This window comes from Pseudonocardia sp. (assembly GCF_025965585.1).
Classification (GTDB): Bacteria; Actinomycetota; Actinomycetes; order Mycobacteriales; family Pseudonocardiaceae; genus Pseudonocardia.
The window spans coordinates 1-53,496 of the sequence record NZ_JAOPWR010000202.1 but is presented as its reverse complement, the minus strand read 5'-3'; the positions used below and the strand labels follow the sequence as shown (position 1 = coordinate 53,496).

Genomic DNA, 53,496 nt, shown 5'->3' with positions numbered 1-53,496 from the left:
CGCGAGGCGGCGGTCCCGCCCGGGGCCACCTCCTCGGTGGGCATGGCCGTCAGCGGCGCGGAGGACCGGGACGCGGCCGCCACCACCGGCTCAGCGGCCGCGGGCGCCTGCTCCCAGGTCGCGGCGGGCGCAGAGGTGACATCGGCCGGCGCAGGCCGGGCCGCGGCCGCGGTGTCACCGGAGACGGACGGCTCCGCGGTGGCAGGCACCCGGTCGGCGGCGATCACCCGTTCGCCCGTCGCCTCACCGGCGGCGGACGACATCGTCACCGATGCGGCGGGCGCCGCCGTCGCGTACGCGGGCGAGATGATCGGGAGCGGGGCGGTGTCCGCCTCCCGCACGGCGACGGCCTCGGCCACCGTGAGGCGCTGGGGCAGGGCTGCCAACGCCCGGGACTCGACGGGCTCGGGATCCGCGGTGGCGGCCTCACCCGTCCAGTCGGCCGAGGTGGGCGCGAGGGTCTCATCGGTCTGTGGCTGAGAGCCGCGGGCGAGCACGACGATGACCGCGATCACCGCGACGGCCACCAGGGCGCCCGCGACCAGCGGGAACAGCACTTCCGGCGTCAGAGCCAGCTGCATGACAGCGCACCGTACGCCTTGCGACGTGACGGTGCGCGATCGGGATCATCCAGAGCGTGACGTCGAGGCCGAACGGTTGGCGCGGTCCGGGCCGCCGGATTCCTCGGTGCCGGGCCTCTCCGGCTCGGCCGCGCCGTTCTTCGGAGCGTCCTTCTTCGGAGGCGTGACGGGCGAGAGCACCGTGGCGTCGGACGGCGAGGAGGGGCGCACCGAGCCCACCTTGACCGTGACCTCGACGTCGCCGGGACGCTTCGCACCGGCGTCCTTCGCGGACCCCTGGGCCGGGCGTCCGGACGGGCCCGGCTCCGGCTCGGCGCGGCCCTTCTGACCCGGCTGCGGACGGAAGAGGTCGGCGGGCTCGGGATCGGGCTCGCTGCGCGGACGCATCGACGAGGACTGGCTGACAGCCGGCATGGCGCCGGTGGGCAGGCGGTGGGACGCCTTGCCCGGCTCGCCGGACGCCGGGTTGGCCGCCCCGGCCGTGGAGCCCTGGGACCGCTGGTCGGCGGCGTTGGAGACGCCCTTGGACACGGCACCGCCCGCCGCCGACCCGTTCGGCGACCCGCTGCCGGACGGACCGGAGGACGGCCGCGACGCGCCGTTCTGGCCCGGCACCGGCTTGCCCGGGACCGCGCCGTTCGGCGTGGGCTGCTTGGAGATCGGCGGGACGGGGGCGGCCACGGACCGCGCCGCCACCGTGGCATTGGCGCCGCCCCCGGCATGGGGCGCACCGTTCTGCTGGCCGCTCTTCTGCTGGCCCCCCGGCTTCTGGCCGACGTTCTGGGGACCGCTCTGCTGGGGGTTCTGGGGGCCAGGGCCACCCTGCGGACCGGGGGGCTTCGGCTGGCCCGCGGGCGCAGGGCCCGGGCGCGGGGAGGGCTTCGGGGCCGGTGCAGGACCGGCCGGCCGGTCCTGCGCCGCAGCCTGCGACGGAGCGGGCTTCGGGGCCTGCGGCGCGCTGCCTGTGGGGCCGGCTCCCTGCGGGGCCGGACCGCCCGACGGCGACGGGGCCCGGCCACCCGGGGTCGGCACGGGCGCGGCGCCCTCACGCGGACGTCCGGGCGAGGGCGCACTCTCACGCGGGGAGACGGCCATCATCGCGGTGGGCGCGCCGAGGAGCCCCTCGAGCTGGCCCCGGAGACGGGTGAGCTCGGTGCGCACGGCGTCGCGCCGGCGGACGAGCTCGGCCAGCTCGGCGCGGACCGACTCGGACTCGGCGCGGGCGGCGGACCGCGCCTTGTTGCGGATCTCCGCGGCCTCCTCCTCGGCGGCCTGCAGGATGCTCTGCATGCGGTCGGTGAAGCTGCCGATCATGTCCGGCTGGTCCCCGCCGGGATGGGGGCGCGGGGTGGGCCGCGGCGGGCGGCCGGGCGGCTGCCCGTACTGCTGGCCAGGGCCGGGACCGCCGTAACCGGGCGGCGGCGGGGGGACGACGGGGATCGGCTGGCTGCGGACCAGTTCGAGATCGGCGCGCATCCGGGACATCACGCGCTGCAGCCGTGCGACGTGCTCATCGACCTGCCTGCGGTCGTAACCGCGGAGGACGACGTCGAACCGTGGGGCCCCCGCCCCACTCGCGTCGGCCGTCATCGTTGGTCCTTCCCCAGTGTGTTGACACCCCTCATTTCGTCGAGGGTAGGGAGATCGTCTCGGTCAATCGTGGTCGTTCACCCTGACGGAGCATACCGATCGTGAACCGTTCGTCGATCTGCCGGTGTTTCGCAACAGGCTGGACGGAGTCCGAAGGGGTATAGGGGTGACGGCCTACCATCGTGGTGTGGACACCTCGCTGCGAAGCACCCTGCACCAGCGCGGCCTCAGAATGACGCCGCAGAGACAGCTGGTGCTCGACGCCGTATGCGATCTCGGTCACGCCACGCCGGAGCAGATCTGCACGCAGGTGCAGGCGTCCGCGCCCGCCGTCAACATCACCACGATCTACCGCACGCTCGACCTGCTCGAGCGCATCGGTCTCGTGCGGCACACGCATCTGGGCCACGGCGCGCCCACGTACTCCGAGCAGGAGCACCAGCACGTCCACCTGGTGTGCCACAGCTGCGGGCGGATCACCGAGGCCCCCACCGACCTACTCGACGAGCTGGCCCACCGCCTGCGCGGCGACGGCTTCGAGCTCGACGTCACCCATCTCGCACTGTCGGGGCTCTGCACGTCCTGCCAGCACGCACCGCAGGACGACCTCGCATGACACCCGGCCGGAGGCCTGAGGAATGACTCTCCCCGAACACCACATGGACGACGCGGTGCCCGTGCACCTCGGCGACCCGCTCGCCGAGCAGCGGGCGATGGCCCGCTCCGCGGCGGTGGTGGACCGCGGCCACCGCGGTGTGATCGCCGTCCCCGGCGAGGACCGGCTGAGCTGGCTGCACCTGCTGCTCACCCAGCACGTCAGCGAGCTAGCCGCCGACACCGGCACCGAGGCGCTCGTGCTCGACCTCAACGGCCGGGTGCTGCACCACATGGTCGTCGCGCACACCGACGACACCGTGTACCTCGACACCGAGCCCGGCGGCGTCCCCGAGCTGCTGGACTACCTGACGAAGATGGTGTTCTGGTCCAAGGTCGAGCCCCGGGACGCCACGGCCGAGCTGGCGGTGCTGAGCGTCGTCGGCCCGGACACCCCCGCTGTGCTGGCCGCCGCCGAGGTCGCCGTACCGGCGGCGCCGCACGGCACGGTCGCCCTGCCCGGCGGCGGGTTCGTCCGGCGCACGGAGTGGCCCGGTGTGGACGCCGCCGACGTGGTGGTCCCCCGCGACGAGAAGGACGCCTGGTGGGCCCGGCTCACGGCCGCCGGCGCCCGCCCGGCGGGCACCATGGCGTTCGAGGCGCTGCGCGTGGAGGCCCTGCACCCCCGGCTGGGCCTCGACACCGACGACCGCACGATCCCGCACGAGGTGGGCTGGATCGGCTCCGCCGTCCACCTGGCGAAGGGTTGTTACCGCGGGCAGGAGACGGTGGCCCGCGTCGCCAACCTCGGACGCCCGCCGCGCCAGCTCGTCCTCCTGCACTTCGACGGCGGCGACGAGCACCTGCCCGTGCCGGGAGACCCGGTGGTCCGCGACGGCAGGCCGGTCGGGCGCGTGGGCTCCGTGGTGCAGCACCACGAGCTGGGCGCGGTGGCGTTGGCGCTGGTCAAGCGCTCGGTGCCCATCGACACGGACCTCGTGGCCGGGGTCGACGAACGCGCCACGCCCGCCCGGATCGACCCCGACTCCGTCTCCGCCGACGACGGCACACTGCCGCCCGGACGCGCCGCCCAGATGCGCGGCGGCCTGCGCGGCTGACCGGCCGAGCATGATCAGCGCGCAGTAGGTCCGGCCGGCGCCGGAACCACTGCCCGCTCGGTGTCGACGCACCGGCCGCCCCGATGATCGACACGCAGAGGGTCGCCCCACACGGAACCCGTGCGACCTCGTCGCGGGCACGTGGCCGACCACATGGAGCGCGCGACGGCTCCGCTCGACCGGGGCGTCGCACGCTCGGCGCGGGGCCTCCCGCAGTCACACTGTTCCCAATAAGTGGGATCGAAGTCCCGGATCGCGGGAAGTCGTCGTACCGTCGCCCCATGGGTGAAGGCAACGGATACAGGTGGGTCGTCCTCGGTGTGGGCACCTTCGCGCAGGCGGCGACGGCCACCTACTTCCTCGGGATCGCGGCCGTCACCCCGGCGCTGCGCGACCACTTCGGGCTGAGCCTCGCCGGCGTCGGAGCCCTGATCGGTGTGATCTCGGTGGGCCTGATCGCCACCCTCATCGCCTGGGGTGGGGCCGCCGACCGGTTCGGCGAGCGCGGGGTGATGGCCGTCGGGCTGGTCGGGTCGGCGATCGCGCTGGGCGCGGCCACGCTGGTGCGCGACCCGATCGGCGTCGGCGCGCTCCTGCTGCTGGCCGGGGCGTCGGGGGCGAGCGTCAACGCCGCGAGCGGACGGGCAGTGCTCACCTGGTTCCCCGCCCGCAACCGGGGCATGGCGATGGCCGTGCGCCAGACGTCGGTGCCGATCGGGGCCGCCGCGGCCGCCGTCGCTCTGCCGGCCGTGGCGACGGCGTGGGGCGTGCCCGGGGTGTTCGCGGTGCTGGCGGGCACCTGCCTCGTCGCCGCCGCTGCGGTGACGGTGTGGATCCGCGAGCCCCCGGGGCACCGGGCCACCGGACGCGCCCCCGCCACCGGCGTCCGCGCCGTGCTGGCCGATCGCCGGCTGCTGCGCCTGAGCGTCGGCGGGATGCTGCTGGTGGTGCCGCAGTTCCTGGGCTCGGTGTTCCTGGTGGAGGTGCTGCACGACGGCGCCGGGATGTCGCTGGCGCTCGCGGGCGGCCTGCTCGCGCTCACCCAGGTGCTGGGCGGGCTCGGACGGCTGGGCAACGGGTTCTGGTCCGACCGCGCGAGCAGCAGGCTCGGCCCGCTGCGGATCGTCGCCGTGGCGGTGGCCGTCGGGTTCGGACTGGCCGCCGTGGTGGAGCCCGGGCCTGCCCCGCTGTTGGCTGCGGTACTCGTGCCGGCCGCGGCGCTGGCCATCAGCTGGAACGGGCTGGTGTTCACCGCCGCGGGCGAGTTCGCGCCCCCGGGGCGCGCCGCCACCGCGATGGCCGTGTCCAACACGGCGAACTACGTGGGCGCCGCGGCGGCGCCGCCGCTCGGAGGCCTGGTGGCGCAGGCGGCGGGCTGGCCCGCGATGCTCGCGCTGGGCGCGGTCACAGCCCTCGGAGCGCTGGTGGCGCTGCACCGTCTCGCCGAAGCGGGCCGCGCCACCGAGGTGGGCGAGAGTGCGTCCGCGCGGCCCTAGCAAGCGCGCCCGGAGCGTCGGATCCGCGTCGGGACTGCGTGAGTCGTCTCACCAGGAGGTGCCACGTCGCACACCGGGCGGTCAGCAAGGTACGGTGGGCACCAGGACATTGATGAGATGAATGGGGCCGCCGAGACATCCGGCCGCCCCTTCCCTGTTGTAAGGGGGACCAGCCATGGGGCGCGGACGAGCCAAGGCCAAGCAGACGAAGGTGGCCCGCGAGCTCAAGTACAGCTCCCCCACGATGGATCTCGACGCGCTACAGCGCGAGATCGGTAGTGGGACGGTGCTCCACGACGACGGGAAGGCGGATGACGACTACGACGACCCGTACGCCCCCGCCGATCTCGACGACGAGGGTCCCGGCGAGCGTCGCAGCCGCTACTGAGTCAGACCCCTCACCCGCTCAGCTGGTGAGGGTCAGTTCGAACGAGTAACGGCTCGCCCGGTACAGGTGCGAGCCGTACTCGACGGCGCGCCCGGCTTCGTCCCATGCCGTGCGCGTCATCGTGAGCACCGGCGCACCGCGGGAGTCCCCGAGCATGCGGGCTTCCGCGGTGGTCGCTGCTCGCGCACCCACGACCTGGTTGGCGATACGCGGGACACGGCCGGCGGCCCGCAGCAGCTGGTAGAGCCCGTGGTTCTCGAGGTCCTCGCGCCGCAGCCGTAGGACGTCCACGGGCACGGCGTTGCGCATGATCGCCAGCGGCTCACCGCCGGCGTGACGGAGCCGCTCGAACCAGGCCACCTCGGTGCCGTCGGGCACGCCGAGGGCCTCGGCCACGTGGTCGGGCGCGGGCTTGACCTCGAACAGCCGGATCTCGGTCTGCGGACGCTGACCGCTCTTCGCCAGGTCGTCGTACAGGCTCGAGAGCTCCACCGGCCTGCGCACCTTGGGGTGCACGATCTGCGTGCCCACGCCCCGCTTGCGCACGAGCATGCCGCGCTCCACGAGGTACTGGATCGCGCGCCGCATCGTCGGCCGTGAGACGCCCAGCCGGTTGGCGAGGTCCACCTCGTTCTCCAGCCTGCCTCCGACCGGCATCTCACCGTTCTCGATGAGCTGCTGCAGGCGCGTGGCGACCTGGAAGTAGAGCGGGACGGGACTCGTCCTGTCGAGCGCCACGTCCGGGACCAGACCCTCGGCGAACAGCTCTTCCGGCACCGCGTGCTCTCCTGTCTGCGCTGCACTTTGTCAGGACAAAGTGTTGACGTACATGTTTCACGAGAGTACACCTTCTGGCGTGACGACCGACACGGTGCAAGTTCTGACCATGGGCCGCATCGGCGTGGACGTGTACCCGTTGCAGGTGGGCGTCTCGCTCCGAGAGATCACCTCGTTCGGCAAGTACCTCGGCGGCAGCCCGTCCAACGTGGCGGTGGCGGCGGCCAGGTACGGCCGGAGCAGCGCCGTGATCACGCGCACCGGTGAGGACCCCTTCGGCGCGTACCTGCACGACGCGCTACGCGGCTTCGGTGTGGACGACCGCTACGTGACCGCCGTGCCCGGCGTGCCGACGCCGGTGGTGTTCTGCGAGATCTTCCCGCCCGACGACTTCCCGCTGTACTTCTACCGCGACGCCCTGGCCCCCGACATGCGCATCCGCGCCGACGAGCTGGACCTCGACGCCATCCGCGACGCCGACGTCTTCTGGGTCACCGTCACCGGCCTGTCGCAGGAGCCCAGCCGCGAGGCCACCCTCGCCGCGCTGCGGGAGCGGGGCAGGCGCGGCATCACGATCCTCGACCTCGACTACCGCCCCATGTTCTGGTCCTCCCGCGAGGAGGCGCGTCGATGGGTGCAGGAGGCGCTGCCGTACGTGACGGTCGCCGTCGGCAACCTCGATGAGTGCGAGACCGCCGTGGGGGTCCGCGATCCGCACGCCGCGGCGAAGGCTCTGCACGCCGCGGGCGTCGAGCTGGCCGTGGTCAAGCAGGGCCCGCTGGGCGTGCTGGCCTCCAACAGCACGGAAGAGGTCGAGGTGCCGCCGGTACCGGTCGAGGTGGTCAACGGCCTCGGTGCCGGCGACGCGTTCGGCGGGGCGCTCTGCCACGCACTTCTCGCTGGATGGGAACTCGAGCGCGCGATGCGGTTCTGCAACGCCGCCGGTGCCATCGTCGCCGGGCGCCTCGCCTGTGCTGACGCCATGCCCACGGCCGCAGAGGTCGAGGCCAAGCTCGAGGAGGCCGTCCGTGCGTGAGGACCAGCTCCGCCACCTGGTGGACACCCGGGCGCGACGGCCCCATGCCATCGCCGAGGCCACGGTTGCGCGGCGCAGGCCCACCTCGGTGCTGGCCGAGCACGGCAAGCTGATGATGATCGCCGCCGACCACCCCGCCCGCGGGGCGCTGCGAGCAGGTGACCGCCCGTTCGCGATGGGCGACCGGGGCGACCTGCTCGACCGGCTCGTGCTCGCGCTGTCCCGTCCCGGTGTGAACGGCGTTCTCGGCACACCGGACGTGCTCGAGGACCTGCTGCTCCTCGGCGCGCTGGACGACAAGGTCGTGGTGGGGTCGATGAACCGCGGCGGCCTGGCCGGCACCGCGTTCGAGATCGACGACAGGTTCACCGCCTACGACGCGGCGAGCATCGCGGCGTCGGGGTACGAGGGCGGGAAGATGCTGACGCGCATCGACGCCGAGGACCCCGCCACGGTCGCCACGCTGGAGTCCTGCGCGCGGGCCGTCGGCGATCTGGCCGAGCACCGGCTGATGGCGATGGTCGAGCCGTTCATCTCCCACCGCGTGGACGGCCGGGTGCGCAACGAGCTCACCGCCGACGCCATGATCCGCGCGATGACGGTGGCCGCCGGGTTGGGCCGTACTTCGGCCTACACCTGGCTGAAGGTGCCCATCGTCGAGGACATGGAACGCGCGATGGGCGCCACCACGCTGCCCGCGGTGATCCTCGGCGGCGAGGTCTCCACCGACCCCGATGCGGTGTTCGCGAGCTGGAGCAAGGCGCTCGCGCTGCCGACGGTGCAGGGGCTGGTGATCGGCCGCTCGCTGCTCTACCCGCCCGACGACGACGTGGCCAAGGCCGTGGACGCGGCGGTGGGACTCCTGTGAGCAGCCCCGCCGCCCGTGCGCGGACGACACCGTCCTGGCCCCGACCAGCGCGCACGACCACCGGAGGTGCCTGGTGAGCGAGCACGTCATCCGCACCGGCGAGACGGCCGAGCCGCCGTTCTCCCTGGTCATCACGCCGAAGACCGCGGGCTGGGGCCACAGCTCGCTGCGGGTCCTCGACCTGGCCGCCGGTGCGAGCGTCACCTTCCCCACCGGTGAGGACGAGACCGTGGTGCTGCCGCTGGCGGGCGCCTGCGTCGTCGAGTGCGACGGCGAGCGCTTCGAGCTCGCCGGCCGCGGGTCGGTGTTCTCCCGCGTCACGGACTTCGCCTACGTCCCGCGCGACGCGCAGGTGACGGTGTCCTCCGAGGCCGGCGGCCGTTTCGCGCTGCCCGCCGCCCGCGCCACCAAGCGGCTCCCGGCGCGCTACGGACCCGCCGAAGGTGTGCAGGTGGAGCTGCGCGGCGCCGGTCAGGCCAGCCGCCAGGTCAACAACTTCTGCAATCCGGCGTCCTTCGAGGCCGAGAAGCTCATCGCCGTCGAGGTCCTCACGCCGGGGGGCAACTGGTCGTCGTTCCCCCCGCACAAGCACGACGAGGAGCGCGAGGGCGAGTCGGTGCTCGAGGAGATCTACTACTTCGAGGTCGGGAACGACGGTCCCGGCTACCAGCGCGTCTACACCTCCGGCCCCGGCCGCGAGATCGACGTCTGCGCTGAGGTGCGCACCGGCGACACCGTGCTCATCCCGCACGGCTGGCACGGCCCGTCGATGGCCGCGCCCGGCTACGACCTCTACTACCTCAACGTCATGGCGGGCCCGAGCCCCGACCGCGCCTGGCTGATCTGCGACGACCCCGCGCACGCGTGGGTCCGCGGCACCTGGGACGGCCAGGACATCGACCCCCGCCTGCCGATGACCAGCACCGAGGAGAAGTCCCAGTGACAAGGCTGACGGTGGCGCAGGCCCTCGTGCGGTTCCTGGCGAACCAGTACAGCGAGCGCGACGGCGTCGAGCAGCGGCTGATCCCGGGCTGCTTCGGCATCTTCGGCCACGGCAACGTGGCCGGCGTCGGGCAGGCGCTGCTGGAGGTCGCCCCCACCGGCGAGCTGCCCTACCACCTCGCCCGCAACGAGCAGGGCATGGTGCACGCCGGCGTCGGCTACTCCCGGATGCGCAACCGCCTGCAGGCCATGGCCTGCACCGCGTCCATCGGACCCGGCTCCACCAACATGCTCACCGGCGCCGCGCTGGCCACCACCAACCGCATCCCGGTACTGCTGCTGCCGAGCGACATCTTCGCCACCCGCGCCGCCTCCCCCGTCCTGCAGGAACTGGAGACCCCCACGGGCTACGACGTCAGCGTCAACGACGCGTTCCGACCACTGTCGGTGTTCTTCGACCGCGTCTGGCGCCCCGAACAACTCCCGTCGGCACTGCTCGGCGCCATGCGCGCACTCACCGACCCGGCGCAGACCGGCGCCGTGACGATCGCCCTGCCCCAGGACGTGCAGGCCGAGGCGCACGACTGGCCGGACGCGCTGTTCGCGAAGCGCGTCTGGCACATCCCCCGCCCGCTGCCGGAGAAGGCGGCACTGGCCCGCGCCGTCGCCGTGATCCGCTCCGCGAACGCTCCGCTGCTCGTCGCCGGCGGCGGGGTGCACTACAGCGAGGCCACCGAGGCGCTGCGCCGGTTCACCGACGCCACCGGCATCCCCGTCGCCGACACCCAGGCCGGCAAGGGCGCTGTCCTGTGGGACCACCCCCACGCCGTGGGCGGAATCGGGTCCACCGGCTCCCCCGTCGCCAACGCCCTGGCCCGCGACGCCGACGTCGTGGTCGGCGTCGGCACCCGCTACTCCGACTTCACCACCGCGTCGCGCACCGCGTTCCAGCACCCGCACGTGCGGTTCGTCAACCTCAACATCGCCTCGCTCGACGCCGCCAAGCACGCCGGCGAGATGCTCGTCGCCGACGCCCGCGAAGGCCTCGACGCGCTCACCGACGCCCTCGCCGGCCACCACGTCACGAATACCTGGGCGACGCACGCCGCCGACTGGAACCGCACGGTCGACCAGGCCTTCCACCTCGACCACCAGCCGCTGCCGGCGCAGACCGAGGTGCTCGGCGCGCTCAACGAGGAGACCGACGCCCGCGACGTGGTGGTCCAGGCCGCCGGCTCCATGCCCGGTGACCTGCAGATGCTCTGGCGCGCGCGGGATGCCAAGCAGTACCACGTGGAGTACGCCTACAGCTGCATGGGCTACGAGATCGCCGGCGCCCTGGGCATCAAGATGGCCGCCCCGGACCGGGAGGTCTTCGCCCTGGTCGGCGACGGCTCGTACCTGATGATGGCCCAGGAGATCGTCACCGCGGTCTCGGAGGGCATCAAGCTCAACCTCGTCATCGTGCAGAACCACGGCTTCGCCTCGATCGGGGCGCTCTCGGAGTCGCTCGGATCACAACGATTCGGTACGAACTACCGCTACCGCGACACCGGGAGCGGGATGCTCGACGGCGCGAAACTCCCGATCGACCTCGCCGCCAACGCCGAGTCCCTGGGCGCGCACGTCATCCGTGTGGGAACGATCGACGAGTTCCGCGCCGCCATCGCGGCGTCCCGCGCGTCGGACCGCACCACGGCCATCCACATCGAGACCGACCCGCTCGCCCCCGTCCCGTCCTCGGAGAGCTGGTGGGACGTCCCCGTCTCCGAGGTGGCGGCGCTGGACAGCACGCAGCAGGCCCGCAAGACCTACGAGGCGCACAAGGCAGACCAGCGCCCCCTGATCGGGAGGAACGACTCGTGAGGACCATCACGCACTGGATCGGCGGCAAGCCGGTCACGGGCGACTCCACCCGCACCAGCCCGGTGTGGAACCCGGCCACGGGCGCACAGCAGGCGGAGGTGCCGCTCGCGAGCGTCGCCGACGTCGACGCTGCCGTGAGTGCCGCGTCGGCGGCCTTCGAGACGTGGTCGCAGTCGTCGCTGTCGCAGCGGGTGAAGGTGCTCTTCGCGTTCCGCGAGCTGGTGAACGCCCGCATCGGCGACTTCGCGGAGATCATCTCCGACGAGCACGGCAAGGTGCTGTCGGACGCCCGTGGCGAGGTGCAGCGCGGCCTGGAGGTCGTCGAGTTTGCGTGCGGCATCCCGTCGCTGCTCAAGGGTGAGTACTCCGACCAGGTCTCCGGCGGGGTGGACCTGTTCTCGTTCCGGCAGCCCCTCGGGGTCTGCGCCGGGATCACGCCGTTCAACTTCCCGGCCATGGTGCCGATGTGGATGTACCCGGTGGCGATCGCATGCGGCAACACGTTCGTGCTCAAGCCCAGCGAGCGCGACCCGAGTGCGTCCGTGCTGGCCGCTGAGCTGTGGGCCGAGGCCGGTCTGCCCGACGGCGTGTTCAACGTGGTGCACGGCGACAAGACCGCCGTCGACGCGCTGCTCGACCACCCGGACGTGGCGGCGGTGTCGTTCGTCGGTTCCACGCCGATCGCGAAGTACATCCACGAGCGCGGCACGGCGAACGGCAAGCGCGTGCAGGCCCTGGGCGGGGCGAAGAACCACGCCATCGTGATGCCCGACGCCCCGATCGACTACGCCTCGGACCACCTCGTCGCGGCCGCGTTCGGTTCGGCGGGCGAGCGCTGCATGGCGATCTCGGCGGCCGTGGCCGTCGGGTCGGCGGCCGACGCGATCGTCGAGGCCGTCAGCGCGAAGGCGCTGGCCACCAAGGTCGGCCCCGGCCGCGACGCCGACAGTGAGATGGGCCCGGTCATCACCGCGGCCGCCCGCGACCGGATCGTCGGGCTGATCGGCACCGGCGAGGCCCAGGGCGCGCGGCTCGCCGTCGACGGCCGCGGCCTCACCGTCCCCGGCCACGAGGACGGCTTCTTCGTCGGCCCGACCGTCATCGACGACGTCACGACGTCCATGGACGTCTACACCGAGGAGATCTTCGGCCCGGTGCTGTCGGTGGTCCGCGCCGACTCCGTGGACGAGGCCATCGCGATCATCAACGCCAACCCCTACGGCAACGGCACCGCGATCTTCACCTCCTCCGGCGAGGCGGCCCGGCGGTTCCAGCGCGGCGTCAACGTCGGCATGATCGGCATCAACGTCCCGATCCCGGTGCCGATGGCCTACTACTCCTTCGGCGGCTGGAAGGACTCCCTGTTCGGGGACAAGCACATCCACGGTCCCGAGGGCGTCTCGTTCTACACGCGCGCCAAGGTCGTGACCTCCCGCTGGCCGCGCGTCGAGGCCGCCAGCGACTCCAGCTTCCACTTCCCGACGGCGAACTGAGGCCGGCGTGAACCTCGACAAGCTCACTCTCGGCACGGCCCCCGACTCCTGGGGCGTCTGGTTCCCCGAGGACGACCACCAGGTCGGCTGGAAGCAGTATCTCGACGAGATCGGGCAGGCCGGCTACTCCTGGACGGAGCTCGGGCCGTCCGGCTTCATGCCGCAGGACCCCTCGCAGCTGCGCGACGAGCTGGACTCCCGCGGCCTGAAGCTGGCCGGCGGCACCATCTTCGCGGGCCTGCACCGCGGCGCCGAGGCCCTCGACGACGCGGTCGCCGCGTGCGGCAAGGAGTCGAGGCTCCTCACCGCGCTCGGCGCCCGGCACCTGGTGCTGCTGCCCGAGCAGTACACGGACATGCACGGCGGTTCGCTGCTGGAGAGTGCCGAGATCGACCCCGAGCAGTGGAAGAACCTCGCCACGGGCTACGACCGGCTCGGGAAGATCCTCTTCGAGGAGTACGGCGTGGACCTCGTGTTCCACCCGCACGCCGACACCCACGTCGACACGCAGCAGCGTGTGGGGCGCTTCCTGACCGACACCGACCCGCGGTACGTCAACCTCTGCCTCGACACCGGGCACATCTCCTACTGCGACGGCGACAACATCGCCATCATCGAGCGCTTCCCGGAACGGATCCGCTACGTGCACCTCAAGCAGGTGGATCCCGCGATCCGGCGCCGCGTGGCCGAGGAGAAGCTCTCGCTCGCCGAGGCCGTGCCGCTCGGCGTGATGTGCGAGCCCCCCTACGGCGTCCCCGAGATGCCCCCGCTGCTCGACGCCCTCGCCGCGATCGACACCGACCTGTTCACCATCGTCGAGCAGGACCTCTATCCCGTCGAGCCGCACATCCCGCTCCCGATCGGGGCGCGTACGGCCGGCTACTTCGCCGGCTGCGGCCTCGGCCCGACGCGGCGCTGGCCGTACTGATCCCCGAACTTGCAGCCGGCCCCCCGGACGGCAGCAGCACCGAAGAGAGGAATGCTCGATGAGGAGTACCCGGAAGGTGATGCGCGCCCTTGCCGTCGCCGGCGCGCTCAGCGTGGCGTTGGCTGCGTGCAGCAGCTCTGGCGGCGCTAACCAGACTGCCGGCAACAGCGGGCCCGCCGTCGGCGGTGCCGGCGGCAAGCAGTACACGATCGCGATGGTCACGCACGAGGCTCCCGGAGACTCGTTCTGGGACAAGGTCCGCGCGGGCGCCCAGGAGGCGGCCAAGGAGCTCAACGTCAACCTGAAGTACTCGAACAACAACGACGCGGGCCAGCAGGCCACGCTCGTGCAGAACGCGATCGACAGCAAGGTCGACGGCATCGCCGTCACCCTCGCCTACGCCAACCAGGTCGGGCCCGCCGCCCAGAAGGCCGTGCAGGCGGGCATTCCCACCGTCGCGTTCAACTCGGGCATCAGCGACTACCAGAAGTACGGCATCTCGATGTACTTCGGCTCCGACGAGGACCTCGCCGGCCAGACCGCGGGCACGAAGATGATGGCCGCCGGTGGCGGCAAGGCGCTCTGCGTCGTCCAGGAGCAGGGCAGCGTCGCGCTCGAGGCGCGTTGCGCCGGTGTGAAGAAGACCTTCCCGAACACCGAGAACCTTCAGGTCAACGGCACCGACCTGCCGTCGGTCCAGCAGACGATCAACGCCAAGCTGCAGCAGGACCCGTCGATCACCTACGTCGTCACCCTCGGCGCCCCGATCGCACTGGCCGCGCTGCAGTCCAAGCAGGGCACGAGCAGCAAGGCCCAGATCGTCACGTTCGACCTCAACGCCGACGTGGCCAAGGACATCCAGAACGGCTCGATCGCCTTCTCGATCGACCAGCAGCCCTACGTCCAGGGCTACATGGCCGTCCAGTCGCTCTGGCTGAACCTGACCAACGGCAACGACATCGGCGGCGGGAAGCCCGTGCTGACCGGACCGTCGTTCGTCGACAAGTCCAACATCGACAAGATCGTGACCTACGCGAACAACAACACCCGCTAGTTCCACCCGTCGGGGGGAGCGGGTCCCCTGCTCCCCCCGACACCGCCCACCCCTGGAGCCAGTCATGAGCTCAGCCGTGACGACATCGCCGCCGCCACAACCGCCGACCACCACCGAACCGGCGCGAGTACAGCGCTCACTGGTGTCGCGCCTGCTCGGCCGCCCGGAGATCGGAGCGCTCGCCGCCGCAATCGCGATCTTCATCTTCTTCTTCGTGATCGCCCCGCCCTTCCGCACCCTCCCGGCCCTGTCGACGGTGCTCTACGCGAGCTCGACCATCGGCATCGTCGCCGTCGCCGTCGCCCTGCTCATGATCGGCGGGGAGTTCGACCTCTCGGCCGGTGTCGCCGTGGCCACCGCGGCGCTCGCGTCGGCCATGATCTCCTACCAGTTCAGCCTGAACGCCTGGGTCGGCGTGCTCATCAGCCTGGTGATCGCGCTGATGATCGGGTTCGTCAACGGCTACCTGGTGGTGCGGACCGGCATCCCGAGCTTCCTCATCACCCTGAGCACGTTCTTCGTGCTGCAGGGCGTCAACCTCGGCGTCACCAAGCTCATCACCGGCACGGTGGCCACCACCGACATCAGCGGGCTCGACGGCTTCTCGTCGGCGCACGCGATCTTCGCCAGCGACCTGAACCTCGGCTTCATCACGCTCAAGATCACCGTGGTGTGGTGGCTGGTGTTCGTCGCCGTCGCGACCTGGATCCTGCTGCGTACCCGCACCGGAAACTGGATCTTCGCCTCCGGCGGCAACGCCGACAGCGCCCGCGCCGTCGGCGTGCCCGTGCCCAAGGTCAAGATCGGCCTGTTCATGGGCGTCGCGTTCCTGGCGTGGTTCCTCGGCCAGCACCTGCTGTTCAACTTCAACACGGTGCAGGCCGGCCAGGGCGTCGGCAACGAGTTCATCTACATCATCGCCGCCGTCGTCGGTGGCGCGCTGCTGACCGGCGGCTACGGATCCGCCATCGGCTCGGCGCTGGGTGCCTTCATCTTCGGCATGGTCACCCAGGGCATCGTCTTCGCGGGCTGGGACCCGAACTGGTTCAAGGCCTTCCTCGGCGCCATGTTGCTGCTCGCCGTGCTCGTCAACCTGTACGTCAAGAACTACGCCAGCCAACGGAGGTGACGTGACCATGACCGACACGATTGCGGAGCACGCAGCACCGGACCTGCACGCCGGCACGCCGCTCGTCCAGATGGAGAACATCGGCAAGGCCTACGGGGCGATCCGCGCGCTCGAGGGCATCAACCTGAGGGTCAACGCGGGCGAGGTGGCCTGCGTCCTCGGCGACAACGGCGCCGGCAAGTCGACCCTGATCAAGATCATCTCCGGCCTGCACCCGCACACCGAGGGCACCCTGAAGGTCGACGACGCGCAGGTGCAGTTCTCGTCGCCGCGCGAGTCACTCGACCACGGGATCGCCACGGTCTACCAGGACCTCGCGGTGGTGGCGCTCATGGAGGTCTGGCGCAACTTCTTCCTCGGCTCCGAGATCCGCAACGGCAAGTACCCGGGCGCCCCGCTCGACATCAAGGGCATGCGGGAGATCGCGGACAACGAGCTCAAGAAGATGGGCATCAACGTCAAGGACATCAACCAGCCGATCGGCACGCTCTCCGGCGGACAGCGCCAGTGCGTCGCGATCGCGCGGGCCGTGTACTTCGGCGCCCGCGTGCTGATCCTCGACGAGCCCACGGCCGCGCTGGGCGTCAAGCAGTCGGGCGTGGTGCTCAAGTACACCGCCGCCGCCCGCGACGCCGGGCTGGGCGTCGTGTTCATCACCCACAACCCGCACCACGCCTACATGGTCGGCGACCACTTCATCATCCTGAAGCTGGGCCGCTGCGTGCTCGACAAGAAGCGCTCCGAGGTCAGCCTCGAGGAGCTCACCACCCAGATGGCCGGCGGCCAGGAGCTCGAGCAGCTCCAGCACGAACTCAAGCGCTAGACCCCTCTCTGCGCGTCCCACAATCTGCGAACAAGGAGCATTCGACGTGACACTCAACGTCGGCGTCATCGGCGTGGGCATGATCGGCCAGGACCACATCCGCCGGCTCACGCATGTCCTGTCCGGGGTGCGCGTCAGCGCCGTCACGGACGTGGACCTCGACCGAGCCCGGACGGTCGCGGACGACCTGCCCGGCGCCATGCTCCACGAGAGCGGCGCCGCGCTGATCGCCGATCCGGGTGTCGACGCCGTCGTCGTCACCTCCTGGGGGCCCACGCACGAGGAGTACGTGCAGGCCTGCATCGCGGCGGGCAAGCAGGTGTTCTGCGAGAAGCCGCTGGCCACCACCCGCGAGGCGTGCGACCGCATCGTCGACGCCGAGCTCGCCGCCGGCCGCCGGCTCGTGTCGGTGGGCTTCATGCGCCGCTACGACGCACAGTACCGGGCGATGAAGGCCGTCGTCACCGGCGGGGAGATCGGCGAGCCGCTGCTCATGCACGCGGCGCACCGCAATCCGTCGGTGCCCGACTTCTTCACCAGCGACATGATCATCAACGACTCCACCGTGCACGACATCGACGTGGCGCGCTGGATGTTCGACGAGGAGATCGCCGCGGTCACGGTCCTCAAGCCGCGCCGCTCGTCCAAGGCGCGGGAAGGCTTCAACGACCCGCTGCTCGTGCTGCTGGAGATGTCCTCCGGCGTGCTCGTGGACGTCGAGGCGTCGGTGAACGCCGGCTTCGCCTACGACATCCGCGGCGAGGTCGTCTGCGAGGACGGCACCGTGGAGCTGACCGAGTCGGCGGGCGCGCTCGTCAAGCGGGCGGGCAGCGTCTCCGCGCGAGTGCCGGAGGACTGGCGCGAGCGGTTCGTGCTGGCGTTCGACGCCGAGTTCCAGGCGTGGATCGACGCCGTGACGGCGGGTGGCACCACCGGCCCGTCGGCGTGGGACGGCTACGCGGCCACCGTCGTCTGCGACACGGGGCTGGCGGCGCTGCGCTCGGGCACGCGCGAGCCCGTCGTCCTGCGGGAGAAGCCCGACCTCTACAAGGCGCTGTGATGCTGAAGATCGCCCTCGACCCCGCGATGTACCACGCGGAGCTGTCCGTGGCCGAGGAGGTGCACAAGGCCGCCGAGCTGGGCTACCGGCACCTTGAGCTCTCGCCACGGGCCGACTGGTTCTTCTGGCACCGCTACCCGAAGGCCGACCGCGAGGCGATCGCCGAGGTCCGCAAGGCCTGTGCCGAGACCGGCGTGGAGATCGCGACGCTGGTGCCGGTGTTCGACTGGTCGTCCCCGGACGAGCAGGAGCGCCAGGCCCAGGTGCGCAACTGGCGGCGGCTGCTGGAGATCGCCGCGGAGCTGGGGTGCACGGTGGTCAACTCCGAGCTGTCCGGCGACCCCAACGACGCGAGGCGCTCCGAGCACGCGTTCTACCGGTCCATGGAGGAGCTGGCGCCGGTCTTCGAGAGCTACGGGATCGGGCTGAACATCGAGGCCCACCCGTACGACTTCTCCGAGACCAACGACGACGCGGTGCAGATCATCCGCGGGCTCGACAAGCCGTGGGTGAACTACGTCTTCTGCGCCCCGCACGCGTTCCACCTCTCCGACGGGGTGGGCGACGTGAGCCGGATGATGCGCTACGCCGGGTCCAAGCTGAAGCACGTCCACGTCGCCGACTGCTACAACCACCGCGCGAACGTGGGCAACCGCTACATCCTCAACCCGCCCGGTGTGGACGCCCGCATCCACCAGCACAGCGAGATCGGCCACGGCGAGGTGCCGTGGGACGAGTTCTTCTCGACCCTGCGCGAGATGGAGTTCGACGGCATCGCCACGGTCTGCGTGTTCGGCTGGGAGGAGACCGCCGACGACATCCACCGGCGGATGCTGGAGCGGGTCACCGCGGAGCTGGCGTCGTGACGGGGCAGGTGGGAGTCGGGCTGGCCGGGCTGGGGCGGATGGGCCGGATCCACGCCGCCGCGCTCGCCGGGCGCTGCTCCACGGCCCGGCTGGCGTGCGTGTACGACGCCGACCCGGACGCGGCGCGGGCCGTCGGCGCGGAGCTCGACGTGCCCTGGACGGCGTCCTACGAGGAGCTGCTCGACCGCGTCGACGCCGTCGCGATCGCCTCGCCCACCGGCACGCACGCACCGCTCACCACCATCGCCGCGGCCGCGGGGAAGCACGTGTTCTGCGAGAAGCCGATCTCGCTGGACCGGGCCACCACCGTAGCCGCCCTCGACGCGGTCGAGGCGGCGGGCGTGGTGTTCCAGGTCGGGTTCCACCGCCGGTCGGACCCCGACTGGGCGGCCGCCGCCGCACGGATCCACGCCGGCGAGCTGGGCGAGGTCACCTTCTTCCGCACGTCGCTGCGCGACATGGCGGCACCGAACCCCGCGTTCCTCTCCGGCTCGGGCGGGTTCTTCCTCGACGTCACCGTGCACGACCTGGACGTCGCCCGGTGGCTGGTGGGCGAGGTCGTCGAGGTGCACGCGCACGGCGCCGCGTCCGACCCGGCGTTCGCCGCGCTGGGCGACATCGACACCGCGGTCGTCGTGCTGCGCTTCGCGAACGGCGCGCTCGGCGTGATCGACAACAGCCGGTCGGCCCGGTACGGCTACGAGTGCTCCACCGAGGTCATGGGCACCCTGGCCACCGCGCGGATCGACGCGCCCCACGTGCGCGGCGTCGAGTGGCGTACGCCCGGGCTCGCGTCGCGGGACATCGCACGCGACTTCGAGGAGCGCTACCCCTGGGCGTACGCCGCGGAGCTGGACGCGTTCGCGCGTGCCGTCCGCGACGGCACCCCTCCCCCTGTGACCGGCCGCGACGCGCTCGCCGCGTTCGACCTGGCCCTGGCCGCCGACGAGTCCTGGCGGACCGGGCGGCCCGTCTCCCCGGAGGTATTCGTATGACCGGCCCGACCGACCGCATCGCCGGAGCCCCCATCTCCTGGGGCGTCTGCGAGGTGCCCGGCTGGGGCTACCAGCTGCCGCCGTCGCGGGTGCTCGCCGAGATGCAGGACGTGGGGCTGGCCGCCACGGAGTTCGGGCCCGAGGGCTTCCTCCCCGAGGACCCCCGCGAGGTCCTCGCAGGGCACCACCTGCAGGCCATCGGCGGCTTCACCCCGCTGCTGCTGCACGTGCCCGGCCACGACCCGGTGCCCGCGGTCGAGAAGCTGCTGGGGACGTATGCGTCCACGGGCTCGGACACGCTCGTCCTCTCGGCCGTCAGCGGGCTCGAGGGCTACGACGCCCGTCCCGAGCTGGACGACGCCGGCTGGCGCACGCTGCTGACGAACCTCGACCGGCTCTCGGCCATGGCCGCCGAGCACGGGGTGAAGGCGGTGCTGCACCCGCACGTCGGGACGATGGTGGAGAACGGCGAGGAGGTGCAGCGCGTGCTCGAGGGCTCGTCGGTGGCGCTGTGTCTCGACACCGGCCACCTGCTCATCGGCGGCACCGACCCCGCCGAGCTCACCCGCCAGGCCCCCGAGCGCGTCGCGCACACCCACATCAAGGATGTGGACGCCGGCCTGGCCAAGCAGGTGCAGGACGGCCGGCGGACCTACACCGAGGCCGTGCGAGCGGGCATGTACCGGCCGGTGGGCCGGGGCGACGTCGACTTCGCCGCGATCGTCGGGCACCTGCGCGGCCACGGCTACGGCGGCTGGTACGTGCTGGAGCAGGACACGATCCTCACCGAGGAGCCGTCGGGCGAGGGCCCGCTGACGGACGTGCGCACCAGCGTCGAGGAGCTGCGCACGATCCTGCGGGGTGCGGTGTGACCACCGCCGACGTGCGCTCCTGCGCGGAGGCGTCATGACGGAGCCGCTGCGCATCGGTGTCCTGGGTGCGGCGCGCATCTCGGAGCAGGCGATCGTCGACCCCGCGCACGCCACCGGTGACCGGCTCGTCGCCGTGGCGGCACGGGACCCGCGGCGGGCGCAGGCCTTCGCGGCCGAGCACGGCGTCGAGCGGGTGCTCTCCTCCTACGCCGACGTGATCGCCGACGCGGACGTGGAGATCGTCTACAACCCGCTGGCCAACAGCCTGCACGGCCCGTGGAACCTCGCCGCCGTCGCGGCGGGCAAGCACGTGCTCTCGGAGAAGCCGTTCGCGAGCGACGCCGAGGAGGCGCGGGAGGTGCGCGACGCGGCCGTCGCGGCGGGTGTCACGGTGCTGGAGGGCTTCCACTACGTGCACCATCCGGTGCTGCAGCGCCTGCAGGCGCTGGTGGACTCCGGGGAGCTCGGCGAGCTGCGACGCATCGAGTCGCGGTTCACCATGCCCGCCCCGCCCGCCGACGACCCGCGCTGGTCGCTCGATCTCGCCGGCGGCGCGCTGATGGACCTGGGCTGCTACGCGCTGCACTGCCACCGGATGTTCGCGCGGTGGGCCGGCGGGGCGCCGCAGGTCGTGTCGGCCACCGGTGAGGAGCGGGCCGGGCGCCCGGGCGTCGACGAGCGGATCACCGCGCAGCTGGCCTTCCCCGGCGGCGCCACGGGCGAGGCCCACTGCGACATGGCCGCGGCGGACTGGTGCATCACCTGCCGGGTGGTCGGCGACCGCGGGGAGGCGACCGCGATGAACGTCGTGCTCCCCCAGCGCGACGACAGGATCGTCGTGGCCTGCGCCGGCGGCGAGCGCACCGAGCATCTCGGCACCCGCTCGACCTACCTCTACCAGCTGGAGGCGGTCCGCGCGCACCTGCGCGACGGAGCCCCGTTCCCGCTCGACGTCGACGACGCCGTGGACACCGCGGAGTTGATCGAGGCCGTCTACCGGGCCGCCGGCTTCGCCCCGCGACCTCGCACGACCCTGTCCAGCCGGTGAGAGAAACCCTGTCCCGCCGGTGAGGGAAATGTGGCCCGCGGGATGATGGCGCGCGGGCATACCGGAGGGTTACCGTCGCGTTGAGAGCGTGACGAGACCGACGGGGTACCGCCGAATGGCCGCTCCGCCCGACGCCCTGAGGAGGCGATCGAAATGATCAACATAGCCGTGTCATCCCGATCGCTGGCTGCGGCCCGCATGGTCGACCCGGACGTCTCACCCGCCGCCGTCCACGCGGCGGTCGAGGCGGCCATCGCGGAGCAGATGCGCCAGCTCGGCCGGAACCCGAACTCCCCGCGCGAGCCCCGGCGCGCGAGCTGAGGCAGCCGCCCCGCGACGCCGATCACGGCGACATGGTCGCCCGTTGATCTCCAGCAACGACCGTGCGGCCGTGATCAGCGGCGGGGGAGGCCGCGCCCTCCGCCTCCCGACGGCAATGCGGGCCTCGAACGCGTCGTATCTGCTCGACGGCGGGGAGGGCGGCGCCGCGGGCACGCCCCCTGACGATCAGCGTGCGGGGCCCGTCGTCCCGCGCACCACCAGGCGCGGTGGCAGCACCACCTCCACCCCGGCCCGGCGGTCGCCGTCGAGGCGCTCCAGCGCCGCCGCCACCGCCTGCCGCGCCTGCTCCCCCGCCTCCTGGCTGACGGTCGTCAGGTCGATGTGGGTGAGCCGCGCGAGCTCCCCGTCGTCGTAGCCGACCACGGACACGTCCTCGGGCACCCGCACGCCCGCCCGGATGAACACGTCGAGCAGGCCGACGGCGTTGCGGTCGTTGGCCGCGATCACAGCCGTGGGCAGGGCAGGCCCGTCGAGCAGGGTGCGGGCCGCCTGGGCGCCCGCCTCCTCGACGTATCCGCCGGGCACGATCCGCCCCTCCTGGCCGTGGCGCTCCAGAGCGGCCCGGAACCCGGAGCGGCGGTCGGCGGCCATCGGAGCGTCACCGCCGTCGACGTGCACGAGATCACGGTGGCCGAGCGCGACGAGGTGGTCCACGGCGGCGCCGATGCCCTCGTCGTCGGCCGCGCGGACGACGTCGAACCCGGCGGGCTCGACGCGCCGGCCCACCACCACGAGCGGGATGCGGGCGCCGAGGGCGGCGAGCGCCGCGGGCGGCAGGTCCGGAGAGAGCAGGATCAGGGCCTCACAGCGCAGGTCGAGCAGGGTCTCGACCACCCGCTGCTCGTCGTGGACGGGAGTGATCGCGCTCAGCGCGACGGTGTAGCCGCGCCGGTCGGCCGCGACCTGCACCTCCTCGGCGAGCTCGGCGCGGTAGGCGTCGCGGAGTGACACCGGGACGCCGATCAGGTGGGTGCGCCGCCTGGCGAGCAGGCTCGCGGTGCGGTCGGGCCGGTAGCCCAGACGCGACGCCGCCTCCAGCACGCGTTCGCGCGTCTCGGCGCTGGGACCGGCGACGCCACGCAGCACGAGCGACACCGACGCCGTCGACACGCCGACGTCCGCGGCCACGTCCTCCAGCCGCGGCCTCTTGACAGAACCCGTCACAGGCTCGGATAGTACCCGTCATTAAAGCGCTTTAAGACCGGAGGCGTTGATGCTCACCGACACCGTCGTGTACGACCCGTACTCGGCCGCCTTCAAGGCGGACCCCTGGCTCGTCTACCGACAGCTGCGCGACCACGCGCCCGTCTACCGTTCGGAGAAGTGGGGCTTCTGGGCGCTGTCGCGCTTCGAGGACGTCCGCGGCGCGGCGCGCGACCACGAGACCTTCCTGTCGTTCGAGGGCATCGACATCGACGACACCGCCAAGGACATGAGCTCGCCCGGCTTCCTGCCTGACGTCGACAACCCCCGCCACGACCAGCTGCGGAGGATCGTGCAGCGCTCGTTCCTGCCGCGCACGATCGCCAAGCTCGAGGACGACGTCCGCCGGGTGATCACCGGGCTGGTCGACCGCTTCGCGGACGAGGGCGAGGCCGACATCGCCCAGGACCTCTCCTGGCCCATCCCCTACGCCGTCTTCTTCGACGTGCTCGGGCTCCCCGTCACCGGCTCCGACCGCGAGGACCTCGTCCGCTGGTCGCATGGGCTCAAGGACCGCGAGAACGACGACCCGCGCCTGACCCCCGTCGCGTGGGACGCGCTGCACAACACGAAGGACTACCTGGCCGCGGTGCTCACCGAGCGACGCCGCTCGCCGCGCGAGGACCTCCTCTCGACGTTGGCCACGGCGTCCGTCGAGGACCACGAGAGCACGCCGTTCGCCCCGCCGACCATCGACCGGGACTCCGAGATCGTCGGGCTGGCGTTCGTGCTGTTCATGGCCGGGGTGGAGAGCACGTCGGCGCTGCTGTCCACGGCGTTCCGGGAGCTCGCCCTGCACCCCGACCAGCGCCGGGCCCTCGTCGAGGACCCCTCCGGGATCCCCGCCGCTGTCGAGGAGGCCCTGCGCTTCGACGCCCCGCTGCAGGTCTCGGGCCGCACCACCACCCGCGACGTGGAACTGCACGGCGTCACGATCCCGGCCGGGCAGCGGGTGTTCCTGATCCACGGCTCCGCCAACCGCGACGAGCGCCAGTTCGACGACCCCGACCGCTTCGACGTCTTCCGCGCCCCCAAGCGGCACATGTCCTTCAGCGAGGGACTGCACGGCTGCCTCGGCGCGCCGTTGGCCCGGCTGGAGGCCCGCGTCGCGCTGGAGGTCGCGCTGCCGCGGCTCGGCGACTACGCGATCTCCGGCCCGCTCGTGCAGTACCGCTCCACGCCCAACATGCGCGTGCTCGACCGCCTGCCCGTCTCCTTCACCCCCGGGAGCGCATCGTGACCCTGACGGCCGGAGCCCTTGCCGAGGTCGAGACCACCGCGGTCGTCGGCGACCGCCACGAGGCCGCCGACGGCGTCGTCGTGCTGACGTTGCGCGGCGACCTGCCGCCCTGGGAGCCCGGCGCGCACGTCGACCTGGTCACGCCCGAGGGCCCTCGCCAGTACTCGCTCTGCGGCGACCCGGCCGACGAGGGCGTCTGGCGGATCGGCGTCCTCCGCGAGCCCGACGGACGCGGCGGATCGGCTTTCGTGCACGACGAGCTGCTGCCGGGGGCGACCGTCCGGGTCCGCGGCCCACGCAACCACTTCCCGCTGCTGCCCTCGCCGAGCTACCTCTTCATCGCCGGCGGGATCGGGATCACCCCGCTGCTGCCGATGATCGACGCCGCAGGCGCCGACTGGCGGCTCGTCTACGGCGGCCGCACCCGGACGTCGATGGCGTTCCTCGACGCGCTGCAGCCCGACCCCCGCGTCACCGTCGCGCCCCAGGACGAGACCGGCCTGCTCGACCTCGACGCCCTGCTCGGCGAGCCGCGGGCCGACACGCTGGTCTACTGCTGCGGGCCCGAGCCGCTGCTCGCCGCCGTCGAGGAGCGGTGTGCGAGCTGGCCGGCGGGGTCGCTGCGGGTGGAGCGGTTCGCGCCCAAGCCCGTGGCGGGGGCGAGCACGTCGTTCGAGGTGGAGCTCACGCAGAGCGGCGTCACCCTGACCGTGCCGGCGGACCGCTCGATCCTCGACGTCGTCGAGGAGGCCGGGGTGACCGTGCTGTCGTCGTGCAGCGAGGGCACCTGTGGCACGTGCGAGACCGCCGTGCTCGACGGCGAGATCGACCACCGCGACTCCGTCCTGACCACCGACGAACAATCCGAAGGCGACTGCATGATGATCTGTGTCTCCCGCGCGAGCTGCGCACGTCTGGTGCTGGACCTGTGAAGCTCGGGGCCTACACCGCCGTCCTGCACGACAAGCCCCTGCCCGCGGCGCTGGCGATCCTGAGGGGGATGGGCCTGGAGTCCGCCGAGATCAACTCCGGTGGCTTCCTGCCGGCCCCGCACCTGCCGATCGCCGACGTCCGGAGCAGCGCCGACGCCCGCGCCGAGTACCTCGGCGTCTTCGCCGAGCACGGCATGACGCTGACCGCCCTGAACTGCAACGGCAACCCGCTGCACCAGGACCCGGAGGTGCGCGGCAAGCACGGCCAGGACGTGCTCGACGCGATCGAGCTGGCGGCGCTGCTGGGCGTCCGGCGCGTGGTGACGATGTCCGGGCTGCCCGGCACCGACGCCCGCGCGACGCTCCCGGCGTGGTCGGTGCTGCCGTGGGACTCGTCCTACCTCGACGCCCGCGACTACCAGTGGAACGAGGTGGCGATCCCCTACTGGCGTGACGTGCAGGCCCGCGCCGCCGACGCCGACGTCAAGGTCTGCATCGAGATGCACCCGCACAACGTGGTCTACAACCCGGCCACGATGCTGCGGCTCGCCGAGGAGATCGATGCCACGCACGTCGGCGCGGAGATGGACCCGAGCCACCTGTTCTGGCAGGGCATCGACCCCGTCACCGCGCTGGGCGCGCTCGGGGGGCTCGTCTACAACGCTGCCGCCAAGGACACCCGCATCAACGAGAACGCGAAGGTCAACGGCGTGCTCGACGACCGGTTCGGCCGCGTCGGGCGCGACGACCCGGCCGCGATCTCCCTCGGCGGGAGGTACACGTTGAGCCGCTGGCCGGAGCAGTCCTCGTGGGACTTCGTGGCCGTCGGCCGCGGGCACGACGTGGCGTTCTGGGCCGACTTCCTGGCGGCGATCGAGAAGATCGACCCGACCATGGCGGTCAACATCGAGCACGAGGACGCCGAGCTCGGGCAGCTGGAGGGCCTGCGGTTCGCCGCGCAGACCCTCCTCGCCGCCTCGGGCCGTTGATCCTCAGGCGGGGACGCTCACGAGCTTGAAGAACGCGCCCGTCGGATCGGTGACGCCGGCCATGCGGCCGAACGGCGAGTCCTCCGCGGGCTGCACGACCTGCCCGCCCAGCTCCACCACCTGCGCGACGGTGGCGTCGACGTCCACGGCACCGAAGTAGATCTGCCAGGTCGAGGGCATGCCCTCGGGGAGGAACGCGGAGCTGTCCATGACGCCGGCGTAGGCCTCGCCGTCGACCATGACCTGGGTGTAGCGGAAGTCGCCGCTGTCGCTCATGACCTGGGTGGTCCAGCCGAAGGTGGCGCGGTAGAAGTCGAGCACCGCGTCGTAGTGGCGGGTGTGCAGCTCGTGCCAACACGGCGCACCGTGCTCGCCGAAGATCTGGTAGCCGACGTGCGCGGCGGGCTGCCATAGCCCGATGGCCGCGCCGCCGGTGTCGGCGACCATGCCCATCGTGCCCAGGTCCATGACCTGCATGGCCTCCATGTGGACCTGGCCGCCCGCGGCCCGCGCGGCCTCGGTCGTGGCCTTTGCGTCGGGCACGGAAAGGTAGGTGTTCCACATGTCCGGGGTGCCTGCCGTGCCGTCGTTGTGCATCATCCCGGCGACCATCGCGCCGTTGCGGGTGAAGTTGATGTAGCCGCCGAAGTCGGGGCCGGTGTGCTGGGCCTCCCAGCCGAGCACGGCGCCGTAGAACTGCTCGGCCTGGGCGGCGTCGGAGCTGAACAGGTCGATCCAGACGGGCGTTCCGGCGGGGGCGGCGGGGCGAGCGGGCATGAGGAGCTCCTCGGTCGGGGTGAGATGTACGACCGGTAGACCGGGCCGAGCCCCGGAACTCATCGCGGGCGCCACACCCCCTTGACGACCAAGGCGCGGATGTCGTCAGTGGATCTTCCGGAGCGACATCGAGGCCTTGATCACCGTGGGGGGCGTGCCGCGGGCCCGGCGGTCGTGGGCCACTGGCCGGGCGGGGGCGCGGACGGGGTGTTGTGCGGCGTGATCACCTGGATGCTCGACGGCCACGTCAGGATCCCACCGGGCAGGGCGCGGTGCGCCTGCATGATCACGTGAGCGGCCCGGCGGACGTCCTGCGCGAGATCGTGGTGCAGCACCGCGGAGACCCTGCCGGCCCGGAGCAGGCGGGTGTTGTCGCCGTCGAGGTCATGGGCGACGAACACCGCGCACTCCCGGCCCCGTGCGGCGAACGCGTCGAGGATCGCGATGTTCCCGCCGCCCACCGAGTACACCGCGCGGATCCCGGGATGCCGGTCGAGCGCGTCCGCCACCCGGTCGCGCATGGTGGCGTCGAGCCCGTCGGTCTCGGTGAGGACGACGACCGCGCGGCCGGGATCGCGCTCGCGCAGCGCCACGCGGAAGCCCATCTCCCGCTCCTCCTCTCCGCGGAACGACGTGCGGGACAGCGTCACCAGCACGTCGCCGGGATCGCGCCCGAGCCACTGCCCGACGAGGTACGCAGCCGTGGCGCCGGCGGCGCGGTTGTCGATGCCGACGTAGGCCTGCCGACCGCTCGCGGGCAGGTCGGTGACGAGCGTGACCACCGGGATCCCTGCGCACACCAGCCGCGCCGCCGCCTCGCTGACCTCCGGGACGTCGGGTGCCTTGAGCACCACGCCCTGCGAGCCGCGGCGGCCGACGCCGTCCAGGATCGCGACGATCTCCTCGACGGGCGCGGTCTCCCGCAGGTGGAACCGGGCGCGGAACACCGCAGGCCGCAGCGAGGGCAGCTCGGCCTCGAGGGCAGCGCGCACGGCGGAGGAGAAGCGGTCGGGCGCCTGCATGACGAGGTCGACGAGGAACGTGCGACCGGTCAACCGCACCTGGGTGCGCTGGCGGTCGAGGTCCGCGATCGCCTGTCGCACGGTCTCGGCCGTGCCCGCGCGCACGCCGCCGCGCCCGTTGAGCACCCGGTCGACGGTGGACTCGCTGACCCCGGCCTGGCGGGCGATCTCGCGGAGCGGATGAGGGTGGCCCACGGACACCTCGATGAAGGTTTTTTGAAGGGTTTCTGGCGGATCAGCGGGGACTGTAGCTCCTACCGTCGACGCATGGCACAGACGCTGAGCAGCAGGTGGACGGAGGCAGGCTGCCGCATCGACGACCTGCAGGCCGTCCTGTCCGAGCGAACCGACCTCGCCGACTTCCCGCACGCCTCGGCCGTCGAGCAGGAGGTGCTCGTCTACGACGCCGACGGGCTGCGCGCCGCCCCGCCCGAGGAGCTCGTGCGCGCGTTCACCGACGGGCCCGGGGTGGTCGTGATCCGCGGAGCGTTCCCGGACACCTCCGTGGTGGACCGCGCCACCGCGGCGTTCGACGAGCTCATCGCCGCGCAGCGCGCAAGCGGCGCGGTGGCGGGCGACCACTTCGCCACCCCGGGCTCGAACGACCGCATCTGGAACGCGCTGGAGAAGCTCGCGGTCCACGCGCCCGAGGTGTTCGTGGAGTACTACGCGAACGACGTGATCGCCCTGGTGTCCCACGCGTGGCTGGGCCCGGGCTACCAGGTGACCTCGCAGGTCAACGTCGTGAACCCCGGCGGGAAGGCCCAGGTCGGGCACCGCGACTATCACCTCGGGTTCCTCGCCCCCGACGTCATCGAGCAGTACCCCGAGCACGTCCACCGGCTCTCCCCCGTGCTGACGCTGCAGGGCGCGGTGGCGCACTCCGACATGCCGCTGGAGAGCGGGCCGACGCTGTACCTGCCGCACTCGCAGAAGTACGGCCCCGGCTACCTGGCCACGAACCGGCCGGAGTTCCGCGCCTACTTCGACCACCACCACGTCCAGCTGCCGTTGCGGAAGGGCGACGCGGCGTTCTTCAACCCGGCGGTGATCCACGGCGCGGGCACCAACCGCTCGGCGGACATCCACCGGATGGCCAACTTGCTGCAGGTCTCCTCGGCGTTCGGCCGCGCGATGGACGCCGTCGACCGGACGCGCGTGTGCGCGGCCGTCTACCAGGCTCTGCGCACGCATACGCACCCCGAGCACGCGATCGCCGCCGCCGCGGACGGCTACGCGTTCCCCACGAACCTCGACCGCGACCAGCCGGTCGACGGCCTCGCCCCGCCCACCCAGGCCGACCTGGTGCGCCGGGCCCTGGCGGAGGATTGGGACGAGACGACGTTCTGGTCGGCCCTCGACGCGGACGCCGCGAAGGGGGCGACGGCGTGACCGGGCTGCTCGACGGGCAGGTCGTGCTGGTGTCGGGCGGGACCCAGGGGGTCGGGGCCGGGGTCGCGCGGGCGGCCGTGCGGGAGAGCGCCACCGTCGCGATAACCGGACGGCGCGACGAGCTCGGCGCGAAGGTCGCCGCCGACGTGGGCGCGTTCTTCGTCCGGGCCGACGTCGCCGATGTGGCCCAGGCCCAGGCGTCCGTCGCCGCAGTCATCGCCGAGTTCGGCCGCGTCGATGCCGTGGTCAACTCCGCGGGGCTCACCGACCGCGGCACCCTGCTCGACACCACTCCCGAGCTGTTCGACCGGCACGTCGCGGTCAACCTGCGCGCACCGTTCTTCGTCATGCAGGCGGCGGTGCGGGACATGCTGGCGCGCCGGGCACCCGGGTCGATCGTCAACATCATCTCGTCGTCGGAGCTGGGCGGGCAGTCGTACCTGGCGCCGTACGTGGCGGCCAAGGCCGGGCTCGCCGGCCTGACCCGCAACGCCGCCCACGCCCACCGCTTCGACCGCATCCGCATCAACGGCCTCGACATCGGCTGGACCGCCACCGAGGGCGAGGACGCCACCCAGCGCGCCTTCCACGACGCCGACGACACCTGGCTCGACCAGGCCTCGGCGCGGGTGCCGATGGGCAGGCTCGGACAGGTCGACGAGATCGCCGACTTCGTCGTCTTCCTGCTCAGCGCCCGCAGCGGCGTGGTGACCGGCTCGGTCATCGACTGGGACCAGAACGTCTTCGGCGGCCTCGACTGACAGCTCCCTCCACCGACGGCGCCCCACGTGAGGTGCACACCATCGGGCCGGCCGGACGCCGAGTCCCGTCACGTCCCCTCCCACGCGGGGCACCCTCCTCACCGAACGGACACCCATGCGACTCGGACTCGTCGGCCTCGGCCGGATCGGCGCCTTTCACGCGCAGACGCTCACCGACCTCGACCGCGTCGACTCGCTCGTGGTCACCGACGCCGACCCGGTCGTGAGCGCCACCGTCGCCGCGCGCGTAGGCGCCGAGGCTGTCGACTCGCCGGAGAAGCTGTTCGCCGCCGGCGTCGACGGGGTGCTGATCGCTGCCGCCACCGCCGCCCACCCCGCGCTGCTGCTGGCCGCCGTGGAGGCCGGGCTGCCGGTGTTCTGCGAGAAGCCGCTGGCCGGCAACCTCGCCGACGCCGTGACCGTCGCCCGCCGGGTCGGGGACGCCGTCGTGCAGATCGGCTACCCGCGCCGCTTCGACGCCGCGTTCCTCGGTGCCCGCGCCGCCGTAGTCAGCGGGGAGCTGGGGAGGCTGCACACCGTCCGCTCCACCACGCTCGACCCGGCCCCACCGCCCGCGTCCTACATCGCGACCTCGGGTGGGCTGTTCCGCGACTGCTCGGTGCACGACTTCGACGCGGTCCGCTGGGTCACCGGCTGCGAGGTGGTGGAGGTCTATGCCGTGGGAGCCAACCGGGGTGAGGCGTTCTCGCCGAGATGGACGACGTCGCGTCGGCATCGGTCCTGCTCACGCTCGACGACGGCACGATCGGCGTCGTCTCCAACAGCCGCCACAACGCCCGCGGTTACGACGTCCGGCTGGAGGTGCACGGATCGCTCGACAGCGTCGCCGCCGGTCTCGACGACGGGCTGCCGTTGCGCTCCACGCAGCCCGGCGTCACGTTCCCCGCCGGGCCGCCGCACGGGTTCTTCATGGACCGCCTCGCCGCCGCGTTCCGGGCCGAGCTCGCCGCGTTCACCGACGTCGTGGCCGGCGGGCCGTCGCCGTGCACCGTGGCGGACGCGGTGGCGGTGGCCCGCATCGCGGAGGCCGCGACGCTGTCGCTGCACCAGCACCGTCCGGTCCGGATCGACGAGGTGAGCTGAGGGCGAGCCGGAGGACGCGGCCGCGGTGCCGCTCGGTACCGCGGCGGCTGGTGGAGGCGGGGCGGCGGATCGACCTGGACGACGAGGAGCTGGTCGGTCTGCTGCGGGAGGCGGCAGAGTGAGGTCGGGCGCCGACCGGTCGACGGCAGTGCGCCGACGCCACCGTCGACTCCGGGCGCTGTGCGCGCCGCGGGATCCCGACCCGCGGGCGTGGGGTGATCGGGGCGCGAGGGTTCAATGAGTCCGGTCGGGCGCAGCACCAGTGCGCGGCGGTCTTCCCTGACCGCTCCTCGGGGGACCGCCGGCTGCGCGACCAGGCCCGTCAGGACATCGGCTGATCGTCGGTCGGCCGATCTCCGTCAGGTGCCCCGGCTCGCCGGTCCGCTGTGCAGGGCGCGCAGGAACAGGCCCCCCGGTGATCTCTGCCGTCGCCGCTTTCCGTAGTCTTCGATCTCGTCAGCATGACGATAAACCGGCGGGCCAGTTCTCGTCGAGGTGACATGTGAGGGGTTCTGTGCGGGGCAACCTGTTCGCCGTGGCCGTCGACCTGGTGATCCTCACCGTCCGGGACGGGGAGCTGTCGACGTTGCTCGTCCGGCGCGGCGTCCCGCCGTTCGCCGGCGAGCCGGGGCTGCCGGGCGGGTTCGTGCTCCCGCACGAGGACCTGCTCGACGCCGCCGTCCGCGAGCTCGTCGAGGAGACCGGGCTGACGATCACCGGCCACCATCTCGAACAGCTCGCGAGCTTCGCCGCGCCCGGCCGCGACCCGCGCGGGCGCGTGCTGTCGGTGGGCCACCTCGCGCTGGTGCCCGACCTGCCCGAGCCGCAGGCCGGGTCCGACGCCGTCGTCAGCGCCTGGCACCCGGTGGCCGCGGTGGAGGGCCTGGCGTTCGACCACGACCGGATCCTCGCCGAGGGGGTCGAGCGGGCGCGGGCCAAGCTCGAGTACACGACGCTGGCCGCCACCTTCTGCCCGCCGGCCTTCACGGTGTCGCAGCTGCGCCGCGTCTACGAGGCGGTGTGGGGCACGGAGCTGGACCCGCGCAACTTCCAGCGCAAGGTCACCAGCACCCCCGACTTCCTCATCCCGACGGCCGAGACGGTGGGCACCGGCCGCGGCCGCCCGGCGCAGCTGTTCCGGCGGGGCGCGGCGACGAGCCTGTACCCCCCGATGCTGCGGGGGGACTAGAAGCGGGGGTGCTCGCCTTCCAGGTGCACCCGCGCGCCGATGCCCGTGGGCGCCGGCTGATCGCCCGCCCGCTGCACCTCGCCCAGCACCCACGCCGGGACGTGGCGGGCGGTGAGCATCGCCAGCGCGCGGTCGACGTCGTCGGCGGGCAGCACCGCCACCATCCCGACGCCCATGTTGAACGTCTTCTCCATCTCGGCACGCTCGACGCGGCCGCGGGAGGCGATCAGCTTGAACACCGGTGCGGGGGTCCAGGTGTTGCGCTCGACCACGGCCTCCAGGCCGGCGGGCAGGACGCGCTCGAGGTTGCGCGCGAGCCCGCCGCCGGTGATGTGGGCGAACGTGCGAACGCCGGTCTCGGCGGCCAGGGCCAGGCAGTCGCGGGCGTAGATCGTGGTGGGGACGAGCAGCTCCTCGCCGAGTGTGTGCTCGAACTCCTCGACGTGCCCCTCCAGGGGCATCCGCGCGATGTCGAGCAGCACGTGCCGGGCCAACGAGTATCCGTTGGAGTGCAGGCCGGACGACCCCATCGCGACCAGCACGTCACCGGGGCGGACACGGTCGGGCCGCAGCATCGCGTCGGCCTCGACGATGCCCACGCCGGTGGCGGAGACGTCGTAGCCGCCGTCCTCCATCATCCCGGGGTGTTCGGCGGTCTCGCCGCCGAGCAGCGCGCAGCCGGCGAGCTGGCAGCCCTCGGCGATGCCCTTGACCACCATCGCCACGTGCTCGGGCACGAGCTTGCCGACGGCGATGTAGTCCTGCAGGAACAGCGGCTCCGCCCCGCAGACGATGAGGTCGTCGACCACCATCGCGACGAGGTCGAGGCCGATGGTGTCGTGCTTGTCCATGGCCTGCGCGATGGCGACCTTGGTGCCCACACCGTCGGTGGACGAGGCGAGCACCGGCTCGGTGTACTTGCCGATCTTGAGGGCGAACAGGCCGGCGAACCCGCCGATACCCCCCATCACCTCGGGACGGGACGCCTTCTCGGCGAACGGCCGGAACGCGTCGACCGCACGCTCACCGGCCTCGATGTCCACTCCGGCGGACGCATAGCTGGCGCCCGCACCCTCGGGACTCGCGGTGGTCGGGGACATGGTCGGTAGGGCTCCCGGGGATCGTGGTGTCGGCGGTGGCCGCCGAAGGCGGATGGTGCTGGAGCGGACCGCTGGTGGGGCCCGCCGGGCCGAGGTGCGCTGCGTCAGGGTATGCGCAGGGCGTCCGCGGCACCGTAACCGACGGCGAGCGGTCCGGCATCGCCGGACGCGGCCCCCGTGACGTCGGGGGCGACGGCGCTCTGCGCCGTGGCGGGAGCCGACAGCTCCTCGAGGAGGTGCTTGCCGAGCCGCGCCTCGTTGGGCAGCGGGATCGGGTACTCGCCGTCGAAGCAGGCCGAGCACAGCCGCGACTTCGGCTGCTCGCTCGCGGCGATGAGGCCCTCGAGCGAGACGTAGCCGAGGGAGTCGGAGCCGATCGAGCGGCGCACGCCCTCGTTGTCGACGCCGCTCGCCACGAGCTCGGCGCGGGTGGCGAAGTCGATGCCGTAGAAGCACGGCCACTTGACCGGCGGTGATGCGATGCGCACGTGGACCTCGAGTGCGCCGGCCTCACGCAGCATGCGGACGAGCGCGCGCTGGGTGTTGCCGCGGACGATCGAATCGTCGACGACGACGAGCCGCTTGCCGCGGATGACGTCGCGCAGCGGGTTGAGCTTGAGCCGGATGCCCAGCTGGCGGATGGTCTGACTCGGCTGGATGAACGTGCGGCCGACGTACTGGTTCTTCACCAGCCCCTGGCCGTAGGGGATGCCGGCGCCCTGCGCGTAGCCGATGGCCGCGGGCGTGCCCGACTCCGGCACGGGGATCACCAGGTCGGCCTCGACCGGGTGCTCGGCGGCGAGCCTGCGGCCGATCTCGACGCGCGTGGCGTGCACCGAGCGGCCGGAGATGGAGGTGTCGGGCCGGGCGAGGTAGACGTACTCGAAGACGCAGCCCTTGGGCTCGGGCGCGGCGAAGCGGGAGCTGCGCAGCCCGTCGGCGTCGATGGCGAGCAGCTCGCCGGGCTCGACCTCCCGCACCATGGAGGCGCCGACGATGTCGAGCGCCGCGGTCTCGCTGGCCACGACCCAACCGCGCTCGAGGCGACCGAGCACCAGCGGGCGGACGCCGTGGGGGTCGCGGGCGGCGTAGAGCGTCTGCTCGTCGGCGAAGACCAGCGAGAACGCGCCCCGGACGCGGGGCAGCAGCCGCATCGCGGCCTCCTCGACGCCGATGTCGGCGGCGGTGGCGGCGAGCAGCTCGGCGATGAGGTCGGAGTCGGTGCTGGCCTGGATGCGGGTGCGCCCCGACTTCGAGCCGCCGTCGACCAGCGCCATGACCTCGTCGCGCAGCTCGGCGGTGTTGACGAGGTTGCCGTTGTGGCCCAGGGCGATGCCGCTGCCGGTGGCCGTGGTGCGGAACGTGGGCTGCGCGTTCTCCCAGGTGGTGGACCCGGTGGTGGAGTAGCGGCAGTGCCCGACGGCCACGTGTCCCTTGAGCGAGGACAGGATCTGCTCGTCGAAGACCTGGCTGACCAGCCCGAGGTCCTTGAACACCACCATGCGGCGCCCGTCCGACACGGCGATGCCCGCCGCCTCCTGGCCGCGGTGCTGCAGTGCGTAGAGGCCGTAGTAGGTGAGGTTTGCGACGTCCTCACCCGGGGCCCAGACGCCGAACACGCCGCACTCCTCGCGGGGTGCCGGGTCACTGTCCGGATGGAGGGCGTCCGGGTCGAGATCGGGGTCGGTGGGCTGGCTGTTCCGAGTGGAACTCGGGCGCACGACAGACTCCTAGGCACAGCGACGACGCAGGACGAATCAATCGCCGATGCTACGCCGCCAGAGCCCGGGCACCCACTCTCCGGGACCGGCGTCACCGAACCAGCGCCCCTGACCGACGTCACAGCCCATCGAGCGCAGACGGTCGCCCTGCAGCGTGGTCTCCACCCATTCCGCGGTGACCTCCAGGCCCAGCGCGTGGGCCATGTCGATCAGTGCCCGCACGATCGAGGTGTCGACGGGGTCGGCTGCGGCGTTGCGCAGCCCGTCGATGAACGAGCCGTCGATCTTCAGCGCGTGCACCGGCAGCCTGCGCAGCCAGGCCAGGCTGGAGTAGCCGGTGCCGAAGTCGTCGAGCGCCAGTCGGACGCCCGCGTCGCGCAGGGCGACCAGCGCGTCCGTCACCGACGCGTCGTCCCCGAGCACCGCCTGCTCGGTGATCTCCAGCTGGAGCTTGCGGGGTGGCAGCCCGGTGGACCCGAGGACCGCCATCACCTCGTCCAGCCAGCCGGACTCGGCCAGCTGCACGGGCGAGACGTTGACGCTGACGTACGGCGCCTCGTCGCCGAGCTCCCCCCACCACACCGCCGCCTGCTCGCAGGCCGTGCGCAGCACCCACCGCCCCAGCGGCACGATCGCGCCGCTGTACTCGGCCAGCTCGATGAACCGGCCCGGGCCGATCAGCCCCTGCTCGGGATGGTGCCAGCGCACCAGCGCCTCGACGCCGGTGAGCCTGCCGTCGGACAGGCGGACGAGCGGCTGGTAGTCCAGCCGGAACTCGGAGCGGTCGATGCCGCCCCGGAGTCCGCCCAACAGCGCGAACCGGGTCGCCTCCCCCGCGTCGCGCTGGTGGTCGAACACCACGCGGCGCCCGCCGCCCATCGCCTTCGCCCAGGACCGGGCCACCTCGGCGGAGCGCCGCATCTCCATCGCACACGTCCGCGCCGTGGCCCCCTCGGCCACCCCGATGCTGACGGTGACCCCCACGGTGTGCCCGCCGATCACGAACGGGGTGGCCAGCGTGGCCTGCAGGCGGTCGGCGAAGCGGCAGACGTCCGCGACGTTCTCCGGGTCGGCCATCAGCACCGTGAACTCGTCGCTGCCCGCGCGCGTGACGAGGTTGTCGCCCGCTGCGAGCTGCAGCCTGCCCACCACGGCGAGCAGCAGCCGGTCGCCGATGTCGTCGCCGAGCGCGTCGTTGACCGCCTGGAAGCCGTCGAGGTCCAGCGCGCAGATGCCGACGCGGGTGGCGCCGCCCGGCGCGTACGCGCGGTGCAGCCACTGCTCGGCGAGCGCGGGCCCGGGGAGCCGGGTGAGCTGGTCGCGTGTCGAGGCGCGGGGCACCCCGGCACGCTGGCGCCGACGCTCGGAGGTGTCCTTGACGACGGCCATCAGGTGCGACGGGGTGCCGTCGTCGTGCAGCACAAGCGACGCCGTCATCTGGACCCAGATCACGCCGGAGTCGGGCCGGACGAGCCGCACCTCGGTGCGCATCGTCTCGGGTTCGGCCCGGACGATCCGGTGGTAGCGCTCGATGATGTCGGGCAGGTCGTCGGGGTGGATGAAGTCCGACAGCGGCTGCGGGTGCACCAGCGCGTCCATCCCGAGCATCCGGCACAGTGCCGGGTTGGCGTCGACGACGTGGCCGTCGAGCGTCGCGAAGCACATCCCGACCGCGCCCTGCTCGTAGAGGGCGCGGTAGTGCCGGTCGTCCACCATCAGCACCGGGTCGACGCCGCCGAGGGCCTCCGGCGGGGGACGGACGCCGGAGCCCGCGCCGGCCAGCGCCCGCGCGAAGCCCGCCACCATCTCGTCGAGCGCCTCCATCAGCCTCGTGCCGCCCTCCGGACCGGACGCGCCGAGCGTCACCGCGCTGCCCCGCAGCAGCCGGGAGCAGGCGGGCAGGAGGTCCTCGACGGGGTCGGTGAGCGGGTCCCCGCACACGCCCGAGGCCAGCACGTCCGCCCCGATGTCACGTGCCGCGGGCGCCCGGAACGGCTCGGCGCGCAGCACCGCGGTCAGCTTGCGCAGGACCGTGGCGAGGTGCTCGGCGACATCGGGGCGCTCGGGACCGGGCGGGGCGAGCGCCGCCCACCGCACCGCCAGCCGCGCGATCGCGTCGGGCAGGGGGGCGGGATCGTCCGCGAGACGGGGGAAGGGCACCGGCGGCGTGACGCGGATGGGATCAGGAAGGCCTCGCGGCGCGACCACACCGCCACCTCCCGTCGCCCGATCGGTCAAGGCATACCCTGATCGGAGCAAGTTTCCGCGCCACCGGCCGTTTGCGCCACCACGTGTTGTCCGTGTCCACCTCTGGGGAACGCGGGGCAACCCGTTCGTATCAACCCAGCGGGAGCAGCCGGGCGACCTCACCCGTTCGGGTACCGGATGCGCTCAGCCATCCGCCTGCCAGGGCATCGGCCCAGGTCATACGACCGGTGACCAGTGAGAGCCAGGTACGGGGATCGGCCTCCACCACGTTGGGCGGGGTGCCGCGGCCGTGCCGCGGGCCCATGACGCACTGCACTGCTCCGAACGGCGGAACCCGAACCTCGACGCTGCGTCCCGGCGCGGCCTCGACGAGGGCGGCCAGGCTCTCCTTGACGGCCGCACGCAGCACCGGCCTGTCGGGGGTCGGACCCCCGTTCAGCCACGCGAGAACGCCGTCCCGGTCGGCGTCGGCGGATTCGGCAACCACGCCCGCGACGGTAACCGAGAGCGGGAGCACCCGTCCGTTCGGACAGGTGCCCGGAAACGGGTCATCCGAAAAGCGCGGGCAACGTGCCTTCCCACGCGACGCGCAGCTCGTCGAGCGGCAGCGCCGGGATCTCGCCGACCACGAGCGCGTCACCGCCGGTGGTGCCCAGCGCCCGGGCCGGCACGCCGGCGGACTCCGCCGCGGCCAGCAGTGCGCCGGCCTGGTCGGGCGCCGTGGTGACGAGCACCCGGCCCGCCGACTCGGAGAACAGCGCGACGAACGGGTCGAGCGCTGCCGGGAGCGTGAGGGTGGCGCCGCGCCCACCCACGAGACAGGCCTCGACGAGCGCCTGGGCGAGCCCGCCGTCGGACAGGTCGTGGGAACCGGTGAGCCGCCCCGCGGCCACCGCGGCGGCGAGGACCCCCGCGAGGCGCTGCTCGGCGAGGAGGTCCACCGCGGGCGGGCGGCCACCCAGATGACCGTGGACGACGTGCGCCCACTCGCTGCCGCCCAGCTCGTCGCGGGTGTCGCCGAGGAGGATCACGACGTCGCCGTCGCGGGTGAAGCCCGAGCGGACCCGCGTGGCGACGTCGTCGATCACGCCGAGGACACCGATCACCGGCGTGGGCAGGATCGCCTGCGCACCGGTCTGGTTGTAGAAGCTGACGTTGCCGCCGGTGACGGGGATGCCGAGCGTCACGCAGCCGTCGGCCAGGCCGTGGACGGCCTGCTGGAACTGCCACATCACGTGGGGGTCCTCGGGCGAGCCGAAGTTGAGGCAGTTGGTGACGGCCGCGGGCACGGCACCGGACGTGGCGACGTTGCGGTAGGCCTCGGCGAGGGCGAGCTGCGCGCCCGCGTACGGGTCGAGGGCGACGAAGCGGGAGTTGCAGTCGGTGGCGACCGCGATGCCGCGGCCGCTCTCCTCGTCGATGCGCACCATGCCGGCGTCGGCGGGCTGGGCCGATGTGGTGTTGCCGCGGACGTAGCGGTCGTACTGGTCGGTGACCCAGGCGCGGCTGCACAGGTTGGGGCTGGCCGCCATCCGCAGGACGGTGTCGCGCAGCTCGCTCGGAGCGGCGGGCCGCGGCAGATGGTCGGGGACGTCGTCGATCAGCGCGTCCTGGTCGTCGGAGCGCTGCACGGGCCGGTGGTAGACGGGGCCGTCGTGGGCGACGGTGCGTGGCGGCACGTCGACGACCGTCTCGCCCTTCCAGGTGATGACGAGGTGGTCGCCGTCGGTGACCTCACCGATGACCGAAGCCAGCACGTCCCATTTGGCGCAGACGGCCATGAACGCCTCGACGTTCTCCGGCGCCACCACCGCGCACATGCGCTCCTGCGACTCGCTGGAGAGGATCTCGGCCGGGGTCATCCCGGTGGCGCGCAGCGGCACGGCGTCGAGGTCGATGTGCATGCCGCCGTCACCGGCGCTGGCCAGCTCGGACGTGGCGCACGACAGGCCGGCGCCACCGAGGTCCTGGATACCCACGACGATCCCGGAGCGGATCAGCTCGAGGCAGCACTCGATGAGCACCTTCTCGGTGAACGGGTCGCCCACCTGCACGGCGGGGAGCTTCTTCTTGTGGCCGCCGCCGCCCTCGGCTGTAGCCGACTCGTCCGCGGCGAAGGTCTCGCTGGCCAGGACGGACACGCCACCGATGCCGTCGAGGCCGGTGCGGGCGCCGAACAGGACGATCTGGTTGCCCGTGCCGGACGCGAACGCCAGGTGCAGGTCCTCCACGCGCATGGCGCCGACGCACATGGCGTTGAGCAGCGGGTTGCCGGCGTAGCTCGCGTCGAACACGAGCTCGCCGCCGATGTTGGGCAGGCCCAGCGAGTTGCCGTAGCCCCCCACTCCGGCGACGACACCCGGCAGCACCCGCTTGGTGTCGGCCGCGTCGGCCGGGCCGAAGCGCAGGGGGTCGGCCACCGCGATCGGCCGCGCGCCCATCGCCATGATGTCGCGCACGATGCCGCCCACGCCCGTGGCCGCGCCCTGGTAGGGCTCCACGTAGGACGGGTGGTTGTGCGACTCGACCTTGAACGTGACGGCCCAACCGTCTCCGATGTCCACGACGCCGGCGTTCTCGCCGATGCCCGCGAGCATCGTGGAGCGCATCTCCGGAGTGGTGGTCTCGCCGAAGTAACCCAGGTGCACCTTCGAGGACTTGTACGAGCAGTGCTCGCTCCACATCACCGAGTACATCGCCAGCTCGGCATCGGTGGGGCGGCGGCCGAGGATCTCCCGGATCCGGGCGTACTCGTCGTCCTTGAGGCCCAGCTCGCTGTAGGGCTGGGGCTGGTCGGGGGTCGCGGTGGCGTTCTCGACGGTGTCTGCAGGAACAACGGTCGTCACGACTCCCCAGCCTACGGAACCGCTGCGCGCGCTCCGCGTCTGACCGTGGTCGTCAGGACTGATGACGGCGGTTCCGCGCCGGTGACAGGCCCCGGAGCGTGTCCCGACATACCGCCGTAGCCCGGCGAACAGGAGCACCGTGCGACAGGCGCACACCGCCAGACATCGAGGACGCCCTGCGTGACCCGGATCCGTCAGCGGCCCGTTCGGGACGGTGAGACCGGCTCCGGTCGCGTCACGCCCCGCCCGACGGCAGCTGCACCACGCTCACGAAGAAGTGGTCGATCTGCTTGATCGCCTCGATGAAGCTGTCGAAGTCGACGGGCTTGGTGACGTAGGCGTTGGCGTGCAACTGGTAGCTGCGCAGCACGTCCTCCTCGGCCTGCGAGGTGGTCAGCACGATCACCGGGATGTGCTGGAGCGCCGGGTCGGCCTTGACCTCCTCCAGCACCTCGCGCCCGTCGCGGCGCGGCAGGTTCAGGTCGAGCAGGATCAGGTCCGGCCGCGGGACGTCGGTGTAGGGCTCCTCCTTGCGGAGGTAGGACAGCGCCGCCGCGCCGTCGGTCACCACGTCGAGCCGGTTGTGCAGGTACTCCTCGAAGGCCTCGCGTGTCATCAGGACGTCGCCGGGGTCGTCCTCCACCAGCAGCACGTTCACGACGCGGGGGTCGGGGTCGGTCATGGGCTCTCCTCGGGAGCAGGGACAGCGGGCAGGGTGACACGGACGACCGTGCCCGGCCCGTCGGGGGCATCGATGCAGATGCGGCCGCCGTGGAACTCGACGATCTTCTTGGCCAGCGACAGCCCGATGCCCGTGCCCGGGTAGACGTCCCGGCCGTGCAGCCGCTGGAAGATCACGAACACCTTGTCGGCGTACTCGGGCTCGATGCCGATGCCGTTGTCGGCCACCGCGATCTCCCAGCCGTCCTCGACGGGCTGCGACGACACGGCGACCAGCGGGGGGACGCCCGCGCGGTGGAACTTCAGGGCGTTGCCGACCAGGTTGACCAGCAGCTGGCGCAGCAGCGAGAGGTCGCCGGACACGGTGGGCAGCTCGCCGATCCGGATCTCGCCGTCGGCCTCGGCGCGGGCGTTCTCGAGCTGCGTCGCGGCAGCCTTGGCCACCGCACCCAGGTCGACGGGGACGAAGCCCTCGGTGGTGCGGCCGACCCGGGAGAACGCGAGCAGGTCGTTGATCAGCCGCTGCATCCGGGACGCGCCGTCGACGGCGAACTCGATGTACTGGTCGGCGCGCTCGTCGAGCTGCCCGCCGTACCGCCGCTGCAGCAGCTGGCAGAAGCTCGACACCTTCCGCAGCGGCTCCTGGAGGTCGTGGCTGGCGACGTAGGCGAACTGCTCGAGGTCGCGGTTGGAGCGCTCCAGCTCGCGCGTCTGCTCGTCGAGGCGGCGGTTGGCCCGCTGGACGTCGTCGAGGTCGGCGAGGATGTGCACCCGCATCGCCTCGACGTCCTCGCCCAGCTCGGTGATCTCCCGCGGCCCGGTGGCCCGCACCGGCCGCTGGACGTCACCGGAGACGACGGCGCGCACCTTCTCGGCGAGGTCCGAGACGGGGCGCAGCACTGCGTGGCGCAGCCCGACCGCGGCGGCCGCGAGGAACACGGCGAACACGACGGCGATCGCGATGCCCACCCCGGTGAGGAACGCCGCCGCCGCGTTGAGCCGGTCCCGCGCGGCCACGCGCTGCACGTCGAGGTCGGCCTGCAGGGTGCTCACCGCCGATCGCACCCGGTCGAAGAGCGTCCGCCCGGTGTCGGGTCCCGGGGCGGCAGGGGCCTTTGCGAGCACCGGCTCGGCGTAGCCCGTGCGCCAGTCCGTCATCGCCTGCTCGACGGAGTCGAGATCGGTGAGGACCTGGCGGAACCCTCCGGCGGCGGCGAGGCTCCGCACAGCGGCCACCTGGGCGCCCTCGGTGCTCCGACCGGACCGGTAGGGGTCCAGGAAGTCCTGGCGGCCCGTCAGCCCGAACCCGCGCACGCCGGTCTCCTGGTCGACCAGGGCACCGGAGAGCTGCTGGGCCGAGATCACGGCCGGGACGGCCACGTCGAGCAGTGCGCTGCGCGCGGCGGTGAGGCGAGACAGCGCCAGCGCACCCAGCACGACGGCCGCGATCGAGACGAGCGCCGCCACCGACGCGCCGACCATGAAGATCCGCGACAACGGCCAGCGCCGCTCGCCCGCCCCGGTGCGGCGCGGCGTCAGCACCCGCCGCCGGACAGGTGCGTCGACGGTCACGGGCCCACCACCGGCAGGCCGGACAGCACGAGGATCGCGACGTCGTCGAGCAGCGGGCCGCCGTTGAACCGCACGGCGTCCTCGACCAGGCGCGAGGGCAGGTCATCCAGGTCGGTGTCGCACTTCTGGCGCAGCAGCTCGACCAGTCCCTCCGGCCAGAGCAGCTCGCCCGGGACCGGGCCGGCGCCCTCGATCAGCCCGTCGGTGTAGAGCAGCAGCACCCAATCCTCGTCCAGCACCACGTGCAGCGCCTCCCAGCTCGCCTCGGGGTGGATGCCCAGCGGCAGCCCGACGGTGGGCGCGAGCGCGAGTGGCGCGGGACGCAGCGCCACGGGCGGTGGGTGCCCGGCGAGCCGCACGAGCGCCTCGGCCCGGCCGCCGGCACCGGGGGTGATCGCGACGGTGGACACGGTGGTGAACAGGTTCTGCTCGTGCCGCTCGCTGACCAGCACCTGCTGCAGCTTCGGCAGCACCTGGGCCTCGTCGACGCCCGCGAGCACCAGCGCCCGCCACGACACGCGCAGCAGTGCCCCGAGGGCGGCCTCGTCGGGCCCGTGCCCGCACACGTCGCCGATGATCGCGTGGACCGTGCCGTTCGGGCCGAGGACGGCGTCGAAGAAGTCGCCGCCGAGCACGGCCCGCGTGCGCCCGGAGCGGTAGAACGACCGCGCCTGCACCGCGCTGCCCGCGAGCAGCGGCGAGGGCAGCAGGCCGCGCTCGAGCCGTACCGACTCCGCGGCGGCCAGCTCCTCCTCGCGCAGACGCAGGAGGCTGCTCTCCGCGCGCCTCCGCTCGACGGCGTAGCGGATGGAACGGATCAGCACCGGGCCGTCGACCTGCCCCTTGACGAGATAGTCCTGGGCGCCGGCGGCCACCGCGGCGGTGCCGAGGTGCTCGTCGTCGAGACCGGTCAGGACGCACACCGCGGCCTTGTCGTCGGCGCGCAGCACCGCCCGCAGGCCGTCGAGCCCCTGGGTGCCGGGCAGGTTCAGGTCGAGCAGGACGCAGTCGCACTTCGCGACGTGTTCGAGCGCGTCGGGCATCGACTCGGTGATGGTGAGCGCGAGCTCCGGATCGACCTCGGCGAGCAGCTCGGCAACGAGGAAGGCGTCGCCCGGGTCGTCCTCGACCAGCAGCACGTGGTGGACGCGGCTGGTCCGTTCACTACGACTCACTCAGCGGCCTCCTCGCGGCACCCGCATCAGCACCGGTCGGACGGCGGGAAGGTGAGAGTAGGGCCCACTGCCGCCCACGCGCAGCGCGGAGCGCGGATCACGCCGCTGCAGCGGCCCGCAGCACGGACGTGAACAGTCCGAGACCGTCGGTGGACGGGCCGGTCAGAGTGTCGATGGCGTGCTCGGGATGCGGCATGAGACCCACCACGCGGCCGTCGGCCGAGCTGATCCCGGCGATGTCGTTCATCGCACCGTTCGGGTTGCCGCCCACGTACCGGAACACCACGCGGCCGGCGTCCTCGAGCTCAGCGAGCGTGGCGGCGTCGGCGACGTAGCGGCCCTCCGCGTTCTTGATGGGGACGAGGATCTCCTGGCCCGCGGTCAGGTCGCCGGTCCACGAGGTGGAGCTCGTCTCGAGGCGCAGCCTCTGATCGCGGCAGACGAAGTGCAGGCCCGCGTTGCGCACGAGCGCCCCGGGCAGCAGCCCCGCCTCGCAGAGGATCTGGAAGCCGTTGCAGATGCCGAGCACCGGCATCGCGCGCCCGGCCGCGGCCACGACCTCGGTCATGATCGGGGCGATGCTCGCGATGGCGCCGGCGCGCAGGTAGTCGCCGTAGGAGAAGCCACCGGGCACGACCACGGCGTCGACGCCCTTGAGGTCGCGGTCGGCGTGCCACAACGCGACGGCCTCGGCGCCCGCGTAGCGCACGGCACGGGCCGCGTCGACGTCGTCGAGGGTGCCCGGGAAGGTGATGACGCCGATCCTCATACCCGGCTCACGACCCAGTCCTCGATCACGGGGTTCGCCAGCAGCTCACCCGCGATGCGGTGCAGCGTCGCATCGTCCACCGCGTCGTCGACCTCGAGCTCGAAGTGCTTGCCCTGCCGCACGTCCGCGACACCGGCGACACCGAGCCGCACCAGCGCCCCCGCCACTGCCTGACCCTGGGGGTCGAGGATCTCGGGCTTGGGCATCACGTCCACCACCACTCTGACCACGGGGTGAGCCTACGTTCTCGGTCGAGGAGGGTCGCCAGGAGCTGCACGGGGGCGCGGCGTCGCGCCGACAGCGAACGGCGTTGACCCCCGGCGTCCCGGTCGGTGAGCCTGGCCGCATGGGTCGTTGGCTGGTGCTCGGAGGAACGCGTTTCCTGTCCGCAGCGGTGGCGGAGGCCGCCCTCGGACGTGGCCACGAGGTGGTGTGCGCGGCACGCGGAGCGTCCGGCCCGGTGCCCGAGGGCGCCACGCTCGTTCCGGTCGACCGCGACGAGCCCGAAGCGCTCGACCCGCTGCGCGGCGAGCGGTTCGACGCCGTGGTGGACGTCGCCACGATGTCGCTGCCGTGGGTGCACGACGCCCTGGACGCCCTGGGCGCGACGGCCGGCCACTGGACGTTCGTGTCGTCGATCAGCGTCTACGCCGATCCGGGGCCGGTCGGGCAGGGCGTCGACGCCCCGCTGCTCCCGCCCCGCGAGGCTGCCCACGGCCGTTCGGCCGCCGACGACCCCGACGCCTACGGCGCCATCAAGGTGGCGTCCGAGAACGCCGTCCGGGACGCGGTGGGCGACCGCGCGTTCGTCGTGCGGGCCGGCCTGATCTGCGGCTCCGGCGACCGCAGCGACCGCTTCGGCTACTGGCCGCAGCGGTTCGCCCGCGGCGGGCGGGCGGTGGTGCCCGACGACCCCGGCCAGCCCGCCCAGATCGTGGACGTGCGGGACCTCGCCGACTGGATCGTCCGCGCCGGCGAGGACGGCCTGACCGGCACGTTCGACGGGAGCGGCCCGCGGACCACGCTCGGCGCGCTGCTCGACGAGGTGGCCGCCGCGGTCGGGGCGCCGGACCTGGAACGGGTGCCCGTCACGCCCGAGACCCTCACGGCAGCGGGCGTGACACCGTGGTCGGGCCCGCGCTCGCTGCCGCTGTGGCTCCCGCCGACCCACCGCGGGATGACGGCCCACGACACCTCCGCCGCGGCGGCGGCCGGCCTGCGCTGCCGCCCGATCGCCGAGACGGCGCGCGACTCCCTGGCCCACGAGCACGCCCTCGGCCCCGACCGCCCCCGTGTGGCGGGCCTGACCCCGGAGGACGAGGAGCTCCTCCTCTCATGAGGCCCCGCGGGTCGAGGCGCCGGCGCCTCTGCGGTGGCACAGTGGCGTCGTGCAGATCACCCACTTCGGCCATGCCTGCGTGCTCCTCGACACCGGTGCTGCACGCCTGCTGATCGACCCCGGCGCCTTCTCGACCGACTTCGAGACCAGCACCGGCCTGGACGCCGTGCTGGTCACCCACCAGCACTTCGACCACCTCGACACCGACAAGCTGAAGGTGCTGCTGCGGGCCAACCCCGACGCGCGGCTGATCGTCGACGCCCAGAGTGCAGCCCTGCTGGACGGGTTCGACCACGAGGTCGTCGCACCCGGGACCTCGTTCGACGTCGCCGGCGCGCACATCGACGTGCTGGGCGGGGAGCACGCGGTGATCCACCCGGACATCCCGGTGATCGCCAACAACTCCTACCTGGTGGACGGCACGCTCCTGCACCCCGGCGACGCCTTCCAGCTGCCGCCGTCGCCGGTCGAGGTGCTGCTCCTACCGACGGGCGCACCGTGGCTCAAGGTCGCCGAGGCCGTCGACTACCTCCGTGCCGTGGCACCCCGCACCGCCGTGCCGATCCACGAGGCCGTGCTGGCGATGCCGCAGATGCACTACGGGATGTTCGAGAGCCTCAAGCCCGCCGGTACCGAGGTCCGCGTACTCGACCGTTCCGAGACGACGACGATCTGAGCCGGCTGCACGCCGTTCGGTGTCGACTCGCACGCCGTTCGGTGTCGACTCGCGCACCAGCCCGTGCCGACTCGCGCGTCGTGCCGGCCCGCGGGGCTCAGGCGGCGTGGGTCAGCGTCGCGGCCTCGTACGTGGCGGGAAGGGCGCCCAGGTCCAGCGCGGCGCCGACGGCGGCCAGCACCGCGTCGCGGCGGGGCGTGCGCTTGAGGTCCTTGGCCCGGACGTTGATCCGCACCAGCCCGCCGCGGCGGACCGTGCGGGCCACCTCCGCCTCGAGCAGCCGGCAGCGCCAGGCCTCTGCCGCCTTCTGGTCGTCGGCCACCGGGCGGCGCTCGCCGGAGACCCGGAAGCCCAGCACGCGGGACCGCGTCGTCGCCGCGTCGTCCCGCAGCACGCGCACGCCGGTCTCGTCGGCGAGCAGCCCGAACCCCTGCTCGCGCAACGCCTCCACCGTGCCCTCGGACGCGAGCCAGCGCGGCGGCACGAACCCGTCGGTGCGCAGGCCCACGGCCGTCAGCACGCGGCGGGCGGCCGTGAGGCGCAGCCCGGCCTCGTGCCGGGGCAGCGTCGCGAACTCGGCGCGCCGTCCGACGCGGGCGAGCGCGGAGCCCTGCCAGTTCCCGATCGGGTCGGGCATGTGGTCGTAGCCGTGCAGGACGAGCACATCGCCGGCCGCACGGCGCTCGTGCATCCAGCGCACGAGCGGGGAGCCGGGCCGCAGCGGACCGCTCCCGGTGCGCGGGCGCAGTAGGTGCGACACGGCGACGCCCAGGGCGTCGAGCTCGGCGGCGAACGCTGCGCCGCGGCGCAGCGACTCAGGGGAGTCGTCGGACAGTCCGGAGAGCGAGACGATCAGTCGGGCGGCCACACCCGGAATGAACTCACACCGACGTGAACGCCCAGTCGCTTCCGGTGATCAGTTCGTAGACCTCCACGTAGCGGGCGCGCGTGGCGTCGACGACCTCGGCGGGCACCTCGGGGCCGGGGGCGGTGCGGTCCCAGTCCAGGGTGGACGACCAGTCGCGCACGTACTGCTTGTCGAACGAGAACTGCGGGCCACCGGGCTTCCAGCGGTCGGCGGGCCAGAAGCGCGACGAGTCCGGCGTCAGCACCTCGTCGCCCAGCACGATCGCGCCCTCGGGGTCGAGGCCGAACTCCAGCTTCGTGTCCGCGACGAGGATCCCGTTCGCGGCGGCCGTCTGCGCTCCACGCGCGTAGACGGCGAGCGTGAGCTCCTTCAGCCGCTGAGCCCGATCGGCGCCGATCAGGGCCACGACCTCGTCGAACGTCATGAACTCGTCGTGCTCCCCCACCGGTGCCTTGGTGGTGGGGGTGAAGATCGGCTCCGGCAGCTTCGAGCCCTCGACGAGTCCGGGGGGCAGCGGCACACCCGAGACGGTGCCCTGCTTCTGGTACTCCTTGAGCCCCAGGCCGGCGAGGTAGCCGCGCGCGATGCACTCGACGGGGAGCATCTCCAGCTTCCGGCACCGCACGGCCCGGCCGGCGAACTCGGCGGGCACGTCGGTGGCGGAGATCACGTGATGAGGCACGAGGTCGGCGAGCTTGTCGAACCACCACAGCGACAGCCGCGTGAGCACCGCGCCCTTGTCCGGCACGGCCGTCGGCAGCACGACGTCGTAGACCGAGATCCGGTCGGACGCGACGAGGATCAGGTCGCCCCGGTCCTCGTAGACGTCGCGGACCTTGCCCGAGTGCAGCAGCTTCACAGGATGGCTCCGGGGGTGTAGGCGGCGGCGTCGGGGTGGGCGTCGACGACCTCCTGGACGCGCGCGACGACGGCGGCGACCTGGGAGACGGCCGCGCCGGTGAACTTCAGCGGGTCGGCGAGCAGCCCGTCGAGCAGGCCCGCGGGCAGGCCGAGCCGGTCGTCGCCGGCGAGCCGGGCGATGAGGTCGTTCTCGACCTGGCCCTTCTCCCGCATCGCCAGCGCGACGCCGACGGCGTGCTCCTTGATCACCTCGTGGGCGGTCTCACGGCCGACGCCCGCGCGCACCGCCGCCATGAGCACGGCGGTGGTGCCGAGGAAGGGCAGGTAGCGGTCCAGCTCGCGGGCGATCACGGCCGGGTAGGCGCCGAACTCGTCGAGCACGGTCAGCGTGGTCTCGAACAGGCCGTCGAGGGCGAAGAACGCATCGGGCAGCGCCACCCGGCGCACCACCGAGTCGGAGACGTCGCCCTCGTTCCACTGCGACCCGGCCAGCTCGCCGGCCATCCCGGCGTAGCCGCGCAGCAGCACCATCATCCCGTTGATGCGCTCGGTGGACCGCGAGTTCATCTTGTGCGGCATCGCCGACGACCCGACCTGCCCCGGCTGGAAGCCCTCGGTGGCCAGCTCGATGCCCGCCATCAGCCGGATGGTCGTGGCCAGCGAGGACGGGCCCGCGGCCAGCTGGACCAGCGCGGACAGCACGTCGAAATCGAGCGAGCGCGGATAGACCTGCCCGACGCTGGTGAGCGCCCCGGAGAAACCGAGGTGCTCGGCCACGCGGGACTCCAGCGAGGCGAGCTTGGTGGCGTCGCCGCCGAGAAGGTCGAGCATGTCCTGCGACGTCCCCATCGGGCCCTTGATGCCGCGCAGCGGGTAGCGGGCCTGCAGCTCCTCCAGCCGCGCGAACGCGACGAGCAGCTCGTCGGCGGCGGAGGCGAAGCGCTTGCCGAGCGTGGTGGCCTGCGCGGCGACGTTGTGGCTGCGGCCGGCCATCGTCAGCTCGGCGTTCTCGGCGGCGCGGCGCGCGAGCCGGGCCAGGATCGCGACGGCCCGGTCGCGGATGTGCTCCAGCGAGAGCCGGATCTGCAGCTGCTCGACGTTCTCCGTCAGGTCGCGGCTGGTCATGCCCTTGTGGATGTGCTCGTGACCGGCGAGCGCGCAGAACTCCTCGATGCGCGCCTTCACGTCATGGCGCGTGACGCGCTCGCGGGCGGCGATGGAGGCGAGGTCCACGTCCTCGACAACGGCCTCGTACGCCTCGACGACGCCGTCCGGGACGTCGATGCCGAGGTCGCGCTGGGCGCGGAGGACCGCGATCCACAGTCGGCGCTCCAGCACGATCTTGTACTCGGGCGACCAGAGCCGGACGAGCTCGGGGCTCGCGTAGCGGGCGGCCAGCACGTTGGGGATCACGTGCAGCAATGTTAGGCGCCCCGGTCGCGCACCGTATCTGCGCGTCGTTTTGCGTCGTCGCACCGTCCACGGACGGTGCGCGGACGCAAAACGGCGCGCGGATCGGACTGCTAGAGATGGCGGAGCAGCACCTCGCGGGCGGCGGCCCGGGGGTCGGGGTCGGCCTCGATCAGCGCACTGATCACCGCGCCGTCGACGAGCGACACGAGGTCGCGCAGCGCCACCTCGTCCAGCGGGCGCCCGGAGCGGGCGAGGATCTCGGCGAGCAGCGCGTCCAGCTCGCCACGCAGCTCGCGCATGAGCGGGGCGAGGTAGGGGCGCCGCCCGGCGCCGACGAGCCGCTCGTAGCGCAGCAGCACCGCCTCCAGGCCGCCGCCGCGCGACTCCGGGCCGAGCAGGAGGTCGAGCACCACCTCGGCCAGGTCGCCAGGGTTGGCGGCGAGCTGCTCGTGGCCCTCGGCGAGCTCATCGCGGCTGGTGCGCTCGACGGCGGCGGTGACGAGGTCGTCGAGCGACGCGAAGTAGTAGGTGGTGGACGCCAGCGGCAGGCCCGCCTTCTCGGCCACGGCCCGGTGGCGGACGGCGTCGAAGCCGCCGGAGCGCAGCAGCTCGGCGGCGGCCGTCACCAGCTCCTGCCGCCGGCGCTCACCCTTCGCCGTGCCCACGTGACCATTGTCCGCTCCCCGCAGGCGGGAGCTGTAGCGGAGCCCGTGGTCAGCCCGGCTGCGCGTACCCGCTGCCCTCGATGTGTTCCACGACGGCCGGCACACCGGTCACGGCAACGGCCACCGCAGCACGGCAACGGCCCTTCGTCCGGCCATGTCGATCCTCCCGGCACGGGTGGAGCCTTCTCTACAGGCGTGCGGCGAGAAAAGCGAGAACGGACGGCAGCCGGCCGGCGAAGGGCGCCGGCCGCTCCGAGCCGACGGCCTCGGAGCTGATGATCACCGTGCCGCCGGACGCGGTGGGGGCGCTGATCGCCCCGTGGACGAGCGAGGCCTGCGTGCCCGGCGGCAGGTACGTGACGGTCATCAGTCCCGTCGAGCCGCCGTCCGTGACCTCCAGGTTCACCCCGCGCTGGGTCCCGGGCAGGCAGACGTCGGTGGTGGCGGCCTCCGTCGCACCGGTGAGTGCGGGCAGCGCCTGGTCGACGAGGGCACGCAGCGCGGGGTCCTGCCGGTTCGCGCACCCGGTGGTGCCCGGGCCCAGCGGCGCAACAGCGGTGCCCGCGGTCTGCCGCTCGGTCTCCGGCGCGCCCTCGGCCTGGGGCGCCCTGGCAGGGGCCGCGGCACTGCTCGCCGTGCCCTCGGAGCCTCGGGGCAGCGCCACGGCGGACCCGATCCCGGCCACGGCCACGAGCGCGACCGCGCCGCCGACCAGCGCCGCCCGCCGGCGGATCGTGATCCGCCGTGAGGCCGCGGTGACCTCGCCGTAGCCGAACCCGGGCGGGGGCGCGTCCCCGCCGGCCGCGTCGCGGAACAGCGCGGTGAGCTTCTCGTCGTCGGTCATGTCGCAGCCTCCGCGGGAACGAGGACGTCGGCGGGTGTGCTCATGCCGCTCCCTCCGCCAGGTCGTCGAGCGCGTCGCCCAGTGCTGTCCGCAGCGCGGCGAGGCCGTGGGCGGTCTGGCTCTTCACGGTGCCCTCCGAGCACCCCAGCGCCGCCGCGGTGCCGGCGACGTCGAGTCCCTCCAGGTAGCGCAACACCAGCACGGCCCGCTGCCGTGGCGGCACCGAGCGCAGCCCGTCCACGAGGACGTGACGCGTGGCGACCCCGTCCGAGGCCGGTGCGGCGGCGCCCACCTCGACCGGCTCGGCCGTGGACCGCTCCCGTCGCCATGGCCGCCGGGACTCGTCCACGACGGCGCGCACCAGCGTGCGGCGCATCCAGGCGTCGAGTGCTGCCCTGTCCCGGATCTTCCGCCAGCTCCGGTGCAGCGCGACGAACGCGGCCTGGGCGTGGTCGTCGGCGCGGTGCCAGTCCCCGCAGAGCAGGTAGGCCGTGCGGCGGACGGCGTCCCGGCGCGCGCGGAAGTACTCCGAGAACTCGCGCTCGGCGTCGTCGTCCACGTCACCCCTTCTCACGGTCGGTCCCAGGACGGGGAGGACGCGACACGGTTGCACGTCGGACCCACCGTGACCCGAACGGCCCAACGCCGTGATCGTTCCGTGACCCTGCCGCAATCCGTTGGCCGCCTCCTGGTTGAATCAGGGTTCGTGCGACCCACATCGCGAGCGCGGCGAGCGGCGACCCACGACGGTCCTGTCGACCTCCGTTCGGACACCGTCACGAAGCCCACCAAGCAGATGCGCGCGGCGATGGCCGCCGCCGAGGTGGGCGACGACGTGCTGGACCGCGACCCCACCATGCGTGAGCTGGAGGAACGGGTGGCGGGCCTGCTCGGTGCCGCCGACGCGCTGTGGACGCCGAGCGGCTCGATGGGCAACCTCATCGCGCTGATGAGCCACATCCGCCGCGGCGACACGTTCCTCGCGCCCACCGGGTCGCACGTCCTCGACGCCGAGCTCGGCACGGCCGCGTGGCTGGCGGGCGGCATGCCCAAGCCGCTGTCGCACGACGCCGGCCCCGGCAAGGTCTCCCCCGACGCGGTGCGCCGGGCCGCGGGCTCGACCGGGCCCTACTACACGCTGCGCGCCACGCTCCTGTGCCTGGAGAACACCCACAACGCCGCCGGCGGCACCGTCACCGCCCCCGAGGAGCACGCCGCCGTCGCGGCCGCGGCCCGGCGGGCGAAGCTGAAGGTGCACCTCGACGGCGCCCGGCTCTGGCATGCCGCCGTCGCGCTTGGCGTGCCTCCCGCCGCCTTGACCGTCGGCGCCGACACCGTCCAGGTCTGCCTCAGCAAGGGCCTCGGCGCCCCAGTCGGCTCGGTGGTGGCCGGCTCCGTGGAGTTCGTCGAGGAGGCACGGCGGCTCCGCAAGATGCTGGGCGGCGGGGTCCGACAGGGCGGGGTGCTGGCCGCGGCCGGCCTCGTCGCGCTGGACCGTATCGACCGCCTCGCCGAGGACCACGCCCGCGCCCGCACGCTGGCCGGCGGCCTGCAGGAGCGTGGCTGGCGCGCGTCCACGCCGGAGACCAACATCGTGCTGGTGGCCGTCGCCGATCTCGACGGCTCGCTGCGCCGCTTCGAGGAGGCGGGCGTGCGGGTGTCGACGATGTCGGGCCAGGTCCGGCTGATGACCCACGCCGATCTCACCGACGCCGACATCACCGTGGCGCTCGACCGCATCGGCCCGATCGTGCCGCCGCCGCGCACCAACGGCGGCCCCGCGGACAGGTCGGGCGGCGGTCGCGCTCCAGCTCGACCGGCCGCGCGCTGACCGTCCGCAGCTCCGCGAGCTGCACCTCGGTGCGGGCGGCGTCCTGCTCGATCCCCTGCTCCACGTCACGAACGGTGCGACGCAGGTTCTCCACGAACCAGCTCGCGATCGGCGCCGTCACGACGCCGAGCAGCGCGATCCCGGCGACCATCAGCGCCGCGGCCGGCCTGCCCTCGAACGTCACGGGGTAGCTGTCGCGGTAGCCGACCGTCGATGTCGTGGTGATCGTCCACCAGACGGCCTCGCCGAGCGTGGTGATCGACGCGCCGGGGGCGCCGCGCTGGGCCTGCAGGTGAGCGGCCGGTCGACGCGGCGGTCCCCGGCGGCGATCCGCGGCTCGCCGGTGATCGGATCAGCGCCCGGCGTGTCGACGGCGGCCATGCGGCGGAGCGTAGGGCTCGCGCTACCGGTTGATCCAGGTCCCGAGCCTGCGCAGGGCCTCCTCGACGTCC

50 protein-coding genes and 2 pseudogenes are annotated in these 53,496 nt (G+C 72.8%); 29 read left to right on the top strand and 23 right to left on the bottom strand.

What is annotated here, in order from left to right:
- A pseudogene (locus tag JWR81_RS13155) lies at positions 1-581 on the bottom strand (hypothetical protein); the annotation flags it as partial.
- Between the two features lie 45 nt (positions 582-626).
- Positions 627-2,171 carry a hypothetical protein gene (locus JWR81_RS13150; RefSeq protein ID WP_297651059.1) on the bottom strand — a complete coding sequence of 515 codons (1,545 nt, stop codon included), beginning with the start codon at positions 2,169-2,171 and terminating at the stop codon, positions 627-629.
- Positions 2,172-2,403: 232 nt separating this feature from the next.
- On the opposite strand from JWR81_RS13150, the gene JWR81_RS13145 reads away from it, so the two are divergent.
- The 4 genes from JWR81_RS13145 (at position 2,404) to JWR81_RS13130 (ending at position 5,767) form a co-directional block, all read left to right on the top strand.
- The gene (locus JWR81_RS13145; RefSeq protein ID WP_367278787.1) at positions 2,404-2,787 is read left to right on the top strand and encodes a Fur family transcriptional regulator; all 384 of its coding nucleotides are present in this window, start codon (positions 2,404-2,406) and stop codon (positions 2,785-2,787) included.
- A 22-nt stretch (positions 2,788-2,809) separates the two neighbouring features.
- Positions 2,810-3,883, top strand: coding sequence for a glycine cleavage T C-terminal barrel domain-containing protein (locus JWR81_RS13140; RefSeq protein WP_297651055.1), 1,074 nt, complete (start codon positions 2,810-2,812; stop codon positions 3,881-3,883).
- Between the two features lie 281 nt (positions 3,884-4,164).
- On the top strand, positions 4,165-5,379 hold the full coding sequence (locus tag JWR81_RS13135) for an MFS transporter (protein WP_297651053.1): 1,215 nt from the start codon (positions 4,165-4,167) through the stop codon (positions 5,377-5,379).
- A gap of 175 nt (positions 5,380-5,554) precedes the next feature.
- Positions 5,555-5,767 carry a DUF3073 domain-containing protein gene (locus JWR81_RS13130; protein WP_297651051.1) on the top strand — a complete coding sequence of 71 codons (213 nt, stop codon included), beginning with the start codon at positions 5,555-5,557 and terminating at the stop codon, positions 5,765-5,767.
- A gap of 18 nt (positions 5,768-5,785) precedes the next feature.
- Here the strand turns inward: JWR81_RS13130 and JWR81_RS13125 are convergent, their stop codons facing one another.
- Positions 5,786-6,544, bottom strand: a complete 759-nt coding sequence (locus tag JWR81_RS13125) for a GntR family transcriptional regulator (RefSeq protein ID WP_297651049.1) — start codon at positions 6,542-6,544, stop codon at positions 5,786-5,788.
- Between the two features lie 79 nt (positions 6,545-6,623).
- Here JWR81_RS13125 and iolC point away from each other — a divergent pair, with 79 nt between their 5' ends.
- From iolC to JWR81_RS13050, 15 genes are all read left to right on the top strand, one after another.
- Positions 6,624-7,580, top strand: a complete 957-nt coding sequence (gene iolC, locus JWR81_RS13120; RefSeq protein WP_297651047.1) for a 5-dehydro-2-deoxygluconokinase — start codon at positions 6,624-6,626, stop codon at positions 7,578-7,580.
- 112 nt (positions 7,581-7,692) lie between these two features.
- Positions 7,693-8,448: an aldolase gene (locus JWR81_RS13115; RefSeq protein ID WP_297651067.1), complete on the top strand. Its 756-nt coding sequence runs from the start codon at positions 7,693-7,695 to the stop codon at positions 8,446-8,448.
- A 73-nt stretch (positions 8,449-8,521) separates the two neighbouring features.
- Positions 8,522-9,391, top strand: a complete 870-nt coding sequence (gene iolB / locus JWR81_RS13110; RefSeq protein WP_297651045.1) for a 5-deoxy-glucuronate isomerase — start codon at positions 8,522-8,524, stop codon at positions 9,389-9,391.
- A complete protein-coding gene (gene iolD, locus JWR81_RS13105) occupies positions 9,388-11,256 on the top strand; it encodes a 3D-(3,5/4)-trihydroxycyclohexane-1,2-dione acylhydrolase (decyclizing) (protein ID WP_297651043.1) in 1,869 nt (622 codons plus the stop codon). The genes iolB and iolD overlap by 4 nt, the downstream gene beginning before the upstream one ends.
- Positions 11,253-12,749 (top strand): CoA-acylating methylmalonate-semialdehyde dehydrogenase, encoded by a 1,497-nt coding sequence (locus JWR81_RS13100; protein WP_297651041.1) that lies wholly within the window; start codon positions 11,253-11,255, stop codon positions 12,747-12,749. The genes iolD and JWR81_RS13100 overlap by 4 nt, the downstream gene beginning before the upstream one ends.
- A 7-nt stretch (positions 12,750-12,756) precedes the next feature.
- A complete protein-coding gene (locus JWR81_RS13095) occupies positions 12,757-13,677 on the top strand; it encodes a TIM barrel protein (protein ID WP_297651039.1) in 921 nt (306 codons plus the stop codon).
- Between the two features lie 58 nt (positions 13,678-13,735).
- Positions 13,736-14,731 carry a substrate-binding domain-containing protein gene (locus JWR81_RS13090; RefSeq protein WP_297651037.1) on the top strand — a complete coding sequence of 332 codons (996 nt, stop codon included), beginning with the start codon at positions 13,736-13,738 and terminating at the stop codon, positions 14,729-14,731.
- A gap of 64 nt (positions 14,732-14,795) precedes the next feature.
- On the top strand, positions 14,796-15,860 hold the full coding sequence (locus JWR81_RS13085; protein ID WP_297651035.1) for an ABC transporter permease: 1,065 nt from the start codon (positions 14,796-14,798) through the stop codon (positions 15,858-15,860).
- Between the two features lie 7 nt (positions 15,861-15,867).
- On the top strand, positions 15,868-16,683 hold the full coding sequence (locus JWR81_RS13080; protein WP_297651030.1) for an ATP-binding cassette domain-containing protein: 816 nt from the start codon (positions 15,868-15,870) through the stop codon (positions 16,681-16,683).
- A gap of 46 nt (positions 16,684-16,729) precedes the next feature.
- The gene (locus tag JWR81_RS13075; RefSeq protein WP_297651028.1) at positions 16,730-17,743 is read left to right on the top strand and encodes a Gfo/Idh/MocA family oxidoreductase; all 1,014 of its coding nucleotides are present in this window, start codon (positions 16,730-16,732) and stop codon (positions 17,741-17,743) included.
- Positions 17,743-18,609 (top strand): sugar phosphate isomerase/epimerase family protein, encoded by an 867-nt coding sequence (locus JWR81_RS13070; RefSeq protein WP_297651026.1) that lies wholly within the window; start codon positions 17,743-17,745, stop codon positions 18,607-18,609. The genes JWR81_RS13075 and JWR81_RS13070 overlap by 1 nt, the downstream gene beginning before the upstream one ends.
- Positions 18,606-19,604 carry a Gfo/Idh/MocA family oxidoreductase gene (locus tag JWR81_RS13065; protein ID WP_297651024.1) on the top strand — a complete coding sequence of 333 codons (999 nt, stop codon included), beginning with the start codon at positions 18,606-18,608 and terminating at the stop codon, positions 19,602-19,604. The genes JWR81_RS13070 and JWR81_RS13065 overlap by 4 nt, the downstream gene beginning before the upstream one ends.
- Positions 19,601-20,476, top strand: a complete 876-nt coding sequence (locus JWR81_RS13060) for a sugar phosphate isomerase/epimerase (RefSeq protein ID WP_297651022.1) — start codon at positions 19,601-19,603, stop codon at positions 20,474-20,476. Before JWR81_RS13065 ends, JWR81_RS13060 begins: the two co-directional genes overlap by 4 nt.
- 34 nt (positions 20,477-20,510) lie before the next feature.
- Positions 20,511-21,524, top strand: a complete 1,014-nt coding sequence (locus tag JWR81_RS13055) for a Gfo/Idh/MocA family oxidoreductase (RefSeq protein WP_297651020.1) — start codon at positions 20,511-20,513, stop codon at positions 21,522-21,524.
- Positions 21,525-21,692: 168 nt separating this feature from the next.
- Positions 21,693-21,845: a hypothetical protein gene (locus tag JWR81_RS13050; RefSeq protein ID WP_297651015.1), complete on the top strand. Its 153-nt coding sequence runs from the start codon at positions 21,693-21,695 to the stop codon at positions 21,843-21,845.
- 186 nt (positions 21,846-22,031) lie between these two features.
- On the opposite strand, the gene JWR81_RS13045 is transcribed toward JWR81_RS13050, so the two are convergent.
- Complete coding sequence (locus tag JWR81_RS13045) at positions 22,032-23,030, bottom strand: LacI family DNA-binding transcriptional regulator (RefSeq protein ID WP_297651013.1); 999 nt, start codon at positions 23,028-23,030, stop codon at positions 22,032-22,034.
- Positions 23,031-23,079: 49 nt separating this feature from the next.
- On the opposite strand from JWR81_RS13045, the gene JWR81_RS13040 reads away from it, so the two are divergent.
- Genes JWR81_RS13040 through JWR81_RS13030 form a run of 3 tightly spaced genes read left to right on the top strand, consistent with a single transcriptional unit; the run spans position 23,080 to position 26,230 of the window.
- Entirely contained in the window at positions 23,080-24,309 is a 1,230-nt protein-coding gene (locus JWR81_RS13040) for a cytochrome P450 (RefSeq protein WP_297651011.1), read from the top strand.
- Positions 24,310-24,311: 2 nt separating this feature from the next.
- A complete protein-coding gene (locus tag JWR81_RS13035; RefSeq protein ID WP_297651065.1) occupies positions 24,312-25,241 on the top strand; it encodes a PDR/VanB family oxidoreductase in 930 nt (309 codons plus the stop codon).
- Positions 25,238-26,230 (top strand): sugar phosphate isomerase/epimerase, encoded by a 993-nt coding sequence (locus tag JWR81_RS13030; protein ID WP_297651009.1) that lies wholly within the window; start codon positions 25,238-25,240, stop codon positions 26,228-26,230. The genes JWR81_RS13035 and JWR81_RS13030 overlap by 4 nt, the downstream gene beginning before the upstream one ends.
- A 3-nt stretch (positions 26,231-26,233) precedes the next feature.
- Here the strand turns inward: JWR81_RS13030 and JWR81_RS13025 are convergent, their stop codons facing one another.
- Together JWR81_RS13025 and JWR81_RS13020 are read right to left on the bottom strand one after the other, a co-directional pair.
- A complete protein-coding gene (locus JWR81_RS13025) occupies positions 26,234-27,007 on the bottom strand; it encodes a VOC family protein (protein ID WP_297651007.1) in 774 nt (257 codons plus the stop codon).
- Between the two features lie 140 nt (positions 27,008-27,147).
- Positions 27,148-28,224: a LacI family DNA-binding transcriptional regulator gene (locus JWR81_RS13020; RefSeq protein WP_297651005.1), complete on the bottom strand. Its 1,077-nt coding sequence runs from the start codon at positions 28,222-28,224 to the stop codon at positions 27,148-27,150.
- Between the two features lie 72 nt (positions 28,225-28,296).
- On the opposite strand from JWR81_RS13020, the gene JWR81_RS13015 reads away from it, so the two are divergent.
- The 4 genes and pseudogenes from JWR81_RS13015 (at position 28,297) to JWR81_RS13000 (ending at position 32,475) form a co-directional block, all read left to right on the top strand.
- On the top strand, positions 28,297-29,421 hold the full coding sequence (locus JWR81_RS13015) for a phytanoyl-CoA dioxygenase family protein (RefSeq protein WP_297651003.1): 1,125 nt from the start codon (positions 28,297-28,299) through the stop codon (positions 29,419-29,421).
- Entirely contained in the window at positions 29,418-30,182 is a 765-nt protein-coding gene (locus tag JWR81_RS13010; protein ID WP_297651000.1) for an SDR family oxidoreductase, read from the top strand. Before JWR81_RS13015 ends, JWR81_RS13010 begins: the two co-directional genes overlap by 4 nt.
- Before the next feature lie 115 nt (positions 30,183-30,297).
- Positions 30,298-31,286: pseudogene (locus JWR81_RS13005) on the top strand (Gfo/Idh/MocA family oxidoreductase).
- Between the two features lie 502 nt (positions 31,287-31,788).
- On the top strand, positions 31,789-32,475 hold the full coding sequence (locus JWR81_RS13000; RefSeq protein WP_297650998.1) for an NUDIX domain-containing protein: 687 nt from the start codon (positions 31,789-31,791) through the stop codon (positions 32,473-32,475).
- On the opposite strand, the gene purM is transcribed toward JWR81_RS13000, so the two are convergent.
- From purM to purS, 10 genes are all read right to left on the bottom strand, one after another.
- Positions 32,472-33,575 (bottom strand): phosphoribosylformylglycinamidine cyclo-ligase, encoded by a 1,104-nt coding sequence (purM, locus tag JWR81_RS12995; protein WP_297650996.1) that lies wholly within the window; start codon positions 33,573-33,575, stop codon positions 32,472-32,474. The two genes, JWR81_RS13000 and purM, sit on opposite strands and share 4 nt — an antisense overlap.
- Positions 33,576-33,679: 104 nt before the next feature.
- A complete protein-coding gene (gene purF / locus JWR81_RS12990; protein WP_297651063.1) occupies positions 33,680-35,194 on the bottom strand; it encodes an amidophosphoribosyltransferase in 1,515 nt (504 codons plus the stop codon).
- 138 nt (positions 35,195-35,332) lie between these two features.
- Positions 35,333-37,504: an EAL domain-containing protein gene (locus tag JWR81_RS12985; RefSeq protein ID WP_297650994.1), complete on the bottom strand. Its 2,172-nt coding sequence runs from the start codon at positions 37,502-37,504 to the stop codon at positions 35,333-35,335.
- Positions 37,505-37,634: 130 nt separating this feature from the next.
- The gene (locus JWR81_RS12980) at positions 37,635-37,991 is read right to left on the bottom strand and encodes a sterol carrier family protein (protein ID WP_297650992.1); all 357 of its coding nucleotides are present in this window, start codon (positions 37,989-37,991) and stop codon (positions 37,635-37,637) included.
- Positions 37,992-38,052: 61 nt separating this feature from the next.
- Entirely contained in the window at positions 38,053-40,350 is a 2,298-nt protein-coding gene (purL, locus tag JWR81_RS12975; RefSeq protein ID WP_297650990.1) for a phosphoribosylformylglycinamidine synthase subunit PurL, read from the bottom strand.
- 235 nt (positions 40,351-40,585) lie between these two features.
- On the bottom strand, positions 40,586-41,032 hold the full coding sequence (locus JWR81_RS12970) for a response regulator (protein ID WP_297650988.1): 447 nt from the start codon (positions 41,030-41,032) through the stop codon (positions 40,586-40,588).
- Positions 41,029-42,603 (bottom strand): ATP-binding protein, encoded by a 1,575-nt coding sequence (locus JWR81_RS12965; RefSeq protein WP_297650986.1) that lies wholly within the window; start codon positions 42,601-42,603, stop codon positions 41,029-41,031. Before JWR81_RS12965 ends, JWR81_RS12970 begins: the two co-directional genes overlap by 4 nt.
- Positions 42,600-43,778 (bottom strand): SpoIIE family protein phosphatase, encoded by a 1,179-nt coding sequence (locus JWR81_RS12960; RefSeq protein WP_297650984.1) that lies wholly within the window; start codon positions 43,776-43,778, stop codon positions 42,600-42,602. The genes JWR81_RS12965 and JWR81_RS12960 overlap by 4 nt, the downstream gene beginning before the upstream one ends.
- A 97-nt stretch (positions 43,779-43,875) precedes the next feature.
- Positions 43,876-44,547 carry a phosphoribosylformylglycinamidine synthase subunit PurQ gene (purQ, locus tag JWR81_RS12955; RefSeq protein WP_297650982.1) on the bottom strand — a complete coding sequence of 224 codons (672 nt, stop codon included), beginning with the start codon at positions 44,545-44,547 and terminating at the stop codon, positions 43,876-43,878.
- On the bottom strand, positions 44,544-44,777 hold the full coding sequence (purS, locus tag JWR81_RS12950) for a phosphoribosylformylglycinamidine synthase subunit PurS (RefSeq protein WP_297650980.1): 234 nt from the start codon (positions 44,775-44,777) through the stop codon (positions 44,544-44,546). The genes purQ and purS overlap by 4 nt, the downstream gene beginning before the upstream one ends.
- Before the next feature lie 116 nt (positions 44,778-44,893).
- Here purS and JWR81_RS12945 point away from each other — a divergent pair, with 116 nt between their 5' ends.
- Positions 44,894-45,886, top strand: a complete 993-nt coding sequence (locus JWR81_RS12945) for an NAD-dependent epimerase/dehydratase family protein (protein ID WP_297650978.1) — start codon at positions 44,894-44,896, stop codon at positions 45,884-45,886.
- Between the two features lie 49 nt (positions 45,887-45,935).
- Positions 45,936-46,562, top strand: a complete 627-nt coding sequence (locus JWR81_RS12940) for an MBL fold metallo-hydrolase (RefSeq protein WP_297650977.1) — start codon at positions 45,936-45,938, stop codon at positions 46,560-46,562.
- 97 nt (positions 46,563-46,659) lie between these two features.
- Here the strand turns inward: JWR81_RS12940 and JWR81_RS12935 are convergent, their stop codons facing one another.
- From JWR81_RS12935 to JWR81_RS12910, 6 genes are all read right to left on the bottom strand, one after another.
- The gene (locus JWR81_RS12935) at positions 46,660-47,430 is read right to left on the bottom strand and encodes a DUF2334 domain-containing protein (protein ID WP_297650975.1); all 771 of its coding nucleotides are present in this window, start codon (positions 47,428-47,430) and stop codon (positions 46,660-46,662) included.
- A 13-nt stretch (positions 47,431-47,443) separates the two neighbouring features.
- Positions 47,444-48,289 (bottom strand): phosphoribosylaminoimidazolesuccinocarboxamide synthase, encoded by an 846-nt coding sequence (locus tag JWR81_RS12930; protein WP_297650973.1) that lies wholly within the window; start codon positions 48,287-48,289, stop codon positions 47,444-47,446.
- The gene (gene purB, locus JWR81_RS12925; RefSeq protein ID WP_297650971.1) at positions 48,286-49,704 is read right to left on the bottom strand and encodes an adenylosuccinate lyase; all 1,419 of its coding nucleotides are present in this window, start codon (positions 49,702-49,704) and stop codon (positions 48,286-48,288) included. Before purB ends, JWR81_RS12930 begins: the two co-directional genes overlap by 4 nt.
- A 110-nt stretch (positions 49,705-49,814) precedes the next feature.
- Positions 49,815-50,369, bottom strand: coding sequence for a TetR/AcrR family transcriptional regulator (locus JWR81_RS12920; RefSeq protein WP_297650969.1), 555 nt, complete (start codon positions 50,367-50,369; stop codon positions 49,815-49,817).
- 187 nt (positions 50,370-50,556) lie between these two features.
- The gene (locus JWR81_RS12915; protein ID WP_297650967.1) at positions 50,557-51,213 is read right to left on the bottom strand and encodes a hypothetical protein; all 657 of its coding nucleotides are present in this window, start codon (positions 51,211-51,213) and stop codon (positions 50,557-50,559) included.
- Between the two features lie 40 nt (positions 51,214-51,253).
- Entirely contained in the window at positions 51,254-51,772 is a 519-nt protein-coding gene (locus JWR81_RS12910) for a SigE family RNA polymerase sigma factor (protein WP_297650965.1), read from the bottom strand.
- A gap of 147 nt (positions 51,773-51,919) precedes the next feature.
- Here JWR81_RS12910 and JWR81_RS12905 point away from each other — a divergent pair, with 147 nt between their 5' ends.
- Complete coding sequence (locus JWR81_RS12905) at positions 51,920-53,044, top strand: low specificity L-threonine aldolase (RefSeq protein ID WP_297650963.1); 1,125 nt, start codon at positions 51,920-51,922, stop codon at positions 53,042-53,044.
- Here the strand turns inward: JWR81_RS12905 and JWR81_RS12900 are convergent.
- On the bottom strand, positions 52,932-53,303 hold the full coding sequence (locus tag JWR81_RS12900) for a potassium channel family protein (RefSeq protein WP_297651061.1): 372 nt from the start codon (positions 53,301-53,303) through the stop codon (positions 52,932-52,934). The two genes, JWR81_RS12905 and JWR81_RS12900, sit on opposite strands and share 113 nt — an antisense overlap.
- Positions 53,304-53,496 lie beyond the last annotated feature (193 nt).

Excerpts from the sequence above, each read along its gene's own strand:
- JWR81_RS13025 (WP_297651007.1), bottom strand. The coding sequence starts at position 27,007 with ATGCCCGCTCGCCCCGCCGCCCCCGCCGGAACGCCCGTCTGGATCGAC.
- JWR81_RS13130 (WP_297651051.1), top strand. The coding sequence starts at position 5,555 with ATGGGGCGCGGACGAGCCAAGGCCAAGCAGACGAAGGTGGCCCGCGAG.
- JWR81_RS13080 (WP_297651030.1), top strand. The coding sequence starts at position 15,868 with ATGACCGACACGATTGCGGAGCACGCAGCACCGGACCTGCACGCCGGC.
- JWR81_RS13085 (WP_297651035.1), top strand. The coding sequence starts at position 14,796 with ATGAGCTCAGCCGTGACGACATCGCCGCCGCCACAACCGCCGACCACC.
- JWR81_RS13070 (WP_297651026.1), top strand. The coding sequence starts at position 17,743 with ATGCTGAAGATCGCCCTCGACCCCGCGATGTACCACGCGGAGCTGTCC.
- JWR81_RS13145 (WP_367278787.1), top strand. The coding sequence starts at position 2,404 with ATGACGCCGCAGAGACAGCTGGTGCTCGACGCCGTATGCGATCTCGGT.
- JWR81_RS13115 (WP_297651067.1), top strand. The coding sequence starts at position 7,693 with ATGATGATCGCCGCCGACCACCCCGCCCGCGGGGCGCTGCGAGCAGGT.
- JWR81_RS13090 (WP_297651037.1), top strand. The coding sequence starts at position 13,736 with ATGAGGAGTACCCGGAAGGTGATGCGCGCCCTTGCCGTCGCCGGCGCG.
- JWR81_RS13055 (WP_297651020.1), top strand. The coding sequence starts at position 20,511 with ATGACGGAGCCGCTGCGCATCGGTGTCCTGGGTGCGGCGCGCATCTCG.
- JWR81_RS12970 (WP_297650988.1), bottom strand. The coding sequence starts at position 41,032 with ATGACCGACCCCGACCCCCGCGTCGTGAACGTGCTGCTGGTGGAGGAC.
- purM (WP_297650996.1), bottom strand. The coding sequence starts at position 33,575 with ATGTCCCCGACCACCGCGAGTCCCGAGGGTGCGGGCGCCAGCTATGCG.
- JWR81_RS13060 (WP_297651022.1), top strand. The coding sequence starts at position 19,601 with ATGACCGGCCCGACCGACCGCATCGCCGGAGCCCCCATCTCCTGGGGC.
- JWR81_RS13150 (WP_297651059.1), bottom strand. The coding sequence starts at position 2,171 with ATGACGGCCGACGCGAGTGGGGCGGGGGCCCCACGGTTCGACGTCGTC.
- JWR81_RS13040 (WP_297651011.1), top strand. The coding sequence starts at position 23,080 with ATGCTCACCGACACCGTCGTGTACGACCCGTACTCGGCCGCCTTCAAG.
- JWR81_RS13015 (WP_297651003.1), top strand. The coding sequence starts at position 28,297 with ATGGCACAGACGCTGAGCAGCAGGTGGACGGAGGCAGGCTGCCGCATC.
- JWR81_RS12915 (WP_297650967.1), bottom strand. The coding sequence starts at position 51,213 with ATGACCGACGACGAGAAGCTCACCGCGCTGTTCCGCGACGCGGCCGGC.
- JWR81_RS12945 (WP_297650978.1), top strand. The coding sequence starts at position 44,894 with ATGGGTCGTTGGCTGGTGCTCGGAGGAACGCGTTTCCTGTCCGCAGCG.
- purQ (WP_297650982.1), bottom strand. The coding sequence starts at position 44,547 with ATGAGGATCGGCGTCATCACCTTCCCGGGCACCCTCGACGACGTCGAC.
- JWR81_RS13140 (WP_297651055.1), top strand. The coding sequence starts at position 2,810 with ATGACTCTCCCCGAACACCACATGGACGACGCGGTGCCCGTGCACCTC.
- JWR81_RS13135 (WP_297651053.1), top strand. The coding sequence starts at position 4,165 with ATGGGTGAAGGCAACGGATACAGGTGGGTCGTCCTCGGTGTGGGCACC.